The organism is Pedobacter sp. AK013, assembly GCF_014205835.1.
In the GTDB taxonomy this organism is placed as follows: domain Bacteria; phylum Bacteroidota; class Bacteroidia; order Sphingobacteriales; family Sphingobacteriaceae; genus Pedobacter.
Genome location: NZ_JACHCQ010000039.1, coordinates 1 through 54,540 on the forward strand (window position 1 = coordinate 1; position 54,540 = coordinate 54,540).

General features: G+C 37.9%; 50 protein-coding genes and 1 tRNA gene. 27 read left to right on the forward strand and 24 right to left on the reverse strand.

Features of this window, described 5'->3' with window-relative positions; translation table 11 throughout:
- Positions 1-183: 183 nt before the first annotated feature.
- On the reverse strand, positions 184-498 hold the full coding sequence (locus HDC90_RS21215; RefSeq protein WP_184469990.1) for a hypothetical protein: 315 nt from the start codon (positions 496-498) through the stop codon (positions 184-186).
- Positions 499-595: 97 nt separating this feature from the next.
- Positions 596-1,282 (reverse strand): SIMPL domain-containing protein, encoded by a 687-nt coding sequence (locus HDC90_RS21220; RefSeq protein WP_108197503.1) that lies wholly within the window; start codon positions 1,280-1,282, stop codon positions 596-598.
- 169 nt (positions 1,283-1,451) lie between these two features.
- Here HDC90_RS21220 and HDC90_RS25380 point away from each other — a divergent pair, with 169 nt between their 5' ends.
- On the forward strand, positions 1,452-1,799 hold the full coding sequence (locus tag HDC90_RS25380) for a hypothetical protein (protein ID WP_221451917.1): 348 nt from the start codon (positions 1,452-1,454) through the stop codon (positions 1,797-1,799).
- Positions 1,800-1,816: 17 nt separating this feature from the next.
- Positions 1,817-2,038, forward strand: a complete 222-nt coding sequence (locus HDC90_RS25795) for a Fic family protein (RefSeq protein WP_221451918.1) — start codon at positions 1,817-1,819, stop codon at positions 2,036-2,038.
- On the opposite strand, the gene HDC90_RS21230 is transcribed toward HDC90_RS25795, so the two are convergent.
- The 4 genes from HDC90_RS21230 to fabV all read right to left on the reverse strand — a co-directional run bounded on the left by HDC90_RS21230 (position 2,022) and on the right by fabV (position 4,898).
- Positions 2,022-2,177, reverse strand: coding sequence for a hypothetical protein (locus HDC90_RS21230; RefSeq protein ID WP_184469992.1), 156 nt, complete (start codon positions 2,175-2,177; stop codon positions 2,022-2,024). The two genes, HDC90_RS25795 and HDC90_RS21230, sit on opposite strands and share 17 nt — an antisense overlap.
- 166 nt (positions 2,178-2,343) lie before the next feature.
- Entirely contained in the window at positions 2,344-2,796 is a 453-nt protein-coding gene (locus HDC90_RS21235; protein WP_184469994.1) for a cold-shock protein, read from the reverse strand.
- Positions 2,797-3,068: 272 nt separating this feature from the next.
- On the reverse strand, positions 3,069-3,608 hold the full coding sequence (locus HDC90_RS21240; protein ID WP_184469996.1) for a GNAT family N-acetyltransferase: 540 nt from the start codon (positions 3,606-3,608) through the stop codon (positions 3,069-3,071).
- Between the two features lie 96 nt (positions 3,609-3,704).
- The gene (fabV, locus tag HDC90_RS21245) at positions 3,705-4,898 is read right to left on the reverse strand and encodes an enoyl-ACP reductase FabV (RefSeq protein ID WP_184469998.1); all 1,194 of its coding nucleotides are present in this window, start codon (positions 4,896-4,898) and stop codon (positions 3,705-3,707) included.
- 481 nt (positions 4,899-5,379) lie between these two features.
- Here fabV and HDC90_RS21250 point away from each other — a divergent pair, with 481 nt between their 5' ends.
- Both HDC90_RS21250 and HDC90_RS21255 read left to right on the forward strand, forming a co-directional pair.
- Positions 5,380-6,087 carry a DUF2490 domain-containing protein gene (locus HDC90_RS21250; RefSeq protein ID WP_184470000.1) on the forward strand — a complete coding sequence of 236 codons (708 nt, stop codon included), beginning with the start codon at positions 5,380-5,382 and terminating at the stop codon, positions 6,085-6,087.
- 84 nt (positions 6,088-6,171) lie between these two features.
- Complete coding sequence (locus tag HDC90_RS21255) at positions 6,172-7,062, forward strand: hypothetical protein (RefSeq protein ID WP_370576662.1); 891 nt, start codon at positions 6,172-6,174, stop codon at positions 7,060-7,062.
- A 109-nt stretch (positions 7,063-7,171) separates the two neighbouring features.
- On the opposite strand, the gene HDC90_RS21260 is transcribed toward HDC90_RS21255, so the two are convergent.
- The 7 genes from HDC90_RS21260 to HDC90_RS21290 form a co-directional block, all read right to left on the reverse strand.
- Positions 7,172-8,515 carry a rhomboid family intramembrane serine protease gene (locus HDC90_RS21260; RefSeq protein WP_184470002.1) on the reverse strand — a complete coding sequence of 448 codons (1,344 nt, stop codon included), beginning with the start codon at positions 8,513-8,515 and terminating at the stop codon, positions 7,172-7,174.
- A gap of 354 nt (positions 8,516-8,869) precedes the next feature.
- Positions 8,870-9,646: a hypothetical protein gene (locus HDC90_RS21265; RefSeq protein ID WP_221451919.1), complete on the reverse strand. Its 777-nt coding sequence runs from the start codon at positions 9,644-9,646 to the stop codon at positions 8,870-8,872.
- A 29-nt stretch (positions 9,647-9,675) separates the two neighbouring features.
- Positions 9,676-10,518, reverse strand: coding sequence for an archaemetzincin (locus HDC90_RS21270; protein ID WP_221451920.1), 843 nt, complete (start codon positions 10,516-10,518; stop codon positions 9,676-9,678).
- Positions 10,519-10,564: 46 nt separating this feature from the next.
- Positions 10,565-11,011, reverse strand: coding sequence for a DUF1572 family protein (locus tag HDC90_RS21275; protein WP_184470004.1), 447 nt, complete (start codon positions 11,009-11,011; stop codon positions 10,565-10,567).
- A 314-nt stretch (positions 11,012-11,325) separates the two neighbouring features.
- Positions 11,326-12,057, reverse strand: coding sequence for a head GIN domain-containing protein (locus HDC90_RS21280; protein WP_184470006.1), 732 nt, complete (start codon positions 12,055-12,057; stop codon positions 11,326-11,328).
- Positions 12,058-12,326: 269 nt separating this feature from the next.
- Complete coding sequence (locus tag HDC90_RS21285; RefSeq protein ID WP_184470008.1) at positions 12,327-13,982, reverse strand: M1 family metallopeptidase; 1,656 nt, start codon at positions 13,980-13,982, stop codon at positions 12,327-12,329.
- Positions 13,983-14,067: 85 nt separating this feature from the next.
- Positions 14,068-15,939: a CocE/NonD family hydrolase gene (locus HDC90_RS21290; RefSeq protein WP_184470010.1), complete on the reverse strand. Its 1,872-nt coding sequence runs from the start codon at positions 15,937-15,939 to the stop codon at positions 14,068-14,070.
- 283 nt (positions 15,940-16,222) lie between these two features.
- Between HDC90_RS21290 and HDC90_RS21295 the strand changes: the two genes are divergently transcribed.
- The 3 genes from HDC90_RS21295 (at position 16,223) to HDC90_RS21305 (ending at position 19,013) form a co-directional block, all read left to right on the forward strand.
- A complete protein-coding gene (locus HDC90_RS21295) occupies positions 16,223-17,056 on the forward strand; it encodes a DUF6515 family protein (RefSeq protein WP_184470012.1) in 834 nt (277 codons plus the stop codon).
- A 105-nt stretch (positions 17,057-17,161) separates the two neighbouring features.
- Positions 17,162-18,322, forward strand: coding sequence for an esterase-like activity of phytase family protein (locus HDC90_RS21300; RefSeq protein WP_184470013.1), 1,161 nt, complete (start codon positions 17,162-17,164; stop codon positions 18,320-18,322).
- 25 nt (positions 18,323-18,347) lie between these two features.
- The gene (locus HDC90_RS21305) at positions 18,348-19,013 is read left to right on the forward strand and encodes an HAD family phosphatase (RefSeq protein ID WP_184470015.1); all 666 of its coding nucleotides are present in this window, start codon (positions 18,348-18,350) and stop codon (positions 19,011-19,013) included.
- A 2-nt stretch (positions 19,014-19,015) separates the two neighbouring features.
- On the opposite strand, the gene HDC90_RS21310 is transcribed toward HDC90_RS21305, so the two are convergent.
- Positions 19,016-19,651, reverse strand: a complete 636-nt coding sequence (locus HDC90_RS21310; RefSeq protein ID WP_184470017.1) for a response regulator transcription factor — start codon at positions 19,649-19,651, stop codon at positions 19,016-19,018.
- 402 nt (positions 19,652-20,053) lie between these two features.
- Here HDC90_RS21310 and HDC90_RS21315 point away from each other — a divergent pair, with 402 nt between their 5' ends.
- Positions 20,054-20,533 carry a hypothetical protein gene (locus HDC90_RS21315; protein WP_184470020.1) on the forward strand — a complete coding sequence of 160 codons (480 nt, stop codon included), beginning with the start codon at positions 20,054-20,056 and terminating at the stop codon, positions 20,531-20,533.
- 68 nt (positions 20,534-20,601) lie between these two features.
- Here the strand turns inward: HDC90_RS21315 and HDC90_RS21320 are convergent, their stop codons facing one another.
- Complete coding sequence (locus HDC90_RS21320; RefSeq protein ID WP_184470022.1) at positions 20,602-22,548, reverse strand: sensor histidine kinase; 1,947 nt, start codon at positions 22,546-22,548, stop codon at positions 20,602-20,604.
- A 543-nt stretch (positions 22,549-23,091) separates the two neighbouring features.
- Here HDC90_RS21320 and HDC90_RS21325 point away from each other — a divergent pair.
- The 7 genes from HDC90_RS21325 to HDC90_RS21355 all read left to right on the forward strand — a co-directional run bounded on the left by HDC90_RS21325 (position 23,092) and on the right by HDC90_RS21355 (position 31,273).
- The gene (locus HDC90_RS21325; protein ID WP_167296390.1) at positions 23,092-23,643 is read left to right on the forward strand and encodes an outer membrane beta-barrel protein; all 552 of its coding nucleotides are present in this window, start codon (positions 23,092-23,094) and stop codon (positions 23,641-23,643) included.
- A gap of 260 nt (positions 23,644-23,903) precedes the next feature.
- Entirely contained in the window at positions 23,904-24,449 is a 546-nt protein-coding gene (locus HDC90_RS21330) for a DUF2306 domain-containing protein (protein ID WP_255497793.1), read from the forward strand.
- A 348-nt stretch (positions 24,450-24,797) separates the two neighbouring features.
- On the forward strand, positions 24,798-26,204 hold the full coding sequence (gene lpdA, locus HDC90_RS21335) for a dihydrolipoyl dehydrogenase (RefSeq protein ID WP_184470026.1): 1,407 nt from the start codon (positions 24,798-24,800) through the stop codon (positions 26,202-26,204).
- A gap of 325 nt (positions 26,205-26,529) precedes the next feature.
- Positions 26,530-28,077 (forward strand): choice-of-anchor I family protein, encoded by a 1,548-nt coding sequence (locus tag HDC90_RS21340; protein ID WP_184470028.1) that lies wholly within the window; start codon positions 26,530-26,532, stop codon positions 28,075-28,077.
- A 416-nt stretch (positions 28,078-28,493) separates the two neighbouring features.
- Complete coding sequence (thiD, locus tag HDC90_RS21345) at positions 28,494-29,312, forward strand: bifunctional hydroxymethylpyrimidine kinase/phosphomethylpyrimidine kinase (RefSeq protein WP_221451921.1); 819 nt, start codon at positions 28,494-28,496, stop codon at positions 29,310-29,312.
- The gene (locus HDC90_RS21350) at positions 29,309-29,962 is read left to right on the forward strand and encodes a TenA family protein (protein WP_184470032.1); all 654 of its coding nucleotides are present in this window, start codon (positions 29,309-29,311) and stop codon (positions 29,960-29,962) included. The genes thiD and HDC90_RS21350 overlap by 4 nt, the downstream gene beginning before the upstream one ends.
- A 105-nt stretch (positions 29,963-30,067) precedes the next feature.
- Positions 30,068-31,273 carry an MFS transporter gene (locus HDC90_RS21355; protein ID WP_184470033.1) on the forward strand — a complete coding sequence of 402 codons (1,206 nt, stop codon included), beginning with the start codon at positions 30,068-30,070 and terminating at the stop codon, positions 31,271-31,273.
- Positions 31,274-31,701: 428 nt separating this feature from the next.
- On the opposite strand, the gene HDC90_RS21360 is transcribed toward HDC90_RS21355, so the two are convergent.
- The 5 genes from HDC90_RS21360 to HDC90_RS21380 all read right to left on the reverse strand — a co-directional run bounded on the left by HDC90_RS21360 (position 31,702) and on the right by HDC90_RS21380 (position 39,080).
- Positions 31,702-32,505, reverse strand: coding sequence for a hypothetical protein (locus HDC90_RS21360; protein ID WP_184470035.1), 804 nt, complete (start codon positions 32,503-32,505; stop codon positions 31,702-31,704).
- Between the two features lie 206 nt (positions 32,506-32,711).
- A complete protein-coding gene (locus HDC90_RS21365) occupies positions 32,712-35,906 on the reverse strand; it encodes an efflux RND transporter permease subunit (RefSeq protein ID WP_184470037.1) in 3,195 nt (1,064 codons plus the stop codon).
- A 64-nt stretch (positions 35,907-35,970) separates the two neighbouring features.
- Entirely contained in the window at positions 35,971-37,038 is a 1,068-nt protein-coding gene (locus HDC90_RS21370; RefSeq protein WP_184470039.1) for an efflux RND transporter periplasmic adaptor subunit, read from the reverse strand.
- Between the two features lie 2 nt (positions 37,039-37,040).
- On the reverse strand, positions 37,041-38,381 hold the full coding sequence (locus HDC90_RS21375; RefSeq protein ID WP_184470041.1) for a TolC family protein: 1,341 nt from the start codon (positions 38,379-38,381) through the stop codon (positions 37,041-37,043).
- Between the two features lie 87 nt (positions 38,382-38,468).
- Positions 38,469-39,080, reverse strand: a complete 612-nt coding sequence (locus tag HDC90_RS21380) for a TetR/AcrR family transcriptional regulator (protein ID WP_184470043.1) — start codon at positions 39,078-39,080, stop codon at positions 38,469-38,471.
- Between the two features lie 167 nt (positions 39,081-39,247).
- On the opposite strand from HDC90_RS21380, the gene HDC90_RS21385 reads away from it, so the two are divergent.
- From HDC90_RS21385 to HDC90_RS21405, 5 genes are all read left to right on the forward strand, one after another.
- Entirely contained in the window at positions 39,248-39,691 is a 444-nt protein-coding gene (locus HDC90_RS21385; RefSeq protein WP_184470045.1) for a sterol desaturase family protein, read from the forward strand.
- 55 nt (positions 39,692-39,746) lie between these two features.
- A complete protein-coding gene (locus tag HDC90_RS21390) occupies positions 39,747-40,421 on the forward strand; it encodes a hypothetical protein (RefSeq protein ID WP_184470047.1) in 675 nt (224 codons plus the stop codon).
- 76 nt (positions 40,422-40,497) lie between these two features.
- Positions 40,498-40,944: a hypothetical protein gene (locus HDC90_RS21395; RefSeq protein WP_184470049.1), complete on the forward strand. Its 447-nt coding sequence runs from the start codon at positions 40,498-40,500 to the stop codon at positions 40,942-40,944.
- Positions 40,945-40,985: 41 nt separating this feature from the next.
- Positions 40,986-42,002, forward strand: coding sequence for a UDP-N-acetylmuramate dehydrogenase (murB, locus tag HDC90_RS21400; RefSeq protein ID WP_184470051.1), 1,017 nt, complete (start codon positions 40,986-40,988; stop codon positions 42,000-42,002).
- Between the two features lie 128 nt (positions 42,003-42,130).
- A complete protein-coding gene (locus HDC90_RS21405; protein ID WP_184470053.1) occupies positions 42,131-42,661 on the forward strand; it encodes an RNA polymerase sigma factor in 531 nt (176 codons plus the stop codon).
- A 374-nt stretch (positions 42,662-43,035) separates the two neighbouring features.
- Here HDC90_RS21405 and HDC90_RS21410 read toward each other — a convergent pair whose 3' ends face one another.
- On the reverse strand, positions 43,036-44,517 hold the full coding sequence (locus HDC90_RS21410; protein WP_184470054.1) for an NAD(P)/FAD-dependent oxidoreductase: 1,482 nt from the start codon (positions 44,515-44,517) through the stop codon (positions 43,036-43,038).
- A 351-nt stretch (positions 44,518-44,868) separates the two neighbouring features.
- Positions 44,869-45,171 (reverse strand): GIY-YIG nuclease family protein, encoded by a 303-nt coding sequence (locus tag HDC90_RS21415; RefSeq protein ID WP_184470056.1) that lies wholly within the window; start codon positions 45,169-45,171, stop codon positions 44,869-44,871.
- A 606-nt stretch (positions 45,172-45,777) separates the two neighbouring features.
- On the opposite strand from HDC90_RS21415, the gene HDC90_RS21420 reads away from it, so the two are divergent.
- The 3 genes from HDC90_RS21420 to HDC90_RS21430 all read left to right on the forward strand — a co-directional run bounded on the left by HDC90_RS21420 (position 45,778) and on the right by HDC90_RS21430 (position 48,198).
- Positions 45,778-46,308 (forward strand): hypothetical protein, encoded by a 531-nt coding sequence (locus HDC90_RS21420; RefSeq protein ID WP_184470058.1) that lies wholly within the window; start codon positions 45,778-45,780, stop codon positions 46,306-46,308.
- Position 46,309: 1 nt separating this feature from the next.
- Positions 46,310-46,999, forward strand: a complete 690-nt coding sequence (locus HDC90_RS21425; RefSeq protein ID WP_184470060.1) for a lycopene cyclase domain-containing protein — start codon at positions 46,310-46,312, stop codon at positions 46,997-46,999.
- Positions 47,000-47,964: 965 nt separating this feature from the next.
- Positions 47,965-48,198, forward strand: a complete 234-nt coding sequence (locus HDC90_RS21430; RefSeq protein ID WP_184470062.1) for a cytochrome b5 domain-containing protein — start codon at positions 47,965-47,967, stop codon at positions 48,196-48,198.
- Here the strand turns inward: HDC90_RS21430 and HDC90_RS21435 are convergent.
- Positions 48,195-49,022, reverse strand: a complete 828-nt coding sequence (locus tag HDC90_RS21435) for an AraC family transcriptional regulator (RefSeq protein ID WP_184470064.1) — start codon at positions 49,020-49,022, stop codon at positions 48,195-48,197. The two genes, HDC90_RS21430 and HDC90_RS21435, sit on opposite strands and share 4 nt — an antisense overlap.
- 85 nt (positions 49,023-49,107) lie before the next feature.
- Between HDC90_RS21435 and HDC90_RS21440 the strand changes: the two genes are divergently transcribed.
- The 3 genes from HDC90_RS21440 to HDC90_RS21450 are packed head-to-tail and all read left to right on the forward strand — an operon-like array spanning position 49,108 to position 53,093.
- The gene (locus HDC90_RS21440; protein ID WP_184470066.1) at positions 49,108-50,445 is read left to right on the forward strand and encodes a TolC family protein; all 1,338 of its coding nucleotides are present in this window, start codon (positions 49,108-49,110) and stop codon (positions 50,443-50,445) included.
- Position 50,446: 1 nt separating this feature from the next.
- Complete coding sequence (locus tag HDC90_RS21445) at positions 50,447-51,505, forward strand: HlyD family secretion protein (RefSeq protein WP_184470068.1); 1,059 nt, start codon at positions 50,447-50,449, stop codon at positions 51,503-51,505.
- On the forward strand, positions 51,498-53,093 hold the full coding sequence (locus HDC90_RS21450) for an MFS transporter (RefSeq protein WP_184470071.1): 1,596 nt from the start codon (positions 51,498-51,500) through the stop codon (positions 53,091-53,093). Before HDC90_RS21445 ends, HDC90_RS21450 begins: the two co-directional genes overlap by 8 nt.
- Positions 53,094-53,205: 112 nt before the next feature.
- Here the strand turns inward: HDC90_RS21450 and HDC90_RS21455 are convergent, their stop codons facing one another.
- Positions 53,206-54,126 carry a PfkB family carbohydrate kinase gene (locus HDC90_RS21455; protein WP_184470073.1) on the reverse strand — a complete coding sequence of 307 codons (921 nt, stop codon included), beginning with the start codon at positions 54,124-54,126 and terminating at the stop codon, positions 53,206-53,208.
- 144 nt (positions 54,127-54,270) lie between these two features.
- Between HDC90_RS21455 and HDC90_RS21460 the strand changes: the two genes are divergently transcribed.
- A tRNA-Asn gene (locus HDC90_RS21460) sits at positions 54,271-54,344 on the forward strand.
- The last annotated feature ends 196 nt before the right edge of the window (positions 54,345-54,540 follow it).

Sequence of the window (54,540 nt, forward strand, 5' to 3'; positions counted from 1 at the left end):
ACCAGGGAATTAAGGGTAAAAAACCGGCGGAAATGGTCAATATAAATAACAAAAAATAAACTCTAGTTCATTACCGAATTACTAAACCTTTACAGTAATGACGATATTGGGCATAAAAAAAGCTTTGCAGTAGTGCAAAGCTTTTTGTTTTATTATAGATAGATGTTATGCGTATTCATTTGATTATAGAATCAGGATCAACAATAAAATGATGATAATGATTGCACCAACTGAAAGGTAAACACCTCCAGAAATTGCACGGGCCTGACCTTTTAATTCTCTTAACTCGCTACGTAAAGCTTTACGCTCTGCTTTCGTTAAGTTAGATTTGTCCATGTCTCTGATTTCTTCAACGCGGGTTTTAATTCTTTCCAGCTTTACGGCTTGGTCTGCAGTCAATTCTGTTGGATTTTTTGCAGGCTTATCAGCTGCTTGAGCTGAATTAAAACTAATGCCTAGAGAGAAAACCAAGGCTAGCGTGTAGATGAATTTTTTCATAATATCTAATTTTTTAGTGTTCGATCTCTAGATAACAAAAAACCTACCAAAATGTTCTGGTAGGTTTTGAAAAGCATTAATTTAACTGTTAAAATTCTTATTTGATCTCGAAAATGGCATTTACTGTGAAATTCAGCTTAATTTTTTTAAAATCAATTTCGGGTGCGCCAGCGGCATCAGCCATTTCAGCTTTCATCGCGTAATTTCTATAAACGGGTTGTATTACATTGTCTCCACCGTCTTGTATTTCAATTACACCACCTAATTTATCACCTAAAGCCTCTACCATATATGCTGCTTTCTCTTTTGCAGCTAATAAGGCCTTAATTTTGAGCTCTTTTTTTAAGGTTTCAATTTTAGAATAATCGTAGCTTTCAATGTTAGTATTCGCAATTCCTTTGGCATCTATCGATTCTAGTATGGCGTTGAACTTATTCAGATCGCTAACTTTTAAACGGTATTGTTTGCTCGCTAAGAAATCGGGATTTTTCTTTTTTTCTGTAGCATAATTCCAGCTGCTTAAATTGCTAATGGTTAAATTTTCTTTTGCAATGCCCGCTTTTTGCACAGCGGCGTACAATTGTTTTTCCAATTCTGTAATGTCTACTTTTTTCTTTCCGTTTAAGTATTCTTTAAGTGAAATACCGATATAAATAATATCCGGTGTTACTTCTGTCTCTGCGGTTCCGCTAACATTAATTTTTCTACGTAAGTCTACTTGTTGAGCCATCGCTGATGATAATCCTAAAAATGCAACCAGTGCAAGTGCTATTAACTTTTTCATAATTATTTTTCTTTGTGTGTACTGTAATGATGTAAACTATGCACAAATTCCACACCGCTATTTTAAATATTTTAATTTTTTAATAATAAAATAGTGCAGAAGGCAGATAATGAAGCGGTTAGGTGTTTTTGTAAATCGACGAATTAATTGATTTTAATTAAATTGGACTATGAAATATCAAATTCCTAATAATCAGGACGAAATACTGCCTAATAAGTTAAGTTTAACAAGTTTAGCTGATATTAATCTATCTGAATTTGAAGGTTTTTTAAAAGCAGAGATTATCTTGTCGAAAACTTTAACCGTAAGGACAAAATTTAATGTTTCTTATATTCTCGGAATTCATAAACTAGCATTGTCGCATTTATATAGTTTTGCTGGTAAATATCAGGATGTAAATATCTCAAAGGGAGGCTTTCCTTTTGCAGCTGCAAGATTTTTAAATGACACTATGCAGCGTTTTGAGATTGAAGTATTGTATAAATTACCAAAAAGTATGCTCATAAGCAAGAGCTGATAAGCGATATAGCTAAGGTGCATGCTGAGTTATTATTAATTCATCCATTTAGAGAAGGAAATGGTAGGACAGCAAGGATTTTAGCCAATTTAATGAGTAGAAAGGCGGGATACGGTTCCTTAAAATTCGAAAAGATAAGAAATAATGAATTTGAAGATTATATTTTAGCAGTACAGGCCACTGCAAATAATGAATATAATTTAATGGAAAAATTTATAACATTTATTTTTCCAGACTAAATTCTATTTTTTTTAAAGCTGAAAGAGCTGAATCGTGAGGGATAGAAATACCTTCAATTTTAAATGAAGCAAGCATAGATTCCATAATCTGTACTCTCAAGCTAGCTTTCTTTTGTTTTTGGTCTTGCTTAATTTTCATATTAAAATATACTGAAAACCAATGAATGAATAAAATTATGCGCAAGGTTTTATGCTTAAATAGACGGAATTATAAATGGTTATAAAACCTAGCGCAGCAGAGTTTTTCTGCAGAATTTTAATCCTGTTTTGCAATAAGAATTGCAAAGGGAATTGAATTGTGGTTATTAAACCTTTGATACTTTAACAGCTGTTGGCCCTTTTTGACCCATTTCTACTTCGAATGTAACTTTATCACCTTCTTTAATCTGGGTGATTAAACCGTTTGCGTGAACAAAAATACTGTCTTGTGTTTCAGTGTTTTTAATAAAGCCGTAACCTTTACTGTCGTTAAAGAAAGTAACTGTTCCTTTTTTAACAGGATTTTCATCAACGATGTCCTCTTGTCTTGAAATACCGATCTGAATATCTTCCGTATTAATTACTTTCATTTTCTTCGGATCTGGTGGAGTAGAGGAGATGTTTCCGTTTTCATCAACATAAGCCATCATATCTTCAAGAGATAAGCCTTTTTTTGCATTAGCCTGGCGCTCTTCTTTTTTCTCTTGTTTGTCTTTTTGTTTTTTTAATCGTTTTTTTTCGTTCTCTTTTTTACTGTATGTTGCCTGAGATTTAGCCATATTTTATTTAATTGTTTTGTTTTGAAAGGTGAGTGGAATGGAGAATTATACAAAGATAACAATACTAAAGCATAAACACGATTTTATTCGGTTATGCTCTGTCATCGTAGTTAACCATAGATAATAAGCAAGCAGTTTCGTTGAGGAAATACTTATGATAAATAATAGATGCTTTGACATCGCTACAATTGACCGCTTTTTATAGATAGATCGTCATTGCTGACGACTACTCGCGGCTTATCATAGGTTAAAGGATTTTATGTAATTAAACTTTAAGATGCTTGATTATCCCATTTATCTTTATCTACCTGATAAACAAAATTCCATTTTAATGGCTCACCATAATAGGCTACTTCTAATTCAGCGATTTTAACGGCCCCTAATTTTTCAGCTGCTTTTTGTGAACGGAAATTAGTGGCTCCAATATGTAAAATTACTTTGTTTACAAATTGAAAAGCATAGTTGAGCATTAAAGCTTTTAAGGCCTTATTATGCCCCTTGCCCCAAAACTCACGGGCAATAAAAGTGTAGCCAATGGCAACCGAACGCTCTATTTCATTTAGTTCGTAGTATCTGGAACTACCCACAACTTTATTGGTTCCTTTTTCATAAACGATAAAAGCACCCTTCGATTCTATTGCACCTTTAAAGAAATTTTCGAAAACTTCCCTCTTGTAACGGTCTTTATTGGGGTGCTGCTCCCAAATCAAAGGATCGGAAGCTACTGCAAAAAGAACTTCAAAATCTTCTTCTTTTAAGGGAACTACGGTAATTAAATCGTTTGCTAGTGTAGGCTGTAGATCGAAATTCATATGGCTTGAATGTATAAACGGCTGGCTATGGAGCCAGCCGTTTATAATTTATTTTTTGTGCCCCTGAAACGAGTTCAGGGTGACGCATCTGTGTTGTTAGTTTACCAAACCTTCAATTTCTACCACTTCTTGGGCATCTTTTTGATAATCAACTTTATCAATTTCGAAACCAAACAAGCTTAAGAAATCAGATCTGTACCCTGGTAAATCACCTATTGTTGGTAAAGTTTCGGTTGTTGCTTCTTTCCAAAGTTCGGCAACTTTAGCTTGTACATCCTCGCGCATTTCCCAATCGTCTATTCTGATTCTTCCTTTTTCATCAACAGGAACAGGGCTGCCTGTATATAAACGATCAGCATATAAACGTTGGATCTGTTCAATTGTACCTTCGTGGATACCTTCTGCTTTCATTACTTTATACAACAACGAAATATATAACGGGATTACCGGAATAGCAGAACTTGCCTGTGTTACCAATGCTTTGTTAACCGATACGTAAGCCTTGCCATCAATATCTTTTAATTTATCGCTAATTTTAAAAGCAGTTGCTTCTAAGTCATCTTTGGCTCTTCCGATAGTTCCTTTACGGTATACTGGTTCGGTTAAAGCAGGGCCGATGTATGAATAAGCTACTGTGGTTGCACCTTCGGCAAGCAGGTTTTCTGCTTTTAAGGCATCAATCCACATAGCCCAATCTTCGCCGCCCATTACCGCAATGGTGTTGGCAATATCTTCTTCGGTAGCAGGTTCGATAGAAATTTCGGTTACATTGCCCGTGTGGAAATCGACAGTTTTATTGGTATAAGTTCCTCCGATCGGTTTTAAGGTAGATCGGTGAAGCACTTCCGTATCAGGATGTTTCCTCACTGGTGATGCCAGGCTATAAATGACCAAATCAACCTGGCCGAGATCAGCTTTGATCAATTCGATTGTTTTTTCTTTAATTTCTTTAGAGAATGCGTCGCCATTAATGCTTTTTGCATATAAACCAGCAGCATGGGCTTCTTTTTCAAAGGCTGCACTATTGTACCAGCCTGGTGATGCAGTTTTGCCTTCAGAAGGTGCCTTTTCGAAAAATACGCCAATTGTAGAAGCTCCGGAACCATAAGCAGCAGTAATACGCGAAGCTAAACCGAAACCGGTTGATGCACCAATTACCAATACTTTTTTAGGACCGTTTATAGCGCCTTTAGATTTTACATATTCAATTTGATTCTTTACGTTTTGCGTGCAACCATCAGGATGTGCGGTTAAACAGATAAAGCCCCTCATTCTAGGTTCGATAATCATTTTTTGTTCTATTTACGTTTTGTAATGTTAAAATAAGTGCCATTTTAAGGATATTGAAAATACCATAATGCCCAAATCTTTAACGAAGATAAATTTTTAATTGCTTAACGTTAAATGAAATTTGTTTTTAACCGTAAAAGCATGTAAGGTTTTCGGGAATCGTGCTGAGTTTTATGTTAGGTCTGAGTGGAGACGAAGACTTATCACAGCGGGAATTGAGTTTTATGAAGCGCACTACATGGTATTGGCTGAGCGTTTTTGTTAGGTGATTGTACCTCCGGTTCTCTTCCACCAATTTGCGACTAATTTTACTGTCGAGGTAAAGGAGAAAGGCACGGAGAATACAAAGTTGAGCATATATATTATTAGATTTTACCTAAGACTTTCGACTACAGACTCCCGACTTTCGGACTAATTATGCTCTTCTTTCGCATATTTCTATTAATTTAGCGGCACACAGATAAAACCGGTTTATCTTTTTATGAAAAAAATATTATTATCTGCCGCTATGGTTCTCATTACGGCTGCTGGAAAGCTATATGCACAAACCCAACATCAAAATTCAGGTTGGTTTATGTTTTTAAATAATACCAAGTTTAATGATAAATGGGGCCTTCAGTTTGATGTTCAATTACGCTCGGCTGATGATTGGAGTTATTTGAGAAATACCTTAGTGCGCCCAGCTTTACAATATTTCATTAATAATAAGCACAATGTAGCCTTAGGATATTTATGGCAAACTACGCAGTCACAATCGGTAGTAGCTGGTAATTCATTTGCACATGAACATCGCATTTTTGAACAGTATATATATAACCATAAAATAAAATCGGTTTTTGCCAGCCATAGGGTAAGACTTGAGCAACGCTTTATTGGTCGCACTGGTGAAGATGTTTTTTCGCAACGTTTCCGTTATTTCGTGAGGTTAATTCAGCCGCTGCAAAAAACTCAGCCTACATTTACAAAAGGGCCATTTGCGGCTTTGCAGAACGAGGTGTTTTTAAATCTTCAGAATAGAGATAAAATTAACAATAGCGTTTTCGATCAGAATAGGTTATACCTCGCTGCGGGCTATCGTTTTTCTAAGCAATTTGACCTGGAAGCTGGATATATGAACCAGGCTACCCATGGTGTTCTGAACAATACAGTTAATAATATTATTCAACTGGCTGTTTATACGAGGTTTTAATGTTTTAAAGTCATTTTTTGTTCAACAACTCTTAAAAATGTTAAAGCTGTTGTAATTGACTGGTCTTTTTGCTCAATTTGCCGCGTGAAAAGATTTACCATTCTATTTTTAGCACTCTTGTTTGGCAAGCGCATGCAGGCACAAGAGATTAAAGCTGCTTCAACTAATAGTACGCCAACTTCGAAAAGTTTATTCAATCCTGAACATAAAAGGAAATTTTCCCGTAAAGGTGATTTTTATTTTCACTGGGGATATAATAGCTCCTGGTATGGTAAAAGCGATATTAGGTTTCAAGGGCCTAACTACGATTTTACCCTGAAAGATGTAGTTGCGCACGATAGACAATCGAAATTAAGCTGGGCCTATTTAAATCCTGGTTTGATTACTGTACCGCAATATAATATCCGTGCCGGATACTTCATCAAAGATAATTATAGTATCTCCATTGGTTGGGACCATATGAAGTATGTAATGGATATTCCACAAACTGTTGCTATTACTGGTCACATCGGGCCAAATATTTCTCCAGCCAACACTCCTACAGGTAATTTAGCTGGCGATTACAATGGCCAAAGCATTAACGTTAAGGAGAGTATGCTTACTTATGAGCATACAGATGGTTTTAATTATGCCAATATCGAGATTGAACGTTATGACGATATCTGGGTTGCTCCAGGTGGAAATACTTCTTTAACCTTAGAAACCGGTTTAGGCGGTGGCATGATGGTTCCGCGTTCAGATGTACGTTTGTTCGGACAGGGCAGAAATAACCACTTCAGTATTTCGGGCTACGGTGTTTCTGCAAAAGTTGGTCTTAAGTTTTATGTTTGGAAAAATGTTTATTTACAGAACACCACTAAGTTTGGCGCTACAAATTTAACCAATGTGCATACCACTGGCTGGGACGAGTACGACCATGCCAGTCAGAAGATTAACTATATTGAAAATATATGGCTGATCGGAGTTCAGTTTTAAAAGATATGGAAGGAGGCTTAAGTCTCCTTTGTTGTTTAGTAGAAATTGTTTCTTCTTTCTTAGCCAGTGAGGAGAAGTTGTGTTGGCTAACGTGACAAGTATGCGCAAGTTATAAACTGGTTTCGGCAGTTATTTCTTTCTTAAGTACACGCTTTTTTCTTGTCTTCTTTGTTACAGGTTTTTCGAGTGTAAACCGAAATATCAGGCCTAAAATAAAACCACTAATCAGTCCTCCAATATGGGCTGCATTATCAATACCACCAGTTAAGCCATAGAACAGGTTATAACCAATAAAAATCAAGGTCCCGATTAAAAAGGACTTGGTGAAGTTTTCGTCATAAAACTTTGAAACCAGTAGTGCAAGAAATATTCCTGATAAACCGAAGATTGCCCCAGAGGCACCAACACTAACTATCGATGGGTTCCACCATATACTTGCTAAACTGGCCATTATCCCCGTGAACAAGTAGGAAAGCAGAAATCTGATTTTGCCCAAGCGCATTTCGAGTATAAAACCTAAAAATATAAGGCCAATCATATTGGTAAGAATATGCATGATACCTCCATGTAAGAAGGTATTGGTGATTAATCTCCACCATTCTCCGTTTTTTACAAATGGGCCGAAATTTGCGCCCCAGGTTAAGAGGTCGGTCGTGGCGAAATTTATAAAACCTAGACCACTAATCACCATTGTTAAAAAGAGCAAAATGTTTATGAAAACTAAAATTGGCGTTAAATAAAAGCCATTTTTTGGCTGCAAGAAACGCAGGAATTCAATTAAATCATCATTTTTTATGGGCGTCCCGCTTTCAAATGCTCTGAGAGCCGGGCGGTCAATTTTGGGTATCAATACCATGATCAGCCAAATAATCGATAAAATACCAAAAGATATAAATATCCAGTTTGATTGATTTCCCAATCTATCTTCAAAAGGTTCTTTTCGGGCTATAAGTACCGGCGCAGTACTCCGGTCATATTTAATACAGTGCAGTATTGCAGCCTTGTAACCATCTTTATCACTACTGTTTCCAACTTGTTCCAAGTATCTGAATTCGTTGAAGCTATTGTGTTCAACATCATATTGACTTGTGGATAGTAATGTTTCGTAGTTTTCTTGTTTTTCGGCCGGTGTGAGCCTGTTGCTGATGTGTTTAGAATATTTGACGCCTAGGAATGCTTTACATTCATCGTTTTTCACATCTTTATCTATAATTGGGAGCACAACGAAAATATAAATGTTGAAATTTTCATTGTTTCTCCCACTAACTTCAACAGAAGTATTTACGCCGATATTATTTTTATCGATATTAAATTTTTTCAGCGTGTAATATTTCGATGGCTTGTGTTGATCGATTTCATTTATGCTAAATAGTAGAGTGAGTTTTCCTGTAACTTTTGGAAGATAATTTTGAGCGATTACGTTTGGAATAGATAAGGCAATCAAAATGATCATGAAATATAAATCAGGTAGTTTGTCCCTATCTGACTTTAAATTTAAAATGCGGATTCTTCGTCTAAAGAAGAACAAAGTTACAAGTAACGATACTACAGCAGGTCCTGCAAATTGAATTATAGTGTCATTGAGAGAGAAAAGTTCTAGTTTGATTGCGAGTAGCCAATGTATAAAAGTGTAACCCACGCATATTGATATAGAAATTAACAGGAATGGTATGAACAGAATATTTAGTTTCTTTACAGTTAAATCGCGTTGCATTTCTATAAAATCGAAGGCATTAATTTGCTCAATAATAGGATAAATCTTTCAGTTTCGATAACTGTTTATTACTGATATTGAAATTTATCTAAGTTATTCACTTTTGATTATTGTTAAGTAGTTTTTAACAGCATCTTCTGCTTTTTGGTTCCGCTTAATGTCTTTTTCGAAGAGTTCAATTCTCAGGTCTTTATAAAGCGCTATCGAATTTTCTAACGCAGCGATTAAAGATGTCTTATTGTATTCGGCAATGGTACTTTTGAGCAAGTTAAAATCTTTGGTTGAAAGTTGCGATTCTACTTTACGCACACCTCTTGGAAGGTTGTTGTTTTTAATGTGCAGTAGTGGACCAAACACGACCATTCTTAAAAAACCAAAGAAATCAAAAGCTTCCAGATATTCACCTCTGCCGATTTTTAAAAGGGTATAATGCATCCAAGTCCAAAAACGATCTTCAATCCATTGGTAATCCGGGTAGGGGAATTTAGCTTCAGTTTGATCGAGGATTTGTTGTAATTGATTGTCTCTGTCGATGAGTAGCAGCGGGTTTTCTACTCTCAAGGAAAATTCATCCAGGGTTAGAAATTTAATATCAACGTGTAATATAGGATTGTTGTAAAGGCAGATCAATACGAGTGGTTCGCCAACATGTTCGCCTGTAAATGCAGAGATAAGCTCGCCCAGGCGACCGGCGTATTCAATCATCTTTAATTTATCGGCCGATACTTTTTCTTTAGTGACAAGAACAAGATCGAGATCTGAAAATTCGTCGATGTCGCTGCTGAGCCAGGAGCCACCAACGGCCAGGCCGATAACGGATTCATCATTTTTTAGTGTTTCGGTGACGTTCAAGGCAAATTGCTGGTGCATCGTGTGTAAATTAAATAATATGAATATTGTTATTCGGAAATAACGATGTCAGCATTTATTAATGCAAGCTCGTTTTCAATTTTGTTTTTACTGAAAAAGACTGATAGGTCTTGGAGCCTTTTTTTATTGTCGTATTTTAATGTTGAATTTAATTTTTGTTGACATCCGGAACATAATCTTGCTATGCTTCTATCCGTTTCAGCTAGGCTATTTGTGCCGTTCATTAAGCAATTCGCTTCAATGCAATGGGTTAGGCCAAACATGTGACCAATTTCGTGCGACGAGGTTTTTAAAAGTCTTTGCAGGCTTAAATTAAATTGTTTGGGGGTAAGTGGCCTTTGGTGAAATCTGTAAATTGAACCTACTGCCAGTCCTTTATCGTAAGACGCAAGCCCAAATACAAAATTCCACTTTTCGCTTGGGTATAAGTCCATTTCTATTATGCCCATCATTACAATTGCATCTTTCGGTTTTTGCACTGCAATAATCGTATCGCGCAGGTATGTGGCTAAAAGCTGTTCATGGTGTTGGTTTATTCTCCTTGCACCTAAAGGGATTATTTTATTGTTTGAACTTTGTTGTATCCGGGTTTTAATCTGGAAGAAATTTTCCAGGTATTGGCGGGTTAACTCGATCTGCTTCCATTCGAGACCTGAGAAATCTCCAATAGGTTTTAGATAAATGGTATGACGTGTACCATCAGGAGTTAAGGGATAGGTCTTTTGGTAATCACCAAGTGTTAGCATACGTTCCTTATGAGAAAAAAGCCAATCGCCTTTTTGGGGCTTTTTTAAGGGAATATCATTTTTGGCTATTGCATTAAAATAGTTTGTATTGTTATTACAGGATATAAAGCATAAAATAACTAACATACAAAGTGAAAAATGTTTAATGCAGCTGTACATGTTTTGAATTTTATTATACATCCAACAATCGCCTGTGATAGTTAATTTGCCCCAGGTGATAAGCCAAATGAGTGGCGAGGTGCGTGAGAAAATATTCGGTTGAGGTTTTTTCTTCCAAAACCAGTAAAGGATATTCAGCATCAATTTCAGCCAGGGTTAATTTATCGAGTGTTTGGCCAACAATAGCAATGGTTTTGTCTATTTTTTCAATCAGTTCGTAGCGAGGCAGATCCTTTAACGAAAATTCGAGTTCACGGTTTCGTACATAACCACTGCCTCCCAATGTTGCCCCGATGTAGGTATTTAAATTACCAATTAAGTGTAAACATAGATTGCCGGCCGAATTGGCTATACTTAGGTGTATTATCCATAAGTTAGCTTCGTTTTTATACGATTCGATCTCGGTTTTTAATTTGTTGAGATCCCGGTTGAAAAGTGTTTTTAAGGTTTGAGTAAGCATGTGAAAATTCTTAAGATATTATTTGTATTGCTACCAAGCGAATATAAATATTTGATAGCATAATGTAGCTTTTCAAAGCATTTCTTATCCAGTTAAGTGAAGGAATTGAAATGATAGCGGGACCAAAGATCTTTTGTAAAAAAGGTACTGACCACGCAGTAGCTATTAGGCCTTTAAAACCAATAGGAAACAACTAATAAAACAAGTTCAGCATGACGATCACGTTTGGAAATAACGCTAAAAATTTATCCTTTACCAACAAAAAAACACCTACAATTTCTTGTAGGTGTTTCTCTATTAAAAAGGGCTTTAATTTATACTTTTCTTACTCCGCCTGAGCCAATAACAGTTTTATCTACACTTGGATTACCGGAATAATTTACACTTCCTGATCCGCTGATCACTGCTCTAATGCTTTCGCTTACCGCAATATTCACAGTTCCTGAACCGCTAATGGTGCTGTTTAAAGTTTTTGTAGAAAAAGATTTACCTGCAAAAGTTCCCGAGCTACTGATCACCACTTTGGCATGATCTGCACCTCCTGTAATATTTATCGAACCAGAACCGCTGATTACACCACTATAGTTATCTACATCTGCTGTTGCTTTAATGCTTCCAGAACCGCTTACGGTTGTGGTTAGACTACCAGTGCTGATTTTTCCATTTACGGTTAAACTTCCATCACCGCTAACAGTTAAACTTGCTAATTCTCTGGCCGATACATAAGCTGTTATTTTTTTACCTTCATATTTTCTAGACCAGCTTGTGATGCTGGTTTGCGGACGGATAACTAAAACATTGCCTTTTACTTCGGTAACGATTGTGGCCAATGCATCTGCATCGCCTTCTAAACGACAACTTTCACTATTGCCTAAAGTTACAATTACGTTTATAGGGCCTGCTGCAGCAACTCCATTGAAATTTTTCACCTCCCTGTCGTCGCCGTTATTTTTTGAAGTGTTGATACTGATCTGATTTTTAGCAATTACATTGATACTAGAGGTTAATGTAAGTGATGCCAATAATATTGCAAATACTTTTTTCATGGTATAGTTTTATTTTTAGATAAATAATGAGCTTTTTCTTATAAGACGATGGTTTTGTTGAAAAGTTGCATAAGATGCAATTTAATTCTCCTTATCAGTATTTTTTAATGTGCCTAATAAAGAAGAGCCTGGATCACTCTAATTGGTCACGTTGAGCCTATCGAAACACTTTCGAAACATTTAAAAAGAGGTTCTACGATAAGCTCTCCGTAGGACTCCTTTGGACAGGACGATATTTTATACTTATGATACAACCTCTTCTCTAAGATTTAGCTCCCCTTTTTTGTCTTGATGTAAAACAACGGATCGTGTTTAAAGTTATCTGCATTTATGCTGGCATCTACTTTAATGGTTTTCCAATCGTTTGTGGGTTTAATTAAGGTATAAGCGCCTGTTTTTAGCGTTACACGTACTGGCATATCAAAATCTTTTACATCCGTAATCCATCGGTAAGAGAGGATACCATTATTGACTTTATATGCCAGAACAGGGATCTTCGTATAACGTAAATACTGATCAAAAACTTTGTCTAATTTAAGGCCACTTTGTTTGGCTATGTAATTTTCGATCTGAGCAGTGCTTACCGTTTGATGGTAAAATGTTTTGTTTATTCCGCGGAGAATCTGTCTGAATTTTTCATCGTTATTGATGAGTTGGCGGATAGTACTAATCAAATTTGCACCTTTCGGATACATATCGCCAGAGCCTTCTTTGTTTACGCCATAAGGGCCTATCACGGGTGAATCATTATGGATAATCTTCTGCAATCCGATTACATATTCATTTGCAGCTGCTTTGTTCTCGGTACATTCGGTAAACAATACCTCTGAATAATTGGTAAAACCTTCATGAATCCACATATCGGCAATATCTTTTGAGGTAATATTATTACCAAACCATTCGTGGCCGCTTTCGTGGATGGTAATGAAATCCCATTTTAAGCCATGGCCGGTTCCGCTTAAATCTTTACCTAGATAACCTGGTTTAAATTGATTGCCATAAGCTACTGCGCTTTGATGTTCCATGCCTAAATGTGGTGCCTGAACCAATTTGTAGCCATCTTTGTACCATGGGTAAGGACCAAACCAATATTCGAAACATTTTAGCATGGGTTTCACATCGGCATCCCAATGTGGGCGGGCTTTGGCGCTATCGGTTTGCAACGCCCAGTAATCGATGCTGAGTTTCCCGTTTTCACCATCATAACTGTCTTGCCAGTGGGCATATTTGCCAATGTAAAAGGTTACATCGTAATTGTTGATGGGGTTAGCAACAAACCAATTGTATTGTTTGTAACCATCGGGCTTATCTACCGTATTTCTCAACCTTCCGTTAGATATTTCCTGTAAATTTTTAGGAACACTAATGCTGATTAGCATACTATCTACCTCGTCGCTCTGGTGATCTTTATTTGGCCACCATACACTTGCTCCTAAACCCTGGCAGGCCACAGAAACAAAAGGATTACCTGCTTCATCTTTTTTGAAGATAAAACCACCATCCCAAGGCGGTGTTTTTGCTACTAAAGGATTGCCTGAATAGAAAACTGTGAATTTATCTTTGCTTCCTTTTTTTACTGCTTTAGGGAAGGTTACAAAAACCGCATTGTATGCTCGGGTAAAAGGTAAATCAGCACCTTTGTATACTACTTTATCTACTTTTAAGTTATCAAAAAGATCGAACTGTAATTTGGTGAAATCTTGCGTGGCAGTAAAAGCAAATTCATTGCTCCCGCTTACTGTTTTCTGGTCGATATCTATTTTCACATCTAAGTGGTAATAATTAATATCGTAACAGGTGCGTAAAGGGGTAAGTGTTCCGCGGAGGCTATCGGCCCGGGAGTTTACCTGGTTTTTGCCGAGCATTTGCGCCTGTGCACCAAAAATGCAGAGGGCGATGGCAAGGATGGATAGTAATTTTTTCATTTGTTATTTTATCGTTAAAAACGGTCAGGCTATTTACACGCTCGTTAGAAACGAGCGTGAGCTTTCCCGCAATGACGAATTTTATTTACTTCAACACTGAAACAGTAATAAACGAGCTGTTGTGCACATCGTGATAAATTTTGTGCGTAGCTTTCTGGAAATCCTGCGGTTCAGCCTGATAGATATCCATAAATTTCTGCGGATTGCGGTCGGCTAAAGGGAACCATGAGTTTTGAATCTGGATCATGATTTTATGGCCTTTTTTAAAAGTATGTGCTACATCTGGCAAAGGGTAATTTACTTTAGTGATGGCACCTGGAACAAAAGGCTCTGGTTTTTCGAAACTGTTGCGGTATTTTCCACGCATAATTTCTCCGCGCACCAACATTTCGTAGCCGCCCATAATCAGGTTTTTAGGATTAGGCTCTGGGTTTGGTGCATCTTCAGGATAAACATCAATCAATTTAACTACATAATCGGCATCAGTACCAGTAGTAGAAACCACTAAGTTGGCTAAAACAGGGCCTGTTAAGGTAATATCTTCCCTTAAGGCATCACTTTGATAAGTTTTTACATCCGGACGGCGGGCAGCAAAACGTTGATCGTCGATCATGTATTCGCGGGTACGTCTGGCCTGAATACCATTCTGGTAAGGTACAGGGTTATTTGGATCGCTCACATATTCATCCCAGCTATCGGTTCTGCCCACTTTTTCGAAACTGAGTTTCCCATTAGGTTGTAAATACAGGTTTTTGCTTTCTACCTCTTGTGGTGGCCATGTTTTGAACTTTTTCCATTCGTTACTTCCGGTTACAAAAATATTGGCTTCTGCTGCATTAAAATCTCCTTCACCTTTTAAATAATGTTTAAAGAAGGGCAGTTCGTATTGTTGTTGATAATCGATACTGGTGGTTTTGCCGAAATTAATATCGCCGAAGTAAGAACCATCACTACGTACCCAACCGCCGTGAAACCAAGGTCCTGCAACCAGGATATTGTTGGCGCCGGGATTCTGTTTCTCAATGGCTTTGTAGGTATCAAAAGTTCCATAAGCATCTTCAGCGTCGAAAAAGCCACCCACCACCATCACCGCAGGTTTTACGTTGGTTAAATGAGGGGTAATTAAACGTGCTTTCCAAAAGGTATCTAAGTTTGGGTGTTTAAATAAATCGTTCCAGAATTTAATACTATCTGCAAAATACCGGTCTTTTAGGTTCTTAACCGATCCGGCTTCTAAATAAAAGCGATAATTATCTTGAATGGGGAACTGAAAACCTTTAGGCCCTTTATCTGGTGTAATGGATTTAGGCCTTGGCACGCCAAAACTGCTCATAAAACTAAAGGCATCCATTAGAAATAATGTACCACGGTGGTGAAAATCGTCACCCATAAACCAATCGGTAACCGGTGCCTGAGGAGAAACGGCCTTTAGTGCCGGGTGTGCATTGGGCAATGAGGTGGTAGAATAGAAACCAGGGTACGAAATGCCATAAATGCCAGCATTGCCATTGTTGCCTTTCACGTTTTTAACTAACCAATCAATGGTGTCGTAAGTATCCGTACTTTCATCAATCGCTGTTTTAGATTTTTTTCCAGTTAATTGAGGGCGGATATCAGTAAAAGTACCCTCGCTCATCCATCTGCCCCTAACATCTTGATATACAAAAATAAATCCTTCACGCATCATTGCCGGAAAGTTCCCCAAACTGAGCTTATATTTATCTTCGCCATATGGCGCAACAGTATAGGGGGTACGGTTAATTAAAAATGGATATTTTTTGGTTTGATTTTTGGGTATATAAATGGAAGTGAAGAGTTTAACTCCATCGCGCATGGGGATCTGGCGTTCTATTTTGGTGTAGTTTTCTCTAACATATGCCGAGTCGGTTTGCTGGGCTATTAATTCATTAGAAATAAACAGACAAAATAAAAGGCTGAAAATTCTGGTAAGGTTCATTTAAGCTAGTTTTTAGGAATAAAATTTAAATATAGTTGATTAACGATTGATTAAAAAAAATAGCTCGTAAAAGGTTTGTTAGTAATATAGAATGGAAGAGATATGTCGGATAATGGAATAGTCAGAAAGTAGGAAGATAGAGATTAGCAACCTGGTGTGCAAGAAACTGCTATTTATAACCCTTTCTTCGTCATCACTTTATCAAAATTTAGTTAAATATTGTTAAGGGATAATCTTTTAGGAATTTTCATCGTCATATAGATATCGACATAAACACAAAATAATGAATAGGTTATTGAATAAAGGATTGGTTGTTTTCGCTGCAGCAGCGATGATTGCAACCTTGAGTATCGAAAGTGTTTCAGCACAGCGACCAAGTAGGAGTGGCGGTGGTGGCGGTTCTTTTGGCGGAGGCAGATCGGGCTCAATTGGCTCATCAAGGGGTGGTGGTTCCATTTCCCGCCAGCCATCTATGCGCGCACCAAGCAGGAGCAGTTTTTCTCCGGGTATCCGTTCTGGCAGACCAAGTTATGGTTATAACAGGCCAGGGTATCGCCCAGGATATGGCAGGCCGGGGTATGGTTACAGATTTGGTTATGGAAGAGCTTACTACAGGCCATACTACAGTTATTACAATTTTTACAGACCGTTTTTAGGTTTCAGGATTAGTGTGTTGCCTTATGGCTATTATCCATTCTGGTACGGTCCAACCCAGTTTTATTATTCTGGTGGATTATTTTATCAGCAAAATAACGATCAATATGAAGTGGTAACTCCGCCAGTTGGTGCCGAGGTTCCTAATTTACCATCAGACGCTAATCTGGTTACCATTAATGGTGTTGATTATTACGAATACAAAGGCGTTTATTATACCCAAAAAGAAAATGCTGATGGTAAAAGTGTATACGTAGTTGCCGGAAAAGATAGTATTTTAAATACAACGGATGGGCCAGTTGATACGCACAATATAGGTGATATTATTAATCAACTGCCAGAAGGATGCAGAGAGGTAACTATTAAAAACGAAAAATATTTTGTTTCGCCCGATGATGTTTACTATGAAGAAATAGTAGATGGAACAAACATTACTTACCGCGTAATCGGTAAATTATTTTGATACTTCAGAGTTGTCAACTTTTCGGCCAGGTGGCTATTAAAGTTGACAACTCTTTTTGGTTTTCTCCCAGTATTTTCTAAATTTTACTGCCTAAATACTTTAGGTTTGAAAAAATTCTCAAAGATTTCCACCTTTTATTTTGCAATTGCACTCTTTCTGGTTTCTTGCTCTGCAACAAGATATGCTTCGGTTAGCCAGAATGAAACCCGTATTTCGTCGGTTAAATTTCTCCATGAATATGTTATGCCGTTAAATCAGGTTTTCGAAAATTCGGTGGTTGGTGGTTTATCAGGGATTGATTATGATGCCGTTCACAATTTGTATTACCTGATCAGTGATGATCCTTCGCAGTTTAGTCCGGCGAGGATCTACACTGCACAGCTAGATCTCAAAGAAAATAAAATTGATACGATCCGTATAACAGGTGTTACCTATCTTTTACAGGAAAACGGAAAGCAATATCCTAAATATGATACGGATAAAAGCGTGAAGCCGGATGGCGAGTCTGTTCGTTATAATCCGGTTACCAGACAATTAATTTGGAGCAGCGAAGGAGAACGGTTGTTTAAAAATGGCGATACAACCATTGTTCAACCCAGTTTAACTTTTATTTCTACAGGCGGGAAGTTTTTGGATACCATTCCGTTACCCAAAGGTTTCCAATTTACGAAAACTGAAAGCGGTCCACGCAAGAATGCATTGTTTGAGGGTTTAACTTATACCGATCATTATAAAACATTATATGCCAGTTTAGAGGAGCCTTTATACCAGGATGGCCCACAATCTTCTTTTGGCTATGATAAGGCTTTAACCAGGATTTTAAAGTTCGATGTGGCTACTAAAAAGAATACGGCACAATATGCCTATAATCTTGATGCTTTACCTGTGAAGCCCACAGTAGACAATGACTGGAATGTAAATGGCATTTCAGAAATACTCGCCATTAACAATCATACACTTTTGGTAATGGAAAGGGCCTGGGCCAAAGGCCATGACGATCATACCTTTATAAAACTTTACCTGGTTGATCTGAGTGGTGCAGAAAATGAAATTGATAATACATCGTTCCTTAAAAATCATCCAAGGCCATTAACTAAAAAATTGCTTTTCGATTTTGATTCCTTAAACAAGCATATCGATAATTTTGAAGGTGTAACTTTTGGACCAAAACTTGCAAACGGACACCATTCCCTGATATTCTGTGTAGATAATAATTTTGGAAAATCGCAGGTACAGCAGTTTTTTCTTTTCGAGATCATCCCATAACATCATTCCAATTTAAAATCTATAAATGAGTAAAATAAAAGCCCTGCTTTTCGATTTAGACGGTACATTAATTGATTCTGAAAAGTTTCATTTCGATTGTTGGAATACGTTTTTATGCCCATATAATGTTAACATTGAATTTAAAGACTGGCTAAGCAATTATGCTGGGATTCCTCTGCCTAAAAATGCAAAAACGATCATAGAGCGCTATAAAATTGATGAAGATTTAGAAAGCTTTATTGATAGAAGAGAAAAAGTAACTTTTGATGGTTTTAGGACAACTGATATTCAGTTAATGCCCTTTGCATTAGAATTTATTAAGTTTGCATACGAAAAAGGGCTTACACTGGCTGTGGTTACCGCTAGTCCTAAAATTGATGTTGAAGCTGTTTTTGAGCGAAATGGTTTGGCTAAGTATTTCAGTTTATTTATTACCAGAACAGATGTAAATAAATCTAAGCCCGATCCCGAAAGTTATAATCTTTGTGTAGAGCGGTTAGGCCTTGAAAAAGATGAATGCCTTGTTTTTGAAGATACTTTAAACGGAGTTAAATCTGCTCTGGCTGCAGGCATAACCTGTTACGCCATTCAAAGCAATGTAAGGGCACATCAAAAACTAAAAATAGCAGACGAATTATTCCTCAGCTTTGCGAATGCCAAAGAATTTATGCTGCAAAAAGAATTGATCTGATATTAAAGTAGGCCCTGACCGGTGGCATTGCTAATGAGTTCGGCAATATTTTTGGCATGAAGTTTTTGTAACAGGTTTTTCTTATGGTTATCGACCGTAAATTTGCTCAAAAAAAGTATCTCGGCAATTTTTGATGCGGTTAAGCCCTGTGCTACCAGTTTCAGGATTTCGCTTTCCCTTGAGGTGAGTTTTATAAGACCCCATTTTGTTTTTGAGGGCGATTTTGTTATCACATCTGTAACCCCTTTGCTAAAAGTGATCTTACCCTCAAGAGCCTCGTTTATGCAGTTGCCAATTTCATCTATCGACGCATCTTTAAGGATATAACCGTTTGCGCCGTTCTCCAGCATCTTGGTAATGGCGCTCCTTTCCAGGTGATTGCTTAGTGCTATAACAATGGTGTCGGGTGCTATTCTTTTGATTTCCTTACACAATATCATGCCATTGATATCTGGCAGGATAATATCGATAAGGGTAATGTTGACCGGATTTTTTTTAATGTAAGTGAGAAGATCCTGCCCATTGGTAAAGCTGGCTATAATTTCAAATCCTTCGTTTTTGCCCAATAGCTTAGTTAATCCCTCTATAATAATGGGATGGTCATCAGCAAGAACGAGTGTTGGTTTAGGCTTTAACATTTAATTCTATATTAATTGAAGTACCTGGTTGATTGGATCCGGGTACCGGTTTCTATTTTTCCGGATATTGTTTGCTCATTACAGGTGTTTGCGGAAATGCAATCAAAAACCTGCAGAACATCAATAAAAAAATATCAATAACTTCCTCATTTGCTAATACTGCACATTAATCCGCTGTACGTGGTATGGGAGAAACGAGCGGAAGCCATCACCACAATTTAATTTTACGGGATGACCGAAATTAGCTTAAAAAAAAGACATTAAGTAGCTATTTATAGCCATATGTAAAAAAGGTTAATTTTCGCTATAGTTATGGTGCTTAATTGAAATTAAATTTGATTATGGATGACGACAGGGATGCCGAAAACTGTTGATAAGAGTAGGCTTATTAAGGAAACAAATATGATGAAAAAGATAGGGATTTTATGCTTGGCCTTTCTGTTGTTAGGCTTAGTAAATGCAAAGGCACAAGGTGCTGTTGATCGCTTATTAGGTAAAATTGACAAGGTAAGCGAGAAAGTAGATAAGGCAGGCGCCACTGCTGATAAAGCCGGAAAAACAGGTAGTTTGATCAGTAATTTTTTCGGTAAAAAGAAAGATAATACAAGTGCAGTTGTGGCTGCAGAAACACAAACCATTGTAAATATTAGCGGTGCTGATTTTGCTACCTTAAAAAGTATTGCAGAAAAAGCAGAAAATACAAAAGGGGTAATCAGCGTAAAAACGAAATTCAGTACTGGTGGTTCCAGCATTAGCCTGCAACATAGTGGTACCAGTGATGATCTGTTAAAAGCACTTCAAAAAACAAATCCTATAGTTTTTGCCGAAAAAAATATTTCAGGGATGGAAGACGGACAGATCTCCATTATCATAAAAAAATAGAGCAATATTTTATTGCCAAAAGGCGAGCTAAGGTGTAATCTAAAATTTATTGCACAGCAAATACGGTTTTAAGCTTTAACATCGAGTTCAATATTAATTGAAGTACCTGGTTGATCAGTACGGGATACAATTTCCATTTTTCCGTTTAAGTAAGCCACACGGCTTTTTATGTTATTAAGGCCGATCCCCGCTTTTTCCTTTTGCTGGTCGGCATCAAATCCTCTACCGTCATCATCGAGGGTAATAAAAAATATATTTTTTTGCTGGGTACATTGTAATAGTACGTTCCGGGCCTGCGCATGTTTTACTACATTGGTTAGGAGTTCCTGTATAATGCGGTAAATGGACACCTGTATTTGTTGGGGAATGGTACTTTTAATGTTAATGAGCTGACAATCAATTTCCAGGTTATCGGATGTAAGCGATTCGCAGAGATCTTTAAGTGCGGCTTCCAAACCAATATTAAGGAGCATTTCGGGCATCATGTCGTGCGCAATACGTCGCAGTTCTCTTATAGAATGATCAAGCTGATAGGCAATTTCATTAAGTTCTATAGCTGGTTTTTCTTTTATCAGTTGTCCGAGGTTAAATTTTATTACGGTAAGTAAATTGCCCAAACCATCGTGCAGATCTCTAGCTACGCGGTAACGTTCGGTTTCCTGGCCCTGAAGCATGGCATTGCTCAGCCTAATTTCTTCCCGCTGTGTAGCAAGTTTTTTCTGGTTGTGGTAATAATAAACTGCAAAAATGGATACAGATAAAATTAACAGGCTCACTACGCCCAATAACCAGTTTAACAGGCGGCTATTTTTAGCTGATAAGTTGGCTTTCTGGTTGGCCAGATTCAGGTCAGCAATTTTTTTCTGATTCTCGGAAGCCTTGAACTTGATCTCCAGCGCATTTACTTCTTCTTTTAGCCTGATGTTATTGGCACTGTCTCTCAAAAGTGTATATTTCTTTAACCACTTAAAAGCCTCAGGTAAATTTTCAAGCAATTCGTAAGATTCAGCAGCTTGCTTATAATGGGTAACCTTATTTTCGATATAAGTGTTGCTGTCACTTTTTATGATTTCTAAAATCACATTTTTACCTGCTTCATAGTTCTGCTGTGCATTAAGTATGTTATATTTTTGGATCAAGAGGTCGTTCCGTTCTTTAACAAGTTTTAATCTTGTTGCGCTTTCCAATCCTTTATTTAATGCTTTGAGCGATTTATCGTATTGTTTCAGCATTAAGAAATAATAACTTTCAAATCCACAGAAATACGCGTAAGAAGGAGTTTCGGTATGGTTTTTAAACAGTAGCCTGGCTTTTTCGATTGTCGCTTTGGCTTCGTTAAATTTATTTCTCAACATGCTGTTTCTTGCGCTGTTGTTATAAGCCCTGGCCAAACGCACTGTGTCTGTTTTAATGTGTTCCAGTATACTAATGCTTTTTTTGAAATAAATGGATGCTTTTTCGGTTTGCGCCACCAAGTCCATGAAAACGGCAACAGCATGGTAGGCCACACCCTCCATTGCTAGATCGCCTGATGCCCTTGCCAAGGGAATTACCTTATTTAATAAAATGTCTATTGATTGCTGCTGTTTGTTTTCCCTCGATAAGAGAATTGAATAATTATTCCAGAGTTTGGCCCTTAAAAGATTGCATTCTTTGGTTTTGGTAAGGGCAAAAATATGATCGGCCTTTAATAAAAAATTTTTGGCAACCGCAGCATCCTTATCCTGGTATGTCGAATTTATGCCTGCAGTATATAGGTATAAAGCATACAGGTAGCGCGAGGTTTTACTGTGTTTTCTTCCTTCGGCCAGGTAATAATTTGCTTTTTTAGTATCTCGCTGCTTAATCCAGTGTCGGGATAAGGCGAAATTTGCTATAGCACTTACACTATCTGTACCTGCATGTTTGACCACATATTGTAAACTATCGGAATAACGTTTATCGGTTTCAAGAAGCTGGGCAAACGCAGTTTGGTAACTAAAGAATAATAAACAGAGTATTGATAACCTTCTCATTAAAATATAACATTGGTTTATTGTTTAAGAAGAAAAAGCACGGATGCATTAACTACAATAAATTTATGCTAAAAAACACACAACGTATAGCTATTTATAGCTATATAAAAAAAACGGCGATTTGTAGCTAAATGCGCCTGTTTGTTGATGGTAATTTTGATCACCCCTCTACAGGACATTGCTTAATGGGCATGTCAAAAACACACGCAAATCACAAACCCGCTTAATTCTAGGGCAATATAATCTTATATAGCTATAAGTAGCTATACACAAAAAGGCTGTTTACAGCTATATATTAACATTCTTATTGGCTGTAATTTAGATTTTAAATTAATTTATGCTCGGGCAAGCCAAAACCACAAATTTAAGTGGGTTAAGGGGGGGGACCAATTAGCAAATGTTAAAACAGGCTGTACAGCTAAATAACCTTCCTACTAACAGTAGCAAAGTGTAAAATTATTTAAGATATGCGTTTTTTGCCGCTAATAGGATTTCTATGTGCTAATTTTTATTATCAATCTATTTATACAACAATTAAAAAAAATGAAAAAACACTTACAGCTTACCGCATTATTTATTCTTGTAGCGTTAACCGGAATGGCCCAGTCTAAATCTGGCTCATTTAGTAAAGGCGATAACCTCTTTAACATCGGAGTAGGTATTGGTAGCCCGTTTTTTGGTTCTGGTTATACCTCATCGTTACCCGTTAATCCATCAATTAGTTACGAAAGGGGAGTCTCTGATGCAATTAGTGTAGGTGGGCAGTTATCGTATGCAAGTTCTAAATATGAAGGCTTTAATAATAGTTATAGTTTTAAGCAAAATGCTATTTACATAGGCGCAAGAGGTTCTTATCATTTTAATGAACTTCTTAATGTTGATCCTAAATTTGACCTTTATGGCGGAGCAAGCCTTGGTTACGTTACCGTTAGTGTAAGTGATAATCAGGGGTCTTACGAGGGTACAGCTAGTGGTATGGGCTTTGGTTTATATGCAGGAGGTAAATATTATTTAAAATCAAGTACCGCCCTATATGCCGAATTAGGCTATCAAAGTCTCTCGTTTTTAAACGTCGGAATTGCTTTTAAATTTTAAATACGGAAGCTTTTGTTTGTTGAGTTAATGTGATGGCTGGTAGCAATACCAGCCATTTTTATTAACAAAATTCATGTTTAGCTGGTAGGAGATGTTCATCAGGGAAAAGAATTTATGCTGCCAAAGGAATTAATTTAGTTCTTGAAAATTAGCTAGATTAGTGGAAAGCAATTGAATCTATTATGGTAAAAAAAGGATTATGGATTTTATTGGCAATCTTGGCAATGCTGATTGGACTTTATCCAACGATTTACTTTTTTATGGATAGAAAATTTGGATTGCTAAATTCAAAGTCGGTTGAGTTGTTGACCAATATTTTTTGGAACATTGGTTTTTATACGCATATCATTTTCGGAGGAATCGCTTTATCGATCGGTTGGACACAATTTAGTCCAAAAATGAGAAAGAGACGCATGGCATTACACCGAAAACTGGGTAAAGTTTATGTTGTTGCCGTGCTGCTTAGTGCATTAGCGGGTATTTATATTGGCCTTTTTGCAACAGGTGGCATAATTTCTTCAACAGGCTTTATATGCTTGGGCATCATTTGGTTTTACACTACCTTAAAGGCTTATTTATACATTAAACGCGGAGAAGTTGAACAACATCAAAAAATGATGGTATATAGTTATGCAGCTTGTTTTGCAGCGGTTACATTAAGGATTTGGTTACCAATTTTGACCATAATTTATGGCGATTTTTTAAAAGCCTACCTGGTTGTTGCCTGGTTATGCTGGGTTCCAAATTTGATTGTTGCTTATTTGTTAACAAGAAAAACAGCTAATATTGATTCAGTTAGTCAATAGTTCATTTGTAACTGGTTCATGGTTGATCGCTTATGTGGTTTAGCGTTGATAGTATAATTGGTTAATTAAGGCAAAACGTCAAAGCCTTAGCTCAAATTATCTATTTTGTTTATTGAGCCGAATCAAAAATTTTATAGTCTTAAAGTAAAATGTTTTTATGCTCATCAACTTATAGATGTTTGAACTTTGTGGGATTATCCTGTTTGGCTTCAGTAATGAAGCATTGTTTATAGGGATGGATTAATAAGCTATGTGCCGATGGCTATGATTGCAAGACTATTGCCTAATCTACTTTCAGCTTTCCGCCTTTTTTCCCTACATTTGGCTAATCAAAATTCTCAAAAAAATATGCAATACGATGTCGTTGTTATCGGTTCAGGGCCGGGCGGTTATGTAGGCGCAATCCGTTGTGCTCAGTTAGGTTTAAAAACTGCAGTTGTCGAAAAATATAAAACTTTTGGAGGTACTTGCTTAAACGTAGGTTGTATCCCATCTAAGGCTTTATTAGATTCTTCAGAGCATTTTCACAACGCAGCTCACACATTCACTACTCACGGTATCAACTTGAAAGATTTAAAGGTTGATATGAAACAAATGATTGCCCGTAAAGACGATGTTGTTGCCCAAAATACTGCCGGTATCACTTATTTGTTCAAAAAAAATAAAATCGATTCTTTCGAGGGTGTTGGTTCCTTTGTTGATAAAAACACCATTCTGGTTACTAAAGCAGATGGCACTACAGAAACGTTATCAGCTAAAAATGTAATCATTGCTACAGGTTCTAAACCAACAGCTTTGCCATTTTTACCAATCGATAAAAAACGCATTATTACCTCAACTGAGGCTTTAAATATTAAAGAAGTACCAAAAACGATGGTCGTAATTGGTGGTGGTGTAATTGGTCTAGAGTTAGGCTCGGTATACGCCCGTTTGGGTACAAAAGTATCTGTTGTTGAGTTTTTACCATCTATCATCGGTACTATGGATGCTGGTTTGGGTAAAGAACTTCAACGGGTGTTAAAGAAAACCCTGGGCATGGAGTTTTACATGGGGCACAAAGTTACCGGTGCTACCACAAAAGGTAAAACCGTAACCGTTACAGCTGATACACCTAAAGGTGAATCCATTTCTTTAGAAGCCGATTATTGTATTGTTGCTGTTGGTCGTACGGCTTATAGCGAAGGTTTAGGTTTAGATAAAATCGGTATCACTGTTGAAGAAAGAGGCAAAAAAATTCCGGTTAATGAGCATTTAGAAACTTCTGTTAAAGGTGTTTATGCCATTGGCGATGTAATTACCGGTGCTATGTTGGCACACAAGGCAGAAGATGAAGGTACATACGTTGCCGAAACCATTGCAGGTCAGAAACCACATATCAATTATAACTTAATCCCAGGTGTGGTTTATACTTGGCCAGAGGTTGCTTCTGTAGGTTTAACCGAAGAGCAATTAAAAGAAAAAGGTATTAAATATAAAGCAGGTTCATTCCCTTTCAAAGCCAGTGGACGCGCGAAAGCGAGTATGGATACCGATGGTTTCATTAAAGTTTTGGCCGATGCCGCAACCGATGAGGTTTTAGGCGTGCACATGATTGGCCCACGTGCTGCAGACATGATTGCTGAAGCCGTTATTGCAATGGAATTCCGTGCATCTGCAGAAGATATTGCACGTACCTGCCATGCGCATCCAACTTATACTGAAGCATTAAAAGAAGCTGCACTTGCTGCAACTGATAACAGAGCAATACATATTTAAAAATAGTTTTTAATCACGAGGCGTCATACTGAACTTGTTTCAGTCTCTGTTTAATGAATGATAGAAAAATCCCGGTATTATATCGGGATTTTTTGTTTTAGTTATTTTTTCATCGTGTTGGAAGATATGGTAAATGTTTTGGTTTTAAAATCTTTTGGGCATGCCCCAAGCTGCGCAAAACCCAGCGCAAATAAGAGGTTGTTTACTTTTCGCTTTGGTCTTTCCGCTTTAATCGTTCTTCATAATTCCTTAATAAAATGATAACATCGGGCGACTGAAAAACAGCGTTTTAGCTATTTATTTTTGCGGTTCAGATATTAAAACCATGAACTGTAAAAAACTATTTGGTGCAATTCTTATTGCGTCGTTGGCAATTGTTGCCTGTAAAAAAGATTCAACTGATGATCCGATTGTAGATCCTCCAATCGAAGCCATTGTTCCTGAAAAAATCGACAGCTTTAAAGAAACCGCCTCTATTGATTTAGGTGGAGAATTTGCTTCGGAGATTTCTGCATACGATCCCTTAACCAAACAATTATTTGTAGTGAGCAACGATGGAGGAACCAAGGTTGATGTTGTAGATATGAGTAAGTACCCAACAGTTACCAAGTTAAAAACCTTATTGTATCCCAATAATGCAGGCATTAACAGCGTGGCTGTGAGCAATGGTTTATTGGCAATAGCCCTGGATGGCTCAGATAAACAAGGGAATGGCGATGTTATAGTATTAAAAACATCAACACTAGAAGAAGTGAAAAAAATTACTGTAGGTGCCATGCCCGATATGGTAACTTTTAGTCCCGATGGAAATTACATTTTATCTGCCAACGAAGGTGAGCCAAACCTGGCATATACGGTTGATCCTAAAGGCACCATTTCTATCATTAATATCAAAGATAACTATTCGGTAAAAACCCTTGATTTCTCGGCTTTCGAATCACAAAAAGCTACATTACTGGCGGGTGGTTTCAGGATTTATGGTTACAATGCCAGTTTTACCCAGGATATCGAACCGGAATACATTGCGGTAAGCAGCGATTCAAAAAAGGCTTATGTTACCTTACAGGAAAACAACGGTGTTGCTGAAGTTGATATCTTGTCAGGAACCATTACGAAGATTATTCCACTAGGCACAAGGGATATAAGCCTGGCTGAAAATGCTTTCGATGTTAGCGATAAAGACAGTAAAAAAGTATTGGGTACATGGCCAATCAAGGCTTATTACCTGCCAGATGCAATCTCTTATTTTACTGCCAATGGTACGGCTTATCTGGCACTGGCAAATGAAGGCGATACCCGCCAGGACTATACACCAAAAGAAGCGAAAGAAGAAGTACGCGTAAAAGATCTTGTTTTAGATCCGGCTAAGTTTCCTAATGCTGCAACCCTGCAGTTAGATGCAAATTTGGGAAGGCTTACGGTAACCAATACAGCTGGTTTTACTATGGTTGGTACAAACAAAGTATATCAGGAATTATTTTCAACAGGAGGAAGATGTGTGAGTATTCTTAATGCAAATACGGGAGCTTTGGTAGCCAACATCGGTAAAGATCTTGAGCAACACATAATAGACGCTGGTAAATATGATGATGATCGCTCGGATAATAAAGGCGTAGAAGTAGAAAGCGTAACTGTTGCACAGGTAAACGGGCAAACCCTGGCTTTTATTGGTATGGAACGTGCTGATGCAATTGCCATTTATGATGTGACCAATCCGGCAGCACCAAAATTTGTTCAGTTATTCTCTACCGGCGATGCACCCGAGGGCTTGATGTTTGTTAAGCCAAAAGACAGTCCGAATGGAAGAAGTTTATTAATTGTATCAAACGAGGCAGATGGTACCGTTCGGTTCTATCAGCCCGATAAAATATAGACGCTATCCCCTTATTAATTATTATGTTTTAGCCCCGATGTAAAATCGGGGTTTTTGTTTTTAGAGTCGTCAACTTAACAGCGAAAGGCGTATTAAAGTTGACAACTCTTCGCATATATAATTCATTTCTATAAACGAAGAATAAAAACTAAGTCCTATATTGCAAACAATATAAAACTTTAGGGGTGCCTTCAAATCAGTTGGCTGAGAATATACCCTTTTTGAGGTTAAAGCTAGAACGTAAAAAGGTAGAGGGTAATTCCTTCAGCCTTAAATTCCTCCAGCCATCAACCTCAAATGAACCTGATCCGGATCATGCCGGCGTAGGAAATTAGTTTGTCTGCGAAAAAAATGCGTAAAATGCATGCTGCATTTGAAGACTCCTGAAGTTGTAGAACAAAATGAAGTCTTTAGCAATGAATTATATTAATGTATTAACAATAGCCGGCTCAGATAGTGGCGGTGGTGCAGGCATTCAGGCCGATTTAAAAACCTTTTCTGCCTTGGGCTGTTTTGGTACATCGGTAATCACAGCGGTAACAGCACAGAATACATTGGGAGTGCGCTCAGTGCATGGTATTCCCGCCGAAATAATCAAAGATCAGTTACAAGCGGTACTGGATGATATAGCGCCAGTAGCCATTAAAATCGGAATGCTTAACCAGGCAAAAGTAGTTGGTATCATTGAAACAGAACTTAAGAATTACTCACCGGAAGTACCTGTTATTTTAGATCCCGTTATGATAGCTACCAGTGGCCATAAATTAATAGCGCCTGATACTGTTGAGCAATTAATTAACAAATTGTTTCCATTAGTAAGCCTGGTTACTCCGAATATTGATGAAGCTGTTATCCTTGCCGAACAACCCATTCATCACCTCGATGATATGATTGCTGCGGGTAAGAAAATTATAAAAAAAGGGGCAAAGGCTGTTTTAATAAAAGGAGGACATTTAATAGGGCCAAAGATTTACGATGTTTTTATTTTTGGAAACGATGCCCCTGTTATATTAGAAAGTGCTTTTATTGCTTCTAAAAATCTACATGGAACAGGTTGCACACTTTCATCAGCTATTGCCGCCGAAATGGCTAAAGGCAAGACGCTGCTGGCCGCAATTAAAGAGGCTAAAAACTACATTAGCCAGGCCTTACAAGCTGGTAGCGAAGTAAAAACAGGCGAAGGCAATGGACCACTAAACCACTTTTTCGAACCTTTAAAATTAATTATCAAATGAAGTGGAGCACGGAAGCCTGGGAACGGGTTAAACCTATTTATAACAAAATTTTAATCATGCCTTTTAATACGGAGCTAAGCAATGGCACCTTACCAAAAGAAAAATTTATCTTCTATTTAGCGCAGGATGCCTATTACCTTTTAGAATTTGGGCGGACGCTAAGCACCATTAGTGGCCGTATGCAAGATGCAGATTTGGTGATGGCTTTTGCCGGATTTTCTACAGGTGCCATTTTTGCCGAGCGTAGTTTGCACGAAAGTTACTTTGTAGAATTTGGTTTACCCAACAAAGTGCAGCCCACTCCATCTACACTTTTGTATACCAATTATATTCTTAGTCAGGCTGTGTACGCCAATGTAGAAATAGCAGTAGCAGCTGTTTTGCCATGCTTTTGGATCTATAAGGCAGTGGGCGATCATATTTTTGAACAGCAAAATGCCAACCAGAATCCTTACAAAAGATGGATCGATATGTATGCAGGAATCGAATTTGCTGCTGCAGTAGAAAAAGCAATTGATATTACAAATCAACTGGCAACGCAGGCTAATGCAGCAACCCGGCAAAAAATGCTGGATGTTTTTGAAATGGCAACCCGTTTAGAATGGATGTTCTGGGATAGCGCTTATGAATTGGAAAAATGGAAAATCTAATATTTTAACCGGATGTGTAGCATTTTTTTTATAAAATGTTAAAAATTTGTCGGTATTTCCAATAGATTTAAAGAACTTTGTAGTTCTATAATTTAAAACATCACTTTGGAAGAAAGCACGCAAGAACAGGAAATTTTAAGTAAACAAGAAGATAAACCTGTATTAGCACAAAGCTCTCCAAAACAAGTACGTTTAGCCATATCTGCCTTTTACTTTATGCAAGGGGTCTGTTTTGCAAGTTGGGCCAGTAGAATTCCAACTTTTAAAGCTTCAATGGGCTTAAATGATGCAGAATTAGGTTCTATACTTTTTGCATTACCTGCAGGACAGATTATAACAATGTTTTTTTCTGCAAAACTAACGACACATTTTGGTAGTAAGAAAATGTTAAGGGCAACTGCGCCGCTTTATGCAATTGCGTTAACTTTTTTAGCGTTAGCCACTGCAGGCTGGCAATTAGCCGCTTTTTTGGTTTTATTTGGCATTACAGGTAATCTTTGTAACATTGCCTTAAATACACAGGGGGTTGCTGGCGAAAACTATTATGGCAAACCCATTATGAGTTCTTTTCACGGAGCCTGGAGTATCGGAAATTTAACAGGTGCATTAATTGCGCTTGGTTTGGTTAACTTAAAATTGGGCATGTATGCTCATTTTTGGATTATTGCCCTAATATCTTTAACCAATGTTGCACTTAACTGGAAAAAGTTGCTAAACTATAATAAACCAGATACCGTGCTCGAGAAAACGAAGTTTTTTACTATGCCACAAGGTATTTTGGTGCTGTTGGGCGTTATCGCATTTTGTAGTATGGCCACCGAGGGCACCATGTTCGATTGGAGTGCCATTTATTTCGAGGATGTTGTAAAATTGCCTCACAATAAAGCAATTATTGGTTATGCCTCCTTTATGTTTATGATGGCAAGCGGAAGATTTTTAGGGGTTTTCCTGATCGGTAAATTCGGGCGGAAAAATCTTTTGCAAATTAGTGGTGCCATTATATCGATAGGTATGGCGCTTGCCGTAATATTCCCGGATATTATTATCGCCATTTTTGGCTTTATGCTTATTGGTCTCGGCGTTTCGAGTATTGTACCAATGGTATATAGCATTGCTGGTAACAATAAAAAAGTGCCTGCGGGTAAAGCCATAACCATGGTTTCGAGTATAGGTTATTTTGCCTTTTTGTTTGGCCCTCCATTAATCGGTTATGTTTCACAGCTATCCAGTCTTCGCTATTCTTTCGGTATCATTTCAGTTTTTGGCCTGCTGATTACTTTTTTGGTCACGAAAATAAAGGCTATAAATTAGATGTAAAGCCTGCAGTGCAGGGAGGACTTGAAATGAAAAGCGGGCAGGAGATTTCCAAGAACTATAGGCCAATTATTTCCTAGTTTTAAAACCCAATTTTCATTTGGAGCGCAATACCTGTAGAAAACACAAAGCTTCTTCCCGTTTTTCGCTTATACGCTTCGCTGCCTCGTACCTCGTTGCTGCAGGGTAACGCTTCAACCGGGGCTAGGTGGCTACGGCAGTATTCCATTTGTGGGGTTGCAGGGCACTCAAACTCTTGTTTCTAAACCCGTATTGCAATGTAAAGCCTGCAGTGCAGCGAGGACTAGAAATGAAAAGCGGGGCAGGAGACTTTCAAGAACTACAGGCCAATTATTTCCGAATTATCAAACAGTAATATCTTTAGAACGCCACGCCAAAGAGATTATAAAAAAATGCTTAATTCGCTATTCTTTCTTCACCAATCCGTGTTCTTTTAGGGCTGCAACCGCGAGCTCGATCAACCTTAAATTTTCTTGAAGATGTCCGTGTTGCACTTCTACATTGATATAAGGAATATTATTTTGCAGGGCATAAACCGAAAGGGAGCCATCATTGGAGACAAATTTAGATTGAAGAATTACATTCACATTTGCCTTTTTTAAACTACTGAATAATCTCGGCTCGGTTACGTAAATAAGATCGTCTCCGTCCATTTGGAAGTTGATGTAAACCGAATCGGCGGTGCTGGCTAAATCGTAACCTGGTAAATAAGATGAAATACCAAAGCCACCATCGGCATTGTTATGGAGAGTTAAAAAATAACCTGTAGCTTTTGGGTCGTAAAAATCAACAATTTGCTTTCCAGCGTTTAAAATGGCTTTTTCAACTTCGTTAGTGCTGAACCGGTTTTTTTTTAACCTTGTATTTACACCTACTTCGGTATAAATGGCATTTGGGTCTATACGATATTGATCATCCATATAGGTGAAATTATAATCCCTCACCGCTCCATATTGACTGTCGATCAGTTCGCCGCCGTTCCAGCGGATATAATCAAAACCAGCCTTTACGCCAGTGTCTTCATTATCGTGCACCACTAAAAACTTTACGCCATTGGGCTTATAGCTGTATTTTACCAAGGTGATATCCAGATTACAGAGTTTAACGAAACTCGAGTCGGTACGCATTGCCGCAAAAACAGGTGGATGTTGGGCTTTTACAAGGAGTGTAGAACAGATTAGGAACAGGCTAAGAATGATTTTGAACATAATGCCTAATATACAATGTTGTGCCATCATTTGTTTGGAGACAATATTGTATAATTATCTGCGCAGTGAATAGCGATGCCCCTTTTCTGGGAAATGATACAGAATAGTTCATGGGAAAGCGAGCCACGCCAGCGTTACGTTTGAAATTCCACAAAAAAGCCCCGATTTGGGGTCGGGGCTAAATTGATTGTTAATCTGGATGTTGATTAATGTCCGTGATCTAAGTCGTATTCGTTTACATCTTTATGGTCGTATGGTTCAACCATTAACTCATCGATAGTTTTTCCTTTTTTGTTGAAGCCAAGACGCTCTAACATTCTATCGAATATTAAGTATACCACCGGTACAACAATTAAAGTTAAAAACAACGAACTGGTTAATCCACCTACAATAACCCATGCCAAACCATTTTTCCATTCGGCACCTGCACCGCTTGCCAATGCAATTGGAAGCATACCAAATACCATGGCGATAGTTGTCATTAAGATTGGTCGTAAACGTGCATGGTTGGCCAGTACGAGTGCTTCTTTGGTCTCTTTACCTTCAGCCTTTAGGTGGTTGGTAAAATCGACCAGGATAATTGCATTTTTCGCTACCAGACCCATTAACATAATTAAACCTAAAATAGTAAAGATACCTATTGAATTGTTGGTTAAGGCCAAGGCTAACAATGCTCCGATTACCGCCAGAGGGAGCGAGAACATTACTACCAATGGGTAGATAAAACTATCGTAAAGGGCAACCATAATCAGGTAAACCAAAATAATCGAAGCCAATAAAGCGATACCTAAAGTGCCAAAACCTTCGCTCTGGTTCTCCTGATCACCCGCCCAGCTATAACTTACGCCAATTGGTGCTTTGAGCTTGCCATTTTTTTGCATCTCTTCCAATTTTGACTGGAATTCGGCAACCACCGTTCCGGTTGGTCTACCTATTGACTGTGCTTTAACCGATACTGAAGTAGATTTATTTAAACGCTCTAACTGACTTGGACCTGAACCTTCTGTAATGGTTGCAAATTGTGATAATTTGATCTGTTTGCCATCGTTATTTACAAAAATCAGGTTACGTACGTCATCAATATTCTGGCGGTTGAAGTTTTGGTACTGGATATTGATATCGTACTCATACTCCCCTTTACGGTATTTACCATCAGTATTACCCGCAAAAGCAGTCTGCATGGTAGAACCTACAGTTTGTAAAGTTAGCCCAACTGCCGACATCTTATCACGGTCTACCTGAACGTTAATCTCAGGCGTTCCTTTTTCTACTGATAATTTAATCTCTGTAGCACCAGGAATAGCGGCAAGCACTTTCTGCGCACCCTCGGCATATTTCAAGGCGCTATCTAAATCAGAACCCATTACCACCAACTGGATCGGTGCATTTTCTGCAATACCCAAAATACTGATTGGAACGGTTTTTACTTTTGCACCAATTAATTCTTTAGCCAGTGCACGGCTCATTTTTGTTGCGAAAATATCTGAAGAAACTCCTTTACGCTGATCGCGTTCAACAAGCTTAACGTTAATCTCCGATTTATATGCTGTAGCCTGTGTACCACCAAAGTCGCCGGTTGATTGACCAACAGTAGTAATTAACTGCGTAATTTCTGGTTGTTTATCTAAGAAAGCTTCTGCTTTTTGCGTTAAGAAGTTGGTTTGTTCTAAAGAAGCATCTTTTGGTAACTCTAACTGCACCAGGAACTCCCCTTTATCTGATTTAGGGAAGAACTCAGAACCGATAAAACCGCCTACCAATAAACCGCATGAGCTAAAGAACATCACCACAACAATAATTAATGTTAAGGCTTTGTGGTTTAACGACCATGTTAAAATGCTGGTAATCCAAAGTGTAAATTTCTTTAACTGTTTTTCGAACCAGAGAATGAAACGGCCAAAAAGGTTTTTACCTTCAATACGTTCTAACTTGCCAAAACGAGAGAAGATAAGTGGTACAATGGTAAATGAAGCTACTAATGAAAGTAACGTTGCAATAATTACCACAATACAGAACTGACGTAGGATGTTTGAAACTAAACCCGTACTTACGGCAATTGGGAAGAACACCACTACAATTACGAAAGTGATGGATACTACTGTAAAACCAATCTCACGTGTTGCATCAGATGCTGCACGCACTTTGTTTTTACCCATTTCCATGTGTCGTTGGATATTTTCCAGTACCACAATTGCATCATCTACCAGGATACCTACCACGAGTGATAGTCCCAAAAGTGACATTAAGTTTAAGGTAAAGCCGAATAAGCTGATCCCGATAAACGTAGCGATTAATGAAACCGGAATCGATACCATTACAATGATCGCATTACGCAAACTGTGCAAGAAGAAAAGCATTACGAAAGCCACCAGGATAACCGCCAGGATTAAATCGTGGATAACCGCATCAGCAGACTCTAAAGTAAAGATTGAGCTATCATTTACAATTCTGATGTCTAATTTATTTGCTGCGTATTCAGTTTTAAGTTTAGCAATAATGGCGTGTACACCTTTACTCACTTCTACCGCATTTGCATCACTTTGTTTAATAATCTGGATGGCAATAGATGCTTTACGATCGATACGTGCTAGTTTTTCAGTTTCTTTTTGCGAATCCTGAACGTCGGCAACGTCACCTAAACGGATCTGTGCACCATCTTTAGTAGTTGTTAAAACCAGGTTTCTTAATTCTTCCATACTTCTGTATTTACCCGATAAACGGATCAATACATCTTGGTTTTGGGTTTTAACACTTCCCGTTGGGAAATCTAGGTTAGAACTCAAAATTAATTGCTGCACCTGTGGAACTGAAAGGTTGTAACCTTGTAGTTTATCCGCGATTAACGAAACCTGAATTTCGCGTTCCGAACCACCAACCAGGTTAACCTGAGCAATACCATTTACCCTCGAAATTACCGGGGCAATACGTTTATCAATCAAATCGTAAAAGGTAATATCATCCATATTGGCCGATGCCGACATGGTGATAACCGGTAAATCATCTAACGAGAATTTACTCAATGATGGCGTTTTAACATCTTCCGGTAATTGAGAAAGAATGGCGTTAACCTTTCTTTGTGCATCATTTAAGGAAATATCGATGTTTGCTGCATCGGTTAGGGTAATGGTAACTGTAGATAAACTCTCAAACGATACAGAGTTGATCTTTTTGATGTTTTCCATAGATGATACCGCATCCTCGATCTTTTTGGTTACGGTGTTTTCAACCTCGTTTGGTGAAGCACCAGGGTAAATGGTTGAAATAGATACTACGTTGTTAGAGAATTTTGGAAGTAATTCATAACCCAACGAAAAGTAACTTAGTAGCCCAAGCAAGGTAAGTGCGGTAAATACCACAATAACCAGCGAAGGCCTTTTTATAGATATGTCTGTTATCTTCATTTTAATTAGTATTGCGTTTAGCGATTGGCGTATCGCGTTTTTAAAGCCGAAAAATTCCTCTAACTTACTTTACGATACTAACGGCAGCGCCCTCAGTTAAGTTAATCTGTCCACTGGTGATTACAGTTTCACCTTCTTTTAAGCCATCAAGAATTTCAACATTATCTCCTAAAATACGGCCTGCTACAACGTTACGGGTTTTAGAAGTGTTGTTAGATTTATCCAATACGAAAACCTGATTGCTGCTCACACTTCCCACAAATGATGTACGTGGAATGAGGATGCTTGGTGCTTGTTTAGGAAACTTAAATATGGCAGTTCCGTACATACCGGCTTTTAAAGTGTTTTTGTGACTATTCTCAACTTCAATTTCAATTGGGAAGTTTAGGGTTGCATCAGCTTTGGCAGCGATGAAAGTTATCTTTCCAGAGAAGTTATCAGTTGGGAAAACCGAAGATTTGATTTCGATCTGATCGCCGATTTTAAGGTTGGCCACCTGTGATTCGTTCACGTTTACCTTCAATTTTAATTTAGAAACATCAACCAATTCAAATAACTGTGTACCCTGGGTGTTTACAAAAGCACCAACTTCGATGTATCTTTTGTTTACAATACCGTTAATTGGTGATTTAATGTTTGCATCGCTTAGTCTTCTTTGCGAAGCCTGTAAGCGCAATTTTGCATTTCTTGTAGCCAATTTTGCCTGATCTAACTGTTGTTGCGTAACGCCGCCAGTTTGGAATGAGCTTTGGTATCTGGCTTCATCTCTTACCGCATTCTGGTAGTTGGCCTCAGCAGTTTCCCGATCTGTATTGATGATTTCTGCATCAACACGCGCTAAAACCTGGCCTTTGCTTACGCGGTCACCTTCGTCAACATAAATGGCCGTAACGCGACCAGCATTTTCTGATAAGAAATTAAGTTCTTGTTTAGGAATAAAGTTTCCGTTTGCACTAAAATCTAAATTCACAGTTTTTCTCTCTACTTGAGCAACACGAACGGCAACAGCACCACCACCTTTAGCAATGAAAGCAGTTTTTTCTTCGTTCTTCTTTTTATTGTTGCTTAAAACATAAGCTATTGCGCCGAGGGCAACAACAATTACGATAATTATGATAATTACTCTTTTCATTTCTATTTAACTAGCGATTTAATATTTCCGTTTGATTTGATTAATTGTATTTCGGCTATTTTGTAATTCAATAAAGCCTGTGTATAACTGTTTTGTGCCGAGGTAAGTGCATTTTCGGTATCCAAAAGATCAGTTAACGAGGCCAGGCCGTTGTTATAGTTGTTTTGGGTACTTTTGTAGATTTCTTGCGCTAAATCGGCATTTTTACGTTGTGATTTAATGGTATTGATATTATTGCGCAATTGGATTTTTGCATTCTCATAAGCCAGGTTCAAAGCGTTTACAGATTCTTTTCTGCTTTCTCTTGCTTTCTTAATATCTACATCTGCCTGGCGGATTTTTGAACGTGTTAAAAACCCGTTAAAAATCGGCACCCTTAAAGTTAAGCCAATTGCCGATGCGCCATATCCAATAGCTGCAGCATTCGATTTTAAGAAATCGAAGCCATCGCTTTGGCTCGAGTAGGTATAATTACCCGTTAAAGCCAGTGATGGGTAATATTCAGCAACGTAAGATTTTCTCTGAAGTGATAAAAGTTTATCCTGGTTATCCAAAAGTTTAACTTCTGTTCTGTTGGTCAGATCGATAGAATCTGTAAATACAGGTAAAGTAGTCACTTCTGTTAATTCGGTAGCAGGTAAATTGATCGGTGTAGAAACCGGCATGCCCATCGAAAATTTCAACTGGTTTTCCAATTGGGTAATGGCATTGATTACCTGCTCGCGCTGGGTGTTCAGGTTGGTTAGGTTCACACTAATACGATCGACATCAATTTTTCTTGCCAAACCATTTTTATACTGGTTGCCCACAATTTTTTCAACCACCTTAACATTTTTAATGTTGGTGTCGATCACATTTAACTGTTGTCTGTTTACCAAAACCTGGTAGTAATTGTTGGCTACCAGCTCGATGATCTGCTCTTCTGTTAATTTTGAAGTAAGGCTGTAATATTCCTCACTTGATCTCGCAGCCTGTAAACCAGTAAAAACCTGTTGGTTAAATAACTGTTGTGAAAGTTGAACACCTGCTGTCGAATTCCAGTTCTGACCCAGTTTGATCGCCTGTGTTTGTCCGCCGAAATTTGCAACCAACTGGCCGATGATAGGGTTATAAGTTAAGCCTACGTTTCCAGTAAGCTGAGGTAAGGCCTGGGCCCTTACTTCTTCTACCTTATATCTTCCGCCTTCGATATCCAATTTCGCGTTTCGGATTTTGGTGTTGTTTTGGAGCGCAAAGGTTAGCGCATCTTTTAAGGTAACTTGCTGCTGAGCAACTACCAGTTGCGGTAAAACCGTACCGATTAGCAGTATGAGCATTAATTTTACCGTTTTTACTCTAAGCATAATGTATTGTTTTTTGTTTTTGGGTTCTTATCTATTTAAGTTTTTACCAAGCTAAAAGGTAATAAGGGTTCCTTTTGTGCTTTATATTTAGTCTGCACACCTTAAACCCCGCACAAATATGGTAGTGAGGTTTTTTTGCTTCAGTGTCATTCTATTAAATGCTTTTTTATCCGGGAAAAGATCTTTACCTGTTTCCATAATACACATAGTACAAAGACCCATCAAGCTCTCCAGATAAAGTTCTGCAACATGTGCAGTATCATCGTGCTCTATTTCTCCTTTTGCTTTTGCCTGACTGAAAATTTCTGCAAAGAATTCTTTTTCGGAGCCTTTAAGCGCATTTAACTTGCCTTTTATCACATCGTCGTTTAATAAGTCAGGAATACCTTCGTTAATTCTTAACATGTAATATTTTTGAAAAAAGGTATTTCTAACATCAATGGTGCTAAAAAGGATCTCTTCTAAGGGCTGATCGGGATTGTATTTCTTTTTGATCAACTCAAAGAAATCATTAAATACCCTTTCTATCACTCCAATAATTAAATGCTTCTTATCTGGGAAATAATAATAAAGCGATGGTTTGGAAACAGAAAGATCTTCTGCTATATCATTCATTGTGGTTTTACCAATACCAAAATGGATAAAGCGTTTTATAGCGCCATCAATAATTTGCTCTCTCTTTTTATCGGCTACAATCATTTTACTTTTCTACTTTCTGACTTTTTTAATATTTTAGTCAAAAATAGTGCTAAAAAATGATTTGTCATGAAAGGTTTTTTGAAAAGCGCATTAAGCTTACAATTTTATGACATAATTTTGGTTCTTGGTCTGTTTATATATCTTTACAAACCAATCATTTAGAGAATTTGTCCGTATTAATTAACATTTTAATTGTACTCTTTACCATTGTTTCCATGGAGTGTTTGTCGTGGTTTATACACAAGTATTTATTCCATGGCCCGCTGTGGTTTATGCATAAAAGCCACCACCAAAAGTCTAAATCCTTTTTCGAATGGAACGATTTGTTTGCGCTGCTCTTTGCCGCGCTCTCCCTGTATTTAATGTATATCGATCGGAACGGCTTTGGTTACCCGTTTTTTATTGGCTTAGGCATTTCCCTATATGGTATGGTTTATTTTGTAGTGCACGATTGGTTTGTACACCGTAGGTTTAAAACTTTTAAAAGCAATAATGCCTATTTGCAGGCGGTACGGAAAGCACATAAAATTCATCATAAAAACAGGAGCAGAGAAAAAGGTAAAGCCTTTGGATTGTTGTTTGTAAGGAAAAATTTAATAAAAAGTGATTAAGATATTTTTTAACTAATTAATTAGTTTTATATTTAATATTATAAATATAAAACCGATGAGAAAACTAATTCTTTGCCTTGCGCTACTTTTTGTAAGCTCGCTGCATGCCCAAACAATTAAATTCACAGTAGAGGGAATAGTTCAGAATCCCAAAAGTGCAAAATTCGCTTATCTGGTAAGTGATGCACCATTAGCAGGAAAAGCAGATTTGTTTTTGGTGAGGCCAATGGATGGCAATCATTTTCAACTATCAGCCACGTCCGACCTGGAGGGTAAACTTTTGCGAGAGGGTTTTATTTTTGTTGATGAACGTGGAGCTATTACTTTAGCTGAAGTAAAAGCCAAGATAAAACAGAAGGCTTGGTATGTGGGAGGCAGTGCTAACCTGAAAAGAATTTTTTTGGAAGATGTTAAATTGGATATTGAAAACCCATATAATTTGGCGTCTGCAAAGATAGTTAGTGGAGGGATTTATCTTCAGCAAACAAAGGATGCCACAAATGCATTAAAGGAGCGAAAGTTTTTAAATTTTATTAAGAAAAATGCCGATTCGCCAGTGGCACTTATTGAAGTCGGTAACCTTGTTCGGTATGCCAACATACCAGGTTTTTTTAAAGAGTTTGATTTTAGTTCGCCAGCAGAATTATACAGCGCGCTTTCAAGTCGGTTGCAACAGACTGATGAAGGAAAGGCAATTAAAAAGAAAATTGATGGGCCATTAAAAAAATAGGCTTATCAATCCTGTTTTATGCTTTACCTATTCTTGGCAGGATGCTTGCGCGCTTTTGTTAAACCTATAACTTATCATGAGAAAAATTTACCATGCATTTGCGCTTTTATCGCTAGTTGTCATTGCATCCTGCGGTAAAAAGACTGATAAAGATCGTGCTATTGCGCTAGTAGAAGCTAAATACGAAAACAGTAATCAGGATTTGAATTTTAATGGTTCAAAATTGGATAGCCTCTACAATATTTCTCCAGCAGCTTATGCTGCTAGCCTAAAAAGGGGAAATGAGCTGGATGATACTTTAGCTGCCTTAGAGAGCCAGATTGAGCAGTTGAATCAGGCGGAGTCAGATAGCATAGGGTTGATTAGTGCTAAATTAACAAAAGAAAGGTACCGCATTTTGGATCTTACGAAAACCAAACCTACTTTTATGGGATGGAAACTTTCTGAAGTAGTAGTTGAGGGAGGAAAATTGGATACTTTAAGTTTTAATTTCGATAAGGGAATTACCAAAATCGTTCCTTAACTATTTTTTATTTTACTTTTGCAGCATAATACAAAATCACTATGCTTCAAATTCAGGAAAATATTTCGCTAAAACCATACAACTCATTTGGTATAGATGTTAAGGCCAGTTATTTCGCTGAAATATTTTCTGAAGCAGATCTGGCCAGGTTGTTTAAAAACGAGATCGTAAAATCTCAGAAACTTTTAGTGATAGGCGGGGGGAGTAATGTGTTATTTACGCAGGACTATAATGGGCTAGTTGTTAAAATTAGCATTAAGGGAATTCAATCTAAAGTTATTGATGACAAAGTTTTGGTAACGGCCGGTGCTGGCGAAGTATGGAATGATTTTGTGAACTACTGCGTTGCGCATCATTTTGCGGGCGTAGAAAATTTAAGCCTCATCCCCGGAACGGTTGGTGCCTCGCCCATACAGAATATCGGTGCGTATGGGGTAGAACTGAAAGACGTTTTCGAAAGTTGTATCGCATTTGAGGTTAAAACCGGAAAAATGAAAACCTTTTCTTATAGCGATTGCCACTTTGGTTACCGCGAAAGTATTTTCAAAGGTGAGCTTAAGGGTAAGTATATCATTACATCGGTTACTTTTCGTTTATCAGCAGAAGCGAAAATTAATACCTCCTACGGTGCAATTGAAACGGAGCTGTTGAACAGGGGAATCGAAAACCCAAATATTGCCGATGTTTCATCTGCTGTGTCGCATATCCGGGTAAGTAAACTGCCAGATCCATCTACTATTGGTAATGCTGGAAGCTTCTTTAAGAATCCAGTGATTGAAAAACATGAATTTGCTGATATTGTGGCAAAATACCCCGATGTGGTACATTATCCTACTGCCGATAATAAAATTAAGTTAGCAGCAGGTTGGTTAATAGAGCAGTGTGGATGGAAGGGTAAGGTGGTTGGCCAAACAGGCACATGGAAAAACCAGGCTTTGGTTTTAGTTAATCACGGATATGCAACTGGCACGGAAGTGTATAATTTTTCTGAACAGATTATAGACAGTGTAAAGTCTACTTTTGGAGTCACTTTAGAAAGAGAAGTAAATATTCTGTGACGAAAGTTTGCTCTTAAGTAGTTGTACGCTTTTAACACCATGCCAGAAAATTTTGGTACTAAGTTTGTTTGGTTTTAAATGAATAAACAATAATTCATTTGTTTTTTATCTACCTAAAGCTAAATATCATGACAAAATTTGAATTCAATCATCTGGTTAATCATCACTCGGTATCGCTTAGATCTTATGCTTTAAATTTTACTAAAGACGCAGAAGACGCAAATGATTTGGTTCAAGATACCATGCTGAAAGCGATCACTTATTACAATAAGTTTAAAGAGGGTACGAATTTAAAAGGCTGGTTGTTTACCATCATGAAAAATACTTTCATTAACAACTATCGCCGACTGGTGAAAACGAATACTTTAATTACGCAGAGCGAGGATATTTCTTCTGCGAATCTTTCTTACAGTGCAACCAAAAATCAGGCAGAGAGTAAATTTGTGTTAGGCGATATTGATAAAGCATTATCTCAATTACCTGAAGAATATTATGTGCCGTTTATCCGCTATTTCGAAGGATACAAGTATCATGAAATTGCAGATATGTTAGCTATTCCGATTGGAACAGTAAAAACACGTATCCACGTAGCAAGAGGAATCCTTAAAAAATACTTAAAAACATATTCTAAAGAAATTGTAACGTCAGAAGTGATGTAAACATGATTCTCAAATCCCGTTGAAGAACATTTTAACTTGAAAGCTCTGGTATTACCAGGGCTTTTATTTTTTTAAATTTTATTTATAATTAGCATATCGATAATAGTTTCAGCTAATTTTAATAATAATGAATAGTATAGAACTTTGCTTTTAAGATGGTGAAGGTAGAAATATGGTAAAAGCAAAAGGCCTGAAAAAATCAGGCCTTATTTGCTTATCATATATTTGGTTAGTTGATTCTTATTTTTTCTTTCAACAATGTGCCTTCTCTCTTATTTCGAAACAAATACAAACCCCAAACGATTATGTGTTTTGAAGCTTTATTGCAGTATTTTTGTTTTGTGGTTATAAAGATAAGGGAAATTTTAAATTTGTCAAGCTTTTTTTAACTTTTTTTTTATTTCTTTTGCTACCACTTGCCCCGAGATGATTGCAGGTGGTACACCAGGCCCTGGAACGGTTAATTGTCCGGTGTATAAAAAATTTGTTACCTTACTTTTCATTTTAGGTTTTAAAAAAGCAGTTTGTTTCAGCGTGTTTGCTAAGCCATACGCATTTCCTTTAAAAGCGTGATAGTCTGTTACAAAATCATTCATGGCATAACTGCGCTTAAACAAAATGTGATCACCAATATCGTTTCCGGTTAAATCTTTGAACCTTTTAAGCAATAAATTAAAGTATTCTTCTCTTTTACTTTCGTTATCTGGTAAATCGGGAGCAACCGGAATTAAAAAGAAAAGATTTTCACAGCCTTCCGGTGCTACACTTTTATCTGTTATAGAAGGACAGCAGACATAAAATAGTGGTTTTGATGGCCATTGCGGATGGGTATAAATTTCTTTAGCATGCTGATCAAAATCTTCATCAAAGAATAAGTTATGGTGTAATAGATTGTTTAGCTTTTTATTTAACCCTACATAAAACAGTAGACAGGAAGGAGCCATGGTTCTTTTTTCCCAGTATTTTTCATTGTAATTGCGATAAGGTTTATCAAACAGATGTTGGTCGATATAATGATAATCTGCATTGCCCACTACAAAGTCGCTTTTAAAATTTCCATTTTTCGTAATGACGTACTCTGCCAGGTTATTTTTTACTTCAATTTTGGTTACTTCTGTGTCGAAAATAAATTTCACACCTTCGCTTTCAGCTAGGTGCTGCATAGCGGCCACAATTTTATGCATCCCGCCCATCGGGTACCAGGTGCCTAACACAAGGTCGGCGTAGTTCATCAAACTGTATAATGCAGGTGTATGCTGGGGAGTAGCACCTAAAAATAGGACCGGGAATTCCAAAAGTTTCCTTAACCGTTCATTTTTAAACAATTGGTGCACATGCTGCCGCATATTGCCCAGAAGTTGTAGTTTAATACCGCTAATGGCCAATCTCGGATCGAAATATTCCATTACGCTGTGTGAAGGTTTAAAAACATATTCGTTCATACCTACTTCGTACTTGTATTTGGCCTGTTCGAGAAAATGTTTTAGGTTTTTGCTACTTCCTGGTTCAAGTTTTTCAAATAAATCGTATAAGTCATCTAATGTTGCCGGGACATCAATAGTATCTTTTTTGCCAAAATAAATTCGGTAAGAAGGGTTTAACCTTTTCAGCGTGTAAAAATCAGAAGTAGTTTTACCAAATAGGTTGTAATAATTTTCAAATACATCGGGCATCCAGTACCAACTTGGACCCATATCAAAAAGAAAGCAGTCTTTTTGCCAGCTCCGTGCCCTGCCACCGGCCATTTCGTTTTTTTCGATAACTGTAACATCACAGCCATCTTTAGCCAATAAGGCTGCAGCAGCCAAACCCGCAAAACCAGCACCTATAATGGTAACCGTAGTTTTTTTCTCCATGGTGTAAATAAAGGAATTTTATTGCGTTTTGTTTTTGTTTTTTGCCATTCTGCGGTTGTCATTCTGAGCGCAGCGAAGGATCTTTCTTTTATTGGAAATGATCTTTGAGGACTTACTTTGATCAATAGCTTGGGGTCTGTATTTCTTCGTTTAGAGATCCTTCGCTGCGCTCAGGATGACAGTAAGGGCAAATGCTTTGTCATTCTGAACGGAGTGAAGAATCTTTCTTTTATTGGACATAATCTTTGAGGGCTTACTTTGATCAATAGCTTAAGTTCTGCATTTCTTCGGCTAGAGATTCTTCGGTGTGCTCAGGATTGACAGCGTAAGATGAAAGACTACAGAAATGATTTATTCTTCAATAATCCTATCATTAAGAAAATCCCAGTTTTTATTCTCAAGTTCTATTAAGGCATTCTTTTTAATTCTTGTCCAACCCTTTATTTCTTTTTCCCGTTCAATAGCATGCTCAATGTCTTCAAAACGCTCAAAATAAACCAGATAGTAGCAATTATATTTATAAGTAAAAGCAAATTTATTTTCTTTATTCTCTATATGCTGTCTAAGCCTTATTTCTAGATCGTTCGTTACTCCAGTATAAACCACAGTTTTGTTTTTATTGGTTAAAATGTAAACGAAATAATTATGATCCATTGTTAAAAATAAATGTTTTTTATGATTTTTAATTAAAGTGTATTGTCATTCTGAACGGAGTGAAGAATCTTTCTTTTATTGGAAATGATCTTTGAGGGCTTACTTTGATCAATAGATTGGGTTCTGCATTTCTTCGTTTAGAGATCTTTCGCTGCGCTCAGGATGACAGCCGAGAGGAGTACTTGTCATTCTGAACGGAGTGAAGAATCTTTCTTTTATTGGAAATAACCTTTGAGGACTTACTTTGATCAATAGCATGGGTTCTGTATTTCTTCGTTTAGAGATCCTTCGCTGCGCTCAGGATGACAGCCGAGAGGAGTACTTGTCATTCTGAACGGAGTGAAGAATCTTTCTTTTATTGGAAATGATCTTTGAGGGCTTACTTTGATCAATAGCTTGGGTTCTGCATTTCTTCGTTTGGAGATCTTTCGCTGCGCTCAGGATTGACAGCCAAGAGGAGTACTTGCCATTCTGAACGCAGTGAAGGACTTTAAAGCATGTTTACCATCAAGGAGCTAAGAAAGTTAAGTGGAGTTATCTTAATATTAAAGAGTGAATATCAGTAAAGAGAACTTTTAATAGATTTCTTACATTTGCCAACATCTCATGATTAAACTACGCATTATATTTTTTTTGCTGTTCACAGCAAGCCATATTACTTACGCTCAATTATCTACCCAAGAAATTGCGATATTAAAAATTAATATGGTTAAGGCGGTAGAAAATTCGAAGCTAACCGACTCATTGTTTACTAAGCTGAACAAGCTGCCCAATAAAACAGCTTTGATAACTGGCTACACCGGAACGTTAGAAGCGCTTAAAGCCAAACACTCCTGGAATCCATATAATAAGATTAGGTATGTGAGCCGATCGCTTAAAACCATGCAAAAAGCCATTGATATGGATGAGGAGAATATGGAGATCCGTTTTATGCGGTTTTCTATTGAATTTTATACACCCTCTTTCCTTGGTTTTAGTAAAGATTTAGCGCAGGATAAAAAAGAAATCATTAAACATTATCAAAATGAAAATTTTGGTCTTGCCGATCGCGAATTGGTTAAAAACGTAGCTAAATTTATGATCGACAGTAAAAAATGCAGCCCTGCTGAAGTTAAAATTTTGACAAAACACCTTTAGAATGAATTATACCTATCTACTTATTAACCTTGCTGTAATTTTTTTTCCGTTAGTTTTATCATTCGATAAAAAGGTTCGTTTTTTTAGCAAATGGAAGTTTGTATTTCCTGCCATATTGCTTACGGGTGTTGTTTTTTTAATCTGGGATATCTTATTTACCAAACTCAATGTATGGTCTTTTAATTCCGATTACCTGGTAGGAGTAAACCTTTTTGGGTTACCTTTAGAAGAGATTTTATTTTTTTTAACCGTTCCGTATGCCTGTGTATTTATTTACGAGTGTTTAAACGTCTATTTCCCAAAAAATAACCTGCAAAAATATAGCCTCGCATTAAGTAATCTGTTTTTGGGACTTTGTGGGGCTATATTGTTTTTTGGTTATAACAGGTGGTACACGCTGATTAATTTTGGCTTTTTATTTATGGTACTGGCCTATGTAGAGTATGTAAATGTCGAGTTCAGATTTATGTATAAATTTTACAGGGCTTATCTGGTTTCGCTTATCCCTTTTTATATTGTTAATGGATTTTTAACATCTATTCCGGTTGTATTGTACAACGATAAGCAAAATCTGGGTTTTAGAGTAGGTACTATCCCTTTCGAGGATCATTTTTATTTAATGGGACTGTTGTTGATGAATATTTATCTGTATGAAGTTTTTAAGAGCAGGAGCAAGAAAATCATGTCTTAATGTGTCGTTTTTACTCGGAAATGAAAGTGCAGTGGTTCTTGGAGGGGGGGCGATAGCGTAAGTGCACCCCTGCAACCCCAAAAATGAAATGCTGTTTTCGCCGCCTAGTCCCGCTTGAAGTGTTACCTTGCCGCTACGAGTTACGAGGCAGCGAAGCGTAAAACGGGAGAAGCTGAGTGTTTTATACAGGCAAAGCGCTCCAGATGATATTAGTGTTTTTATAATGGGGAAATGAATGGCCTGGCTCTTGGAGGGGTTCGGTCCCGCCTTTCATTTCAAGTCCTCGCTGCACTGCAGGCTTTACATTGAATACGGGTTTAGGAACAAGGGTTTCTGCACCCCTGCAACCCCAAAAATGAAATACTGCTGTTGCCACCTAGCCCCGGTTGAAGCGGTACCCTGCAGCAACGAGGTACGAGGCGGCGAAGCGTATAAGCGAAAAACGGGAAGAAGCTGAGTGTTTTGTACAGGCAAAGCGCTCCAGATGATAATAGTGTTTTTACAATGGGGAAATGAATGGCCTGGCTCTTGGAGGGGTTCGGTCCCGCCTTTCATTTCAAGTCCTCGCTGCACTGCAGGCTTTACATTGAATACGGGTTTAGGAACAAGGGTTTCTGCACCCCTGCAACCCCAAAAATGAAATACTGCTGTTGCCACCTAGCCCCGGTTGAAGCGGTACCCTGCAGCAACGAGGTACGAGGCGGCGAAGCGTATAAGCGAAAAACGGGAAGAAGCTGAGTGTTTTGTACAGGCAAAGCGCTCCAGATGATAATAGTGTTTTTACAATGGAGAAACGAATGGACTGTGGTTCTTGGCGGTGAGAAGAACCGTATAGTTATGCTCAGGCAGTTCGCTCCAAAAAAAGCTCATTTATACCATATAAGACATTTTAGAAAACATAAGCTTATATATTCTTTATTTCTGGTTAAAAACCTTTTCTCTATATTCAACGCGAAATTGATGCGATGAATTTACCCACTTATACCAAACAGCAGCTCGCTTTACGCAACGGACAGGATAAACCAGAGATCTGGGTGGCTTATAAAGGGCTGATTTACGACATGACCGATAGCAGGTTATGGCGAAATGGTAAACATTACGAGCACTGGGCCGGGCAGGACCTCACCGACGAATTGCCGGATGCACCACATACCGAGACTGTTTTTGAAAAGTTTACCCCGATTGCTATACTGAGTTAAACCAGGTTCATTTTAGTAAGGGTTGATTGTTTTAGCTCCTTAAATTCTGACGGCCTTTTGCCCACCATTTTATAAAAAGTATTACTGAAAGAAGAAATGCTGTTATAGCCGACCTGGTAGGCCACTTCGCTAATGGTGGCATCGCTTTCCAATAACTTTTCCATCGCCTTAATCATTCTGGCCAGTTTCAGGTACTGGAAAAAAGAAGTATCTAAAGCCGATTGAAATAGCCTTGAGAGCGTACGCTCACTAAAGCCCATGGCTTTGCCCACGCTTTCTAAACTCATGCTATCGTTGCCTAATCCATCTACAATATATCTTAATACCGGCCTTAAGCGCATGTTCTCAGTGGTAGGTAGCGCAATAGGTAGTGGATGTTCGCTCACCACAGGCAGAATGTTTTTAAGGGTATTTAAAAAATCGTACTCGTGTGTTTTTGGTACAATATTTCCGTTCCAGCGCTCAGAAAAAAGGAACATCTCTAGTAAGAGGTTGTTTACCGGGTAAATACCAATCTGTTTGTAAAATGGGTTTTCATCATCTGTCGTGGTATCAAAATAAATATTCCGTACAATGGCAGCATGGTAACGGTGCTGCAAATGGTGTTCAACCCCCGCGGGGATCCAAACATAATGCCGGGCTGGCAGAAAATAAGATTTCTCTTTGGTGTAAAGAAAAATAATGCCCCCCTCTACATAGGTAAGCTGCCCTTTTAAATGCTTATGGTCTTGAAATCGGTCTTCAAACCTGCTATGCCAAACATACATGGTTTCTGGTTTTTCGTCGATTGCAAATAAAAGGTCTTCGTTCTTAACTTTTATCATTTGGCTGGTTTGAATAAATATATGTCAGTTTAGATAAAACAAAGTAACAGATCTGTAGCGAAATTTGCATCATTAATTAACAGATATGATTTTTTTAAAGCGTAAAAGGATGTTTTGGGTGTGCATGCCCTTTCTTTTATTATCAATTTTTGTACATGCACAAACTGTTCCGGATCAAAGCAATTTTACCATCAACCAGGTTTGGGCAATGGCTGATAGCAATAATAAAAGGATCCAGATGCAGGACCTTAATGTGCAGGCAGCAGATGCCCATGTAAAAGCGAGTGAAGCAGAACGGTTGCCCGAAGTTGCTGCTGAAGGGGTATACGCACATGTTTTGCCTTTGCCTATTTACGAAAATGGATTGTTTCATACCCCAGCTCAGTTTCCGGTTGCACCTACTTATTATAAAGCCAGTGCTGATGCTTATTTCAATATTTATAATGCCGGAAAAACCAGTACTGAAATCAATGCTTCGAAAGTAGAAAGCGAATTGAGCAGGATACAAAAAGGACAGCACAAGCAGGAAATACATTATGTGGCGGCAGTTTATTTTTACGATGTATTTCGCAATATTTCGTACCGTGGCTTGTTGGAACAGGATATCCGCGACCGCGAAAAGCAACTGGCCGAAATTAACCAGCTGTATAAAAACGGTACGATATTAAAAAGCGATGTGCTAAGGGCCGAATTACGCCTGTCCAAACAACGTATGCTGCTTACCGAAATCGAAAACAGTATCAGAATAGCTAAACAGAAGCTGAATATTTTAATTGGCAGGGCAGATGATGCACCTTTAAATCCGCAGATTTTGGATCAGGAAACGGATGCGATAGCGTTAAAACAGGTTGATGAATATTTTAACGATGCCAAAACATCTTCTTACAACATCCAGATTTCGGAAAAGGAACAGGCACTCGCGAAATTGAAACTTAAAAATGTAAAATCGAACGTGATGCCTTCTCTCGGTTTCTTCGGTGAATATGCATTTGCCTATCCGCAGATCCAGTTTTATCCTTATGCACTTTCGCTTTACAGTACAGGCATGGTGGGGTTAAAACTTAAAATCCCAATTTCTTCCTGGTATACCAATCAGCACAAAGTGAAAGAAGCAGAACTTAAAGTACATCAGCTGGAAGTAGAAGATGAAGATGTAAAAGATCATATCCGCCAGGAAGTGCAGGAAAATTATATCCGATATAAAGAATCGGTACAGCGCATCACATTGGCCGAAGAAAACATTAAACAGGCTACAGAAAGTTACCGGATTGTGCAGAATACCTATTTCAATCAGCTGTCGCTTTTAACCGATCTGTTAGATGCCGAAACGCAATTATTGCAATCGAAATTCGAACTGACCACAGCAAGAGTGAATGCGAAAATACAATACTATCAATTACAAAAAGCCGTAGGAAACTTATAAAATGAACACACAGAAACAAAGCAAAGCCGATAAAATTATCAGTAGGATCACTACCGTAATGGCACTCATCGTGTTGGTGGTGTTGGTAATATGGGGTGGGAAAACCCTTTTTGGCTATATGAAATACGAAGAAACCAACGATGCGCAGGTAGATGAATATATTAACCCGGTAACAGCAAGGGTGAGCGGTTATATTAAGGCGGTAAGGTTTGAAGAAAACCAGGAAGTGAAAAAGGGCGATACGTTGGTATTGATTGATGATAATGATTATACCGTTCAACAAGATGAGGCTTCGGCTTCTTTGTTAAATGCAAAAGCACAGGTTTCGGTACAAGAAAGTAATATTAAAACAGCACAAAGCACCGCTTTGGTTGCTGAGGCTAAAATTGCCGCTGCAAAGGCCAAGCTTTGGAAACAGCAAACGGAATATAATCGCTATAAAAAATTGTTCGATGCAGAATCGGCTACCCGGCAACAGCTGGAAACAATTGAAAGTTTATTGCAGGTGGCACAGGCAGAGTGCCAGGCGGCCAAAGAAGATTATGCAACGGCTATTTCGAGAACGAACGATATTAAAGCGCAGCGCAGCGTGCTAGAATCTGAAATAAAAAGGAGAGAAGCGGTAGTGAAAAGAAATAACCTGAATACCTCTTACACGGTTATTGTGGCACCTTATGATGGCAAAATGGGTAGAAGGACCATACAGGTTGGGCAATTGGTTCAAACCGGCCAAACAATAGCTTATTTAGTAGACAGAAGTGCAGGAAAATGGGTGGTAGCCAATTTTAAGGAAACACAGATTGCGAAAATGCATATTGGTGAAAAGGTTAATGTTGAGGTGGATGCTTTCCCCGGACAATCGTTTAGGGGTGAAATTGAATCGCTGTCTGGTGCAACTGGTTCGAGATTTTCATTGTTGCCATCTGATAATTCGACGGGGAATTTTGTGAAAATTGCGCAACGAATCCCGGTTCGTATCCGTTTAGATAAGCAGGGAAAAGGGATTGATGCATTAAGTGCCGGGATGAGCGCCATTGTTAAAGTGAAAAAAAATGACTGATCAATGGCCTATATTTAAAGCAAAGGTTCCTGAATGGCTGATCATACTGAGCATTTTTGCAGTTCTTTTATCATCTGTATTGCTTTTTGCACTGTCTACTGCCGATGGTACTGCTGCGGCAGGTTATTATGGGGCTACTGCTTCTGATATCCAGTTTTCGTTGTTGATGTTTTATGCTGCCGTAGCCAGTTTCGCGGTAGTAGAGCGAAGATTTTTCGCCAGGGTGGTTACCAAAGATTACCTTTTGATCTGTATTATTCTCGAAATTCTGATTGCTTATTGGTGTTATCATACTCGAGAAATCTGGCTGATTTTTGCCTTAAGATTTTTGCAGGGCATTGTAAACTGTGGTTTAACCAGCATTTCACTAAACTTGCTTTTTAGCAGGTTAAAATCGGAACACGCAAAAGAAACGGGTTACACCATTTTTTATGGGATGATTTTGTGTGTATCGCCGGTTACTGCCCTGTTCTCTGTGCCTATAGTAGAGAATTTTGAGTATAATGTGGTGTATAAAGCTATTATATTTTGTTTTTTGCCAAGTGCTATGCTACTTTTTTGTATAATGAACAGGGTACATGTTTTACGCAAAACACCACTATACAAAATAGACTGGATGAGTTTTGTGCTCTTTGCTACAATGCTGGTGTTAATCGCCTATGTACTTGTTTATGGGCAACAGTACGATTGGCTTGATGATTCGAGTATTCTGTTCTCTGTTTTTGCTATTCTGTTTTTGTTTCTGGTTTCTATAGCGAGGCAAAGGACTTTAAAAAGGCCGGCTGTTGATCTGAGTGTATTTAGATCAAGAAATTTTGTCATCGGCATTGTCTTTTTGGTGATTTTGTATGTGATCCGCGGTGCTTTCAGCCTCACCTCATCTTACTTTATTAACATTTTGGGGATGGATTCACTCCATGCCAACGAAATTATGATTTTTAATATTGGCGGAGTGATTGTAGGCTCTGTTATTGCAATCCGCTTTCTCATCCGCCAGAAACATTTAAGGGTGCTCTGGATAATGGGGTTTATATTCCTTTTTGTGTTTTTCTTATGGATGTGCCAGTTATTTGCAACTGAAGCCGGAACCGGAAATTTTTACCTGCCTTTATTTATGCAGGGAGTGGGGGCTGGGATGGTGATGTCGCCGATTGTAATGTTTATTATGTCTTCTGTTCCAGAGAAACTGAGTCAATCAGCATCTTCTGTAGGTATTTTTGTTCGTTTTTCTACCTTTAGCCTGAGTTTGGCCTTTATTAATTTCTATCAGTTATATTTTAAAGGAAAATATAATGATGATTTACGGAGTAGCCTAACTTTGCTCGATTTTAACCTGCCGGATAGATTGAAAATGTATCAAGCGGTATTAAGCAGTAGGGGAATGCCTCACGATGAAGCTGGGAAAGCAGCAATCGGTTTGTTAAACAAAGCAGTGCAGAAACAAACTTTTCTGCAGTTCTGTGTAAGCTATTACGAGTGGATTGCGGTACTTTGTCTGTTATCGATTATTCTTATCGCCTTGCAGCCGGTAATTAGCAGAACAGTAATTAACTTAAGAAATAAACAACCTGCAGCTGCTGGGTTTTGATATCGTTGTTTGACACGAAGGCTTACGGGCGCCTGATAAGATAGGTCATGTTGAGCCTGTCGAAACAGCTTGTATAAAGTCTTTCGACAAGCTCGAGGATGACAATTTGTTTTTATACTTCTATCGTAAAAGCACTTAAGCTAACAAATTCTTGAATTCTTGCGGCAACTTCTTCTTCAGTTAGATTTAATAACTTTTCAGTTCCAAATTTCTCCACGCAGAAAGAAGCCAGCGCAGAGCCATAAATAATTGCGTTTTTCATGTTGTTGAAATTGATTGTACCTACTTTAGCCAAATAACCGATAAAGCCACCTGCAAAGGTGTCGCCCGCACCTGTTGGATCAAATACTTCAGCTAAAGGTAATGCCGGAGCAGAGAAAATCTGATCTTCATGAAATAACAATGCGCCATGTTCGCCTTTTTTAATGATCAGGTATTTTGGACCCATTGCAAGGATTTTCTTTGCTGCTTTCACCAACGAGTATTCGCCTGATAATTGACGTGCTTCGGCATCATTAATCGTTAATACATCTACCATTTTAATGGTTTCCAGTAAATCATCCATCATAATATCCATCCAAAAGTTCATGGTGTCCATTACGATTAATTTTGGGCGATTTTTAAGGCGTTTAATTACTGTTTGCTGCACTTGGGGGGTTAGATTGCCTAACATCAGGTATTCGCAGTCTTGATAACTCGCTGGGATAATCGGGTCGAAACTTTCCAGTACGTTCAATTCCGTAATTAAAGTGTCACGGCTATTCATGTCGTTATGGTATTTACCTGACCAGAAAAATGATTTTTCACCTGCTTTAATTTGTAGTCCTTCGGTATTAATACCATGTGCGGTGAAGGTGTCGATGTCTGATTGATGAAAATCATCACCCACTACTGCTACAATTTTTGCTTTATTATAAAAGTAAGAAGCCGCTAAACTTGCGTAAGTTGCTGCTCCACCTACAATTTTATCTGTTTTTCCGAAAGGAGTTTCAATAGCATCAAAAGCTACAGTACCTATGATTATCAGGCTCATATCTATGTATTAATTTTTTTTAAAATTTTTTCACTGCAAATATTGCATAAATAATTTAAAAGCCCTAATATTGCATTCCCAAAACGAACAAGGGTATATGTGCTGCAAAGTATAAAGAACCTCGTTTTAGGAAACGACCAGTACTCCTTCTTAGCTCAGCTGGTTAGAGCATCTGACTGTTAATCAGAGGGTCGCTGGTTCGAGCCCAGCAGAGGGAGCAAAACCCGCAACGAAAGTTGTGGGTTTTTTGCATTTAGGGCCATGCGAGGAATTTATCCTGGGTGCAATGAGGAGGCTAAGAACCAAAACTTTAACTATCGGGATCAAGCGGAAAAGTTGGGGGGATTAGAATAATTTGTTTCTTTGTAGTATTACAACAATTATAACTTCCCTTGAATCAAGCCGAACAAACCC

Excerpts from the sequence above, each read along its gene's own strand:
- HDC90_RS21215 (WP_184469990.1), bottom strand. The coding sequence starts at position 498 with ATGAAAAAATTCATCTACACGCTAGCCTTGGTTTTCTCTCTAGGCATT.
- HDC90_RS21220 (WP_108197503.1), bottom strand. The coding sequence starts at position 1,282 with ATGAAAAAGTTAATAGCACTTGCACTGGTTGCATTTTTAGGATTATCA.
- HDC90_RS25380 (WP_221451917.1), top strand. The coding sequence starts at position 1,452 with ATGAAATATCAAATTCCTAATAATCAGGACGAAATACTGCCTAATAAG.
- HDC90_RS21230 (WP_184469992.1), bottom strand. The coding sequence starts at position 2,177 with ATGAAAATTAAGCAAGACCAAAAACAAAAGAAAGCTAGCTTGAGAGTA.
- HDC90_RS21235 (WP_184469994.1), bottom strand. The coding sequence starts at position 2,796 with ATGGCTAAATCTCAGGCAACATACAGTAAAAAAGAGAACGAAAAAAAA.
- HDC90_RS21240 (WP_184469996.1), bottom strand. The coding sequence starts at position 3,608 with ATGAATTTCGATCTACAGCCTACACTAGCAAACGATTTAATTACCGTA.
- fabV (WP_184469998.1), bottom strand. The coding sequence starts at position 4,898 with ATGATTATCGAACCTAGAATGAGGGGCTTTATCTGTTTAACCGCACAT.
- HDC90_RS21250 (WP_184470000.1), top strand. The coding sequence starts at position 5,380 with ATGAAAAAAATATTATTATCTGCCGCTATGGTTCTCATTACGGCTGCT.
- HDC90_RS21260 (WP_184470002.1), bottom strand. The coding sequence starts at position 8,515 with ATGATCATTTTGATTGCCTTATCTATTCCAAACGTAATCGCTCAAAAT.
- HDC90_RS21265 (WP_221451919.1), bottom strand. The coding sequence starts at position 9,646 with ATGCACCAGCAATTTGCCTTGAACGTCACCGAAACACTAAAAAATGAT.
- HDC90_RS21270 (WP_221451920.1), bottom strand. The coding sequence starts at position 10,518 with ATGTTAGTTATTTTATGCTTTATATCCTGTAATAACAATACAAACTAT.
- HDC90_RS21275 (WP_184470004.1), bottom strand. The coding sequence starts at position 11,011 with ATGCTTACTCAAACCTTAAAAACACTTTTCAACCGGGATCTCAACAAA.
- HDC90_RS21280 (WP_184470006.1), bottom strand. The coding sequence starts at position 12,057 with ATGAAAAAAGTATTTGCAATATTATTGGCATCACTTACATTAACCTCT.
- HDC90_RS21285 (WP_184470008.1), bottom strand. The coding sequence starts at position 13,982 with ATGAAAAAATTACTATCCATCCTTGCCATCGCCCTCTGCATTTTTGGT.
- HDC90_RS21290 (WP_184470010.1), bottom strand. The coding sequence starts at position 15,939 with ATGAACCTTACCAGAATTTTCAGCCTTTTATTTTGTCTGTTTATTTCT.
- HDC90_RS21295 (WP_184470012.1), top strand. The coding sequence starts at position 16,223 with ATGAATAGGTTATTGAATAAAGGATTGGTTGTTTTCGCTGCAGCAGCG.
- HDC90_RS21305 (WP_184470015.1), top strand. The coding sequence starts at position 18,348 with ATGAGTAAAATAAAAGCCCTGCTTTTCGATTTAGACGGTACATTAATT.
- HDC90_RS21310 (WP_184470017.1), bottom strand. The coding sequence starts at position 19,651 with ATGTTAAAGCCTAAACCAACACTCGTTCTTGCTGATGACCATCCCATT.
- HDC90_RS21315 (WP_184470020.1), top strand. The coding sequence starts at position 20,054 with ATGATGAAAAAGATAGGGATTTTATGCTTGGCCTTTCTGTTGTTAGGC.
- HDC90_RS21320 (WP_184470022.1), bottom strand. The coding sequence starts at position 22,548 with ATGAGAAGGTTATCAATACTCTGTTTATTATTCTTTAGTTACCAAACT.
- HDC90_RS21325 (WP_167296390.1), top strand. The coding sequence starts at position 23,092 with ATGAAAAAACACTTACAGCTTACCGCATTATTTATTCTTGTAGCGTTA.
- HDC90_RS21330 (WP_255497793.1), top strand. The coding sequence starts at position 23,904 with ATGGATAGAAAATTTGGATTGCTAAATTCAAAGTCGGTTGAGTTGTTG.
- lpdA (WP_184470026.1), top strand. The coding sequence starts at position 24,798 with ATGCAATACGATGTCGTTGTTATCGGTTCAGGGCCGGGCGGTTATGTA.
- HDC90_RS21340 (WP_184470028.1), top strand. The coding sequence starts at position 26,530 with ATGAACTGTAAAAAACTATTTGGTGCAATTCTTATTGCGTCGTTGGCA.
- thiD (WP_221451921.1), top strand. The coding sequence starts at position 28,494 with ATGAATTATATTAATGTATTAACAATAGCCGGCTCAGATAGTGGCGGT.
- HDC90_RS21350 (WP_184470032.1), top strand. The coding sequence starts at position 29,309 with ATGAAGTGGAGCACGGAAGCCTGGGAACGGGTTAAACCTATTTATAAC.
- HDC90_RS21360 (WP_184470035.1), bottom strand. The coding sequence starts at position 32,505 with ATGTTCAAAATCATTCTTAGCCTGTTCCTAATCTGTTCTACACTCCTT.
- HDC90_RS21365 (WP_184470037.1), bottom strand. The coding sequence starts at position 35,906 with ATGAAGATAACAGACATATCTATAAAAAGGCCTTCGCTGGTTATTGTG.
- HDC90_RS21370 (WP_184470039.1), bottom strand. The coding sequence starts at position 37,038 with ATGAAAAGAGTAATTATCATAATTATCGTAATTGTTGTTGCCCTCGGC.
- HDC90_RS21375 (WP_184470041.1), bottom strand. The coding sequence starts at position 38,381 with ATGCTTAGAGTAAAAACGGTAAAATTAATGCTCATACTGCTAATCGGT.
- HDC90_RS21380 (WP_184470043.1), bottom strand. The coding sequence starts at position 39,080 with ATGATTGTAGCCGATAAAAAGAGAGAGCAAATTATTGATGGCGCTATA.
- HDC90_RS21390 (WP_184470047.1), top strand. The coding sequence starts at position 39,747 with ATGAGAAAACTAATTCTTTGCCTTGCGCTACTTTTTGTAAGCTCGCTG.
- HDC90_RS21395 (WP_184470049.1), top strand. The coding sequence starts at position 40,498 with ATGAGAAAAATTTACCATGCATTTGCGCTTTTATCGCTAGTTGTCATT.
- murB (WP_184470051.1), top strand. The coding sequence starts at position 40,986 with ATGCTTCAAATTCAGGAAAATATTTCGCTAAAACCATACAACTCATTT.
- HDC90_RS21405 (WP_184470053.1), top strand. The coding sequence starts at position 42,131 with ATGACAAAATTTGAATTCAATCATCTGGTTAATCATCACTCGGTATCG.
- HDC90_RS21410 (WP_184470054.1), bottom strand. The coding sequence starts at position 44,517 with ATGGAGAAAAAAACTACGGTTACCATTATAGGTGCTGGTTTTGCGGGT.
- HDC90_RS21415 (WP_184470056.1), bottom strand. The coding sequence starts at position 45,171 with ATGGATCATAATTATTTCGTTTACATTTTAACCAATAAAAACAAAACT.
- HDC90_RS21420 (WP_184470058.1), top strand. The coding sequence starts at position 45,778 with ATGATTAAACTACGCATTATATTTTTTTTGCTGTTCACAGCAAGCCAT.
- HDC90_RS21425 (WP_184470060.1), top strand. The coding sequence starts at position 46,310 with ATGAATTATACCTATCTACTTATTAACCTTGCTGTAATTTTTTTTCCG.
- HDC90_RS21430 (WP_184470062.1), top strand. The coding sequence starts at position 47,965 with ATGAATTTACCCACTTATACCAAACAGCAGCTCGCTTTACGCAACGGA.
- HDC90_RS21435 (WP_184470064.1), bottom strand. The coding sequence starts at position 49,022 with ATGATAAAAGTTAAGAACGAAGACCTTTTATTTGCAATCGACGAAAAA.
- HDC90_RS21440 (WP_184470066.1), top strand. The coding sequence starts at position 49,108 with ATGATTTTTTTAAAGCGTAAAAGGATGTTTTGGGTGTGCATGCCCTTT.
- HDC90_RS21445 (WP_184470068.1), top strand. The coding sequence starts at position 50,447 with ATGAACACACAGAAACAAAGCAAAGCCGATAAAATTATCAGTAGGATC.
- HDC90_RS21450 (WP_184470071.1), top strand. The coding sequence starts at position 51,498 with ATGACTGATCAATGGCCTATATTTAAAGCAAAGGTTCCTGAATGGCTG.
- HDC90_RS21455 (WP_184470073.1), bottom strand. The coding sequence starts at position 54,126 with ATGAGCCTGATAATCATAGGTACTGTAGCTTTTGATGCTATTGAAACT.